Source organism: Xanthomonas euvesicatoria pv. euvesicatoria, assembly GCF_020880415.1.
Taxonomy (GTDB): Bacteria; Pseudomonadota; Gammaproteobacteria; order Xanthomonadales; family Xanthomonadaceae; genus Xanthomonas; species Xanthomonas euvesicatoria.
Genome location: NZ_JAJIUJ010000040.1, coordinates 56,342 through 113,231, shown reverse-complemented (window position 1 = coordinate 113,231; position 56,890 = coordinate 56,342). Strand labels below are relative to the sequence as shown.

General features: G+C 65.2%; 50 protein-coding genes (2 of these 50 cut by a window edge). 27 read left to right on the top strand and 23 right to left on the bottom strand.

Annotated elements, in window-relative coordinates; all coding sequences use genetic code 11:
* Nucleotides 1-1,088 carry the 3' portion of a glycogen debranching protein GlgX gene (gene glgX, locus LN450_RS07570; protein WP_008575501.1) on the top strand. Its footprint begins 1,075 nt before the window's first position, so only the last 1,088 of its 2,163 coding nucleotides appear in the window; its start codon lies off the left edge, out of view; the stop codon is at nt 1,086-1,088.
* A 16-nt stretch (nt 1,089-1,104) separates the two neighbouring features.
* Entirely contained in the window at nt 1,105-1,737 is a 633-nt protein-coding gene (locus tag LN450_RS07565) for an NAD(P)H-binding protein (protein WP_011346126.1), read from the top strand.
* 170 nt (nt 1,738-1,907) lie between these two features.
* On the opposite strand, the gene LN450_RS07560 is transcribed toward LN450_RS07565, so the two are convergent.
* The gene (locus LN450_RS07560; RefSeq protein ID WP_011346127.1) at nt 1,908-2,666 is read right to left on the bottom strand and encodes an SDR family NAD(P)-dependent oxidoreductase; all 759 of its coding nucleotides are present in this window, start codon (nt 2,664-2,666) and stop codon (nt 1,908-1,910) included.
* A gap of 376 nt (nt 2,667-3,042) precedes the next feature.
* On the opposite strand from LN450_RS07560, the gene LN450_RS07555 reads away from it, so the two are divergent.
* Nucleotides 3,043-4,452, top strand: coding sequence for an FAD/NAD(P)-binding protein (locus LN450_RS07555; protein WP_011346129.1), 1,410 nt, complete (start codon nt 3,043-3,045; stop codon nt 4,450-4,452).
* A 230-nt stretch (nt 4,453-4,682) separates the two neighbouring features.
* Nucleotides 4,683-5,114 carry a VirK family protein gene (locus tag LN450_RS07550; protein ID WP_003486419.1) on the top strand — a complete coding sequence of 144 codons (432 nt, stop codon included), beginning with the start codon at nt 4,683-4,685 and terminating at the stop codon, nt 5,112-5,114.
* 125 nt (nt 5,115-5,239) lie between these two features.
* Here the strand turns inward: LN450_RS07550 and LN450_RS07545 are convergent, their stop codons facing one another.
* Complete coding sequence (locus LN450_RS07545; RefSeq protein ID WP_011346130.1) at nt 5,240-6,748, bottom strand: efflux transporter outer membrane subunit; 1,509 nt, start codon at nt 6,746-6,748, stop codon at nt 5,240-5,242.
* Between the two features lie 88 nt (nt 6,749-6,836).
* Between LN450_RS07545 and LN450_RS07540 the strand changes: the two genes are divergently transcribed.
* The 5 genes from LN450_RS07540 to LN450_RS07520 all read left to right on the top strand — a co-directional run bounded on the left by LN450_RS07540 (nt 6,837) and on the right by LN450_RS07520 (nt 13,228).
* On the top strand, nt 6,837-7,454 hold the full coding sequence (locus LN450_RS07540; RefSeq protein WP_008575513.1) for a TetR/AcrR family transcriptional regulator: 618 nt from the start codon (nt 6,837-6,839) through the stop codon (nt 7,452-7,454).
* Nucleotides 7,455-7,531: 77 nt separating this feature from the next.
* Nucleotides 7,532-8,680, top strand: a complete 1,149-nt coding sequence (locus LN450_RS07535; protein WP_011346131.1) for an efflux RND transporter periplasmic adaptor subunit — start codon at nt 7,532-7,534, stop codon at nt 8,678-8,680.
* Complete coding sequence (locus LN450_RS07530) at nt 8,677-11,775, top strand: efflux RND transporter permease subunit (protein ID WP_011346132.1); 3,099 nt, start codon at nt 8,677-8,679, stop codon at nt 11,773-11,775. The genes LN450_RS07535 and LN450_RS07530 overlap by 4 nt, the downstream gene beginning before the upstream one ends.
* 15 nt (nt 11,776-11,790) lie before the next feature.
* Nucleotides 11,791-12,714 carry an oxidoreductase gene (locus tag LN450_RS07525; protein WP_039417818.1) on the top strand — a complete coding sequence of 308 codons (924 nt, stop codon included), beginning with the start codon at nt 11,791-11,793 and terminating at the stop codon, nt 12,712-12,714.
* Nucleotides 12,715-12,892: 178 nt separating this feature from the next.
* Nucleotides 12,893-13,228, top strand: coding sequence for a DUF6172 family protein (locus LN450_RS07520; RefSeq protein WP_008575519.1), 336 nt, complete (start codon nt 12,893-12,895; stop codon nt 13,226-13,228).
* A 436-nt stretch (nt 13,229-13,664) separates the two neighbouring features.
* Here LN450_RS07520 and LN450_RS07515 read toward each other — a convergent pair whose 3' ends face one another.
* The gene (locus LN450_RS07515; protein WP_039417816.1) at nt 13,665-14,957 is read right to left on the bottom strand and encodes a DEAD/DEAH box helicase; all 1,293 of its coding nucleotides are present in this window, start codon (nt 14,955-14,957) and stop codon (nt 13,665-13,667) included.
* A 338-nt stretch (nt 14,958-15,295) separates the two neighbouring features.
* Here LN450_RS07515 and avrRxv point away from each other — a divergent pair, with 338 nt between their 5' ends.
* On the top strand, nt 15,296-16,417 hold the full coding sequence (avrRxv, locus tag LN450_RS07510) for a type III secretion system YopJ family effector AvrRxv (protein WP_011346137.1): 1,122 nt from the start codon (nt 15,296-15,298) through the stop codon (nt 16,415-16,417).
* A 469-nt stretch (nt 16,418-16,886) separates the two neighbouring features.
* Here avrRxv and LN450_RS07505 read toward each other — a convergent pair whose 3' ends face one another.
* The 5 genes from LN450_RS07505 to LN450_RS07485 form a co-directional block, all read right to left on the bottom strand.
* Nucleotides 16,887-18,395 carry a dihydrolipoamide acetyltransferase family protein gene (locus LN450_RS07505; RefSeq protein ID WP_011346139.1) on the bottom strand — a complete coding sequence of 503 codons (1,509 nt, stop codon included), beginning with the start codon at nt 18,393-18,395 and terminating at the stop codon, nt 16,887-16,889.
* Complete coding sequence (locus tag LN450_RS07500) at nt 18,392-18,775, bottom strand: SH3 domain-containing protein (RefSeq protein ID WP_008575527.1); 384 nt, start codon at nt 18,773-18,775, stop codon at nt 18,392-18,394. The genes LN450_RS07505 and LN450_RS07500 overlap by 4 nt, the downstream gene beginning before the upstream one ends.
* Before the next feature lies 1 nt (nt 18,776).
* Nucleotides 18,777-19,847, bottom strand: a complete 1,071-nt coding sequence (locus LN450_RS07495; protein WP_011346140.1) for an alpha-ketoacid dehydrogenase subunit beta — start codon at nt 19,845-19,847, stop codon at nt 18,777-18,779.
* Nucleotides 19,840-20,928 carry a pyruvate dehydrogenase (acetyl-transferring) E1 component subunit alpha gene (pdhA, locus tag LN450_RS07490; RefSeq protein WP_008575531.1) on the bottom strand — a complete coding sequence of 363 codons (1,089 nt, stop codon included), beginning with the start codon at nt 20,926-20,928 and terminating at the stop codon, nt 19,840-19,842. Before pdhA ends, LN450_RS07495 begins: the two co-directional genes overlap by 8 nt.
* A gap of 177 nt (nt 20,929-21,105) precedes the next feature.
* Nucleotides 21,106-24,687 carry a lamin tail domain-containing protein gene (locus tag LN450_RS07485; protein ID WP_011346141.1) on the bottom strand — a complete coding sequence of 1,194 codons (3,582 nt, stop codon included), beginning with the start codon at nt 24,685-24,687 and terminating at the stop codon, nt 21,106-21,108.
* Between the two features lie 426 nt (nt 24,688-25,113).
* Here LN450_RS07485 and LN450_RS07480 point away from each other — a divergent pair, with 426 nt between their 5' ends.
* The 3 genes from LN450_RS07480 (at nt 25,114) to LN450_RS07470 (ending at nt 28,382) form a co-directional block, all read left to right on the top strand.
* Nucleotides 25,114-26,010 (top strand): tryptophan 2,3-dioxygenase, encoded by an 897-nt coding sequence (locus LN450_RS07480; RefSeq protein WP_008575535.1) that lies wholly within the window; start codon nt 25,114-25,116, stop codon nt 26,008-26,010.
* Between the two features lie 249 nt (nt 26,011-26,259).
* Nucleotides 26,260-27,780 carry a peptide MFS transporter gene (locus LN450_RS07475; RefSeq protein ID WP_011346143.1) on the top strand — a complete coding sequence of 507 codons (1,521 nt, stop codon included), beginning with the start codon at nt 26,260-26,262 and terminating at the stop codon, nt 27,778-27,780.
* An 11-nt stretch (nt 27,781-27,791) separates the two neighbouring features.
* Nucleotides 27,792-28,382 (top strand): thioredoxin family protein, encoded by a 591-nt coding sequence (locus tag LN450_RS07470; RefSeq protein WP_008575538.1) that lies wholly within the window; start codon nt 27,792-27,794, stop codon nt 28,380-28,382.
* 358 nt (nt 28,383-28,740) lie between these two features.
* Here LN450_RS07470 and LN450_RS07465 read toward each other — a convergent pair whose 3' ends face one another.
* Nucleotides 28,741-29,229 carry a MarR family winged helix-turn-helix transcriptional regulator gene (locus LN450_RS07465; RefSeq protein WP_011346144.1) on the bottom strand — a complete coding sequence of 163 codons (489 nt, stop codon included), beginning with the start codon at nt 29,227-29,229 and terminating at the stop codon, nt 28,741-28,743.
* Between the two features lie 122 nt (nt 29,230-29,351).
* Here LN450_RS07465 and hppD point away from each other — a divergent pair, with 122 nt between their 5' ends.
* The 3 genes from hppD (at nt 29,352) to hmgA (ending at nt 32,411) form a co-directional block, all read left to right on the top strand.
* Nucleotides 29,352-30,467 carry a 4-hydroxyphenylpyruvate dioxygenase gene (gene hppD / locus LN450_RS07460; RefSeq protein ID WP_039417697.1) on the top strand — a complete coding sequence of 372 codons (1,116 nt, stop codon included), beginning with the start codon at nt 29,352-29,354 and terminating at the stop codon, nt 30,465-30,467.
* A gap of 171 nt (nt 30,468-30,638) precedes the next feature.
* The gene (locus tag LN450_RS07455) at nt 30,639-31,031 is read left to right on the top strand and encodes an endonuclease domain-containing protein (protein ID WP_011346146.1); all 393 of its coding nucleotides are present in this window, start codon (nt 30,639-30,641) and stop codon (nt 31,029-31,031) included.
* 66 nt (nt 31,032-31,097) lie between these two features.
* Nucleotides 31,098-32,411: a homogentisate 1,2-dioxygenase gene (gene hmgA, locus LN450_RS07450; RefSeq protein ID WP_039417698.1), complete on the top strand. Its 1,314-nt coding sequence runs from the start codon at nt 31,098-31,100 to the stop codon at nt 32,409-32,411.
* 309 nt (nt 32,412-32,720) lie between these two features.
* Here hmgA and LN450_RS07445 read toward each other — a convergent pair whose 3' ends face one another.
* A complete protein-coding gene (locus LN450_RS07445) occupies nt 32,721-33,272 on the bottom strand; it encodes a hypothetical protein (RefSeq protein ID WP_011346148.1) in 552 nt (183 codons plus the stop codon).
* 165 nt (nt 33,273-33,437) lie between these two features.
* On the opposite strand from LN450_RS07445, the gene LN450_RS07440 reads away from it, so the two are divergent.
* Entirely contained in the window at nt 33,438-34,061 is a 624-nt protein-coding gene (locus LN450_RS07440) for a hypothetical protein (RefSeq protein WP_039417702.1), read from the top strand.
* A 341-nt stretch (nt 34,062-34,402) separates the two neighbouring features.
* On the opposite strand, the gene LN450_RS07435 is transcribed toward LN450_RS07440, so the two are convergent.
* The 6 genes from LN450_RS07435 to LN450_RS07410 are packed head-to-tail and all read right to left on the bottom strand — an operon-like array spanning nt 34,403 to nt 40,346.
* Nucleotides 34,403-34,822 carry a Na+/H+ antiporter subunit G gene (locus LN450_RS07435; protein ID WP_008575549.1) on the bottom strand — a complete coding sequence of 140 codons (420 nt, stop codon included), beginning with the start codon at nt 34,820-34,822 and terminating at the stop codon, nt 34,403-34,405.
* Nucleotides 34,819-35,103: a K+/H+ antiporter subunit F gene (locus tag LN450_RS07430; RefSeq protein WP_003486364.1), complete on the bottom strand. Its 285-nt coding sequence runs from the start codon at nt 35,101-35,103 to the stop codon at nt 34,819-34,821. Before LN450_RS07430 ends, LN450_RS07435 begins: the two co-directional genes overlap by 4 nt.
* Entirely contained in the window at nt 35,100-35,606 is a 507-nt protein-coding gene (locus LN450_RS07425; RefSeq protein ID WP_011346150.1) for a Na+/H+ antiporter subunit E, read from the bottom strand. Before LN450_RS07425 ends, LN450_RS07430 begins: the two co-directional genes overlap by 4 nt.
* Nucleotides 35,603-37,147 (bottom strand): monovalent cation/H+ antiporter subunit D, encoded by a 1,545-nt coding sequence (locus LN450_RS07420; protein ID WP_011346151.1) that lies wholly within the window; start codon nt 37,145-37,147, stop codon nt 35,603-35,605. Before LN450_RS07420 ends, LN450_RS07425 begins: the two co-directional genes overlap by 4 nt.
* Nucleotides 37,144-37,518 carry a Na+/H+ antiporter subunit C gene (locus tag LN450_RS07415; RefSeq protein WP_011346152.1) on the bottom strand — a complete coding sequence of 125 codons (375 nt, stop codon included), beginning with the start codon at nt 37,516-37,518 and terminating at the stop codon, nt 37,144-37,146. Before LN450_RS07415 ends, LN450_RS07420 begins: the two co-directional genes overlap by 4 nt.
* On the bottom strand, nt 37,518-40,346 hold the full coding sequence (locus LN450_RS07410) for a monovalent cation/H+ antiporter subunit A (protein ID WP_011346153.1): 2,829 nt from the start codon (nt 40,344-40,346) through the stop codon (nt 37,518-37,520). Before LN450_RS07410 ends, LN450_RS07415 begins: the two co-directional genes overlap by 1 nt.
* Before the next feature lie 166 nt (nt 40,347-40,512).
* Here LN450_RS07410 and LN450_RS07405 point away from each other — a divergent pair, with 166 nt between their 5' ends.
* Nucleotides 40,513-41,415, top strand: coding sequence for an NAD-dependent epimerase/dehydratase family protein (locus LN450_RS07405; protein ID WP_008575559.1), 903 nt, complete (start codon nt 40,513-40,515; stop codon nt 41,413-41,415).
* A 25-nt stretch (nt 41,416-41,440) separates the two neighbouring features.
* Here LN450_RS07405 and LN450_RS07400 read toward each other — a convergent pair whose 3' ends face one another.
* The 7 genes from LN450_RS07400 to LN450_RS07370 form a co-directional block, all read right to left on the bottom strand.
* Entirely contained in the window at nt 41,441-41,926 is a 486-nt protein-coding gene (locus tag LN450_RS07400) for an Mpo1 family 2-hydroxy fatty acid dioxygenase (protein ID WP_011346155.1), read from the bottom strand.
* A 96-nt stretch (nt 41,927-42,022) separates the two neighbouring features.
* The gene (locus LN450_RS07395) at nt 42,023-43,621 is read right to left on the bottom strand and encodes a M4 family metallopeptidase (RefSeq protein ID WP_011346156.1); all 1,599 of its coding nucleotides are present in this window, start codon (nt 43,619-43,621) and stop codon (nt 42,023-42,025) included.
* Between the two features lie 425 nt (nt 43,622-44,046).
* Complete coding sequence (locus tag LN450_RS07390) at nt 44,047-45,801, bottom strand: peptidoglycan-binding protein (protein WP_011346157.1); 1,755 nt, start codon at nt 45,799-45,801, stop codon at nt 44,047-44,049.
* A gap of 72 nt (nt 45,802-45,873) precedes the next feature.
* Nucleotides 45,874-46,410: a hypothetical protein gene (locus LN450_RS07385; protein WP_031420838.1), complete on the bottom strand. Its 537-nt coding sequence runs from the start codon at nt 46,408-46,410 to the stop codon at nt 45,874-45,876.
* Between the two features lie 236 nt (nt 46,411-46,646).
* Nucleotides 46,647-47,225 (bottom strand): hypothetical protein, encoded by a 579-nt coding sequence (locus LN450_RS07380; protein WP_011346159.1) that lies wholly within the window; start codon nt 47,223-47,225, stop codon nt 46,647-46,649.
* Between the two features lie 230 nt (nt 47,226-47,455).
* Nucleotides 47,456-48,118 carry a hypothetical protein gene (locus LN450_RS07375; protein ID WP_080505873.1) on the bottom strand — a complete coding sequence of 221 codons (663 nt, stop codon included), beginning with the start codon at nt 48,116-48,118 and terminating at the stop codon, nt 47,456-47,458.
* Nucleotides 48,119-48,333: 215 nt separating this feature from the next.
* Complete coding sequence (locus tag LN450_RS07370; RefSeq protein WP_011346161.1) at nt 48,334-49,260, bottom strand: phosphoribosylaminoimidazolesuccinocarboxamide synthase; 927 nt, start codon at nt 49,258-49,260, stop codon at nt 48,334-48,336.
* Between the two features lie 209 nt (nt 49,261-49,469).
* Here LN450_RS07370 and LN450_RS07365 point away from each other — a divergent pair, with 209 nt between their 5' ends.
* The 9 genes from LN450_RS07365 to LN450_RS07325 all read left to right on the top strand — a co-directional run.
* The gene (locus tag LN450_RS07365) at nt 49,470-49,799 is read left to right on the top strand and encodes a J domain-containing protein (protein WP_014089186.1); all 330 of its coding nucleotides are present in this window, start codon (nt 49,470-49,472) and stop codon (nt 49,797-49,799) included.
* A gap of 123 nt (nt 49,800-49,922) precedes the next feature.
* Complete coding sequence (gene rpe / locus LN450_RS07360) at nt 49,923-50,624, top strand: ribulose-phosphate 3-epimerase (RefSeq protein ID WP_008575577.1); 702 nt, start codon at nt 49,923-49,925, stop codon at nt 50,622-50,624.
* A complete protein-coding gene (locus LN450_RS07355; protein WP_011346164.1) occupies nt 50,621-51,112 on the top strand; it encodes a GNAT family N-acetyltransferase in 492 nt (163 codons plus the stop codon). The genes rpe and LN450_RS07355 overlap by 4 nt, the downstream gene beginning before the upstream one ends.
* Nucleotides 51,113-51,347: 235 nt before the next feature.
* The gene (gene yegS, locus LN450_RS07350; RefSeq protein ID WP_011346165.1) at nt 51,348-52,277 is read left to right on the top strand and encodes a lipid kinase YegS; all 930 of its coding nucleotides are present in this window, start codon (nt 51,348-51,350) and stop codon (nt 52,275-52,277) included.
* 257 nt (nt 52,278-52,534) lie between these two features.
* Nucleotides 52,535-54,010, top strand: a complete 1,476-nt coding sequence (gene trpE / locus LN450_RS07345) for an anthranilate synthase component I (RefSeq protein WP_011346166.1) — start codon at nt 52,535-52,537, stop codon at nt 54,008-54,010.
* On the top strand, nt 54,010-55,086 hold the full coding sequence (locus LN450_RS07340; RefSeq protein ID WP_011346167.1) for a threonine aldolase family protein: 1,077 nt from the start codon (nt 54,010-54,012) through the stop codon (nt 55,084-55,086). The genes trpE and LN450_RS07340 overlap by 1 nt, the downstream gene beginning before the upstream one ends.
* 18 nt (nt 55,087-55,104) lie before the next feature.
* A complete protein-coding gene (locus LN450_RS07335) occupies nt 55,105-55,887 on the top strand; it encodes an SIMPL domain-containing protein (RefSeq protein WP_011346168.1) in 783 nt (260 codons plus the stop codon).
* A gap of 10 nt (nt 55,888-55,897) precedes the next feature.
* Complete coding sequence (locus LN450_RS07330; protein WP_155405758.1) at nt 55,898-56,035, top strand: hypothetical protein; 138 nt, start codon at nt 55,898-55,900, stop codon at nt 56,033-56,035.
* 205 nt (nt 56,036-56,240) lie between these two features.
* Nucleotides 56,241-56,890 carry the start of a type I restriction endonuclease subunit R gene (locus LN450_RS07325; protein ID WP_011346170.1) on the top strand. It continues 2,335 nt past the right edge of the window, so 650 of the gene's 2,985 nt are visible here — the first part of the coding sequence; its start codon is at nt 56,241-56,243; the stop codon falls past the right edge of the window.

Sequence of the window (56,890 nt, the reverse complement as noted above, 5' to 3'; positions counted from 1 at the left end):
AACGCTATGGCTTCGATCCGTCCGGCAGTTTCCTGGATGCGGTGCGCCAGGATCCGGTGCTCAGCCAGACCAAGCTGATCGCCGAGCCGTGGGATATCGGCCCCGGCGGTTATCAGGTGGGCAATTTCCCGCCCGGCTGGGTGGAATGGAACGACAAGTTCCGCGACAACGTGCGCGCGTTCTGGCGCGGCGACAGCGGCCAGCTGGCCGAGTTGGCCACGCGCCTCACCGGCTCTGCGGACCTGTTCAATCACAGCGGCCGCCGCCCCACCGCATCGGTCAATTTCGTCACCGCGCATGACGGCTTCACCCTGCGCGATCTGGTCAGCTACGAAACCAAGCACAACCTCGCCAATGGCGAAGACGGCAGGGACGGCAGCGACCACAACATCTCTTCCAACTATGGCGTGGAAGGCGAGACCAACGACCCGGCGATCAAGCAGCTGCGTCGCCAGCAGATGCGCAACCTGCTCGCCACCTTGCTGTTGTCGCAGGGCACGCCGATGCTGCTGGCCGGCGATGAGTTCGGCCACAGCCAGAACGGCAACAACAACGCGTATTGCCAGGACAACGAGTTGACCTGGATCGACTGGACCGCTGCCACCAAGGCTGCCGCCGCCGACCAGGCCGCATTCGTGCGCCGATTGATTCGTATTCGGCAGCGCTACCCGCTGTTGCATCGTGCGCGTTTCTTCGACGGCAAGTTCGACGAAGCGCTGGGTCTGAAGGATCTGACCTGGCTGGCGCCCAACGGCACCGAGATGGATGAAGCCGCCTGGCACGACCCGGAAGCACGCGCATTGATGCTGCGTCTGGATGGCCGCTCGCCGACCACCGGCCTGCGCGAGATTGCCGCCAACGTGACCTTGCTGATGCTGATCAATGCCGCCTCTACCGCGGTGTCGTTTACGCTGCCGGCCATGCATGACGAACATTGGCGCGTGCTGGTGGACACCGCGCGCCACGGCGGCCGTGTGGTGGCCGGTGGCAGCGAATGGAAGGCCCCGGCGCATTCGCTGACGCTATTGGCAGTGGAGCGCGATCGCATCGTCAGCAGTGCGCGGATTGTCTCCGAAGGAGCGCGCTGATGGCGAGGATGGCCTGATGGATGTCTTGTTGGCAGGGGCGACCGGCCTGGTCGGCAGGCACGTGCTGCAGCAATTGCTGGGCGATACGCGCTGCACCGGCGTGGTGGCGATGACGCGGCGGCCGCTGGCGCAGATCCATCCCAAGTTGCGCAATCAGGTGATCGACTTCGAACGGCTCGAGCACTGGACGGCACCGCGCATGGAAGCGGCCATCTGTGCGTTGGGGAGCACGATGAAACAGGCCGGCTCGCGCGATGCGTTCTATCGTATCGACCACGATTACCCGCTTGCCATCGCGCGCGCCGCCTGCGCACAAGGTACCTCGGTGTTCGTGTTGAACTCGCCGGCCGGCGCCAACGCGCAGTCGCGCATCTTCTACAGCCGCGTCAAGGGCGAACTGGAGCGCGATCTGCGCCAGATCGGTTTCCCCTCGCTCACCTTCGTACGCCCCGGCCTGATCGGCGGCGAACGCGAAGAGCGCCGCACCGGCGAGCACATCGGCAGCGTCGTCCTTGGCGCGCTCGGCCCGCTCCTGCCACGTCGTTTTCGCATCAATCCGGCCGAACGGATTGCCGCGGCGATGGTGTCAGCTGCGCTGGCACCGGCACGGGGTGAGCACAGCATCGAGGCGGCGGAGTTGGCTGGCTAACGCGGTCTCGTCGCTTCGGCGTGGGAACATCGGATACAGGCGAAACGCCGCCGTGTCGTCGAGCGTGACTGCGCGCGAGGACGCGTTACCGATGCAGCTGGGTCGCGCGCAGGCACGCTCCTACGAGTCCGCGAGCAGCCGATCGGTATCTCCGTCAGCAGAGATGGTGCTTACACGCCCAGCGACTGCCCGCCATCCACGGCCAACACTTGCCCGGTGATCCAACTCGCCTGTGGCGATGCCAGAAACAACGCGGCATCGGCAACATGCTGCACCTGTCCGAAGCCGCCGAACGGGATGCTGTCGCGGATGCGTGCGTAGAGCTCCGGCTCCTCGCGGCTGCGTTTGTCCCACAGACCACCTGGAAATTCGATTGAGCCAGGCGAGATGGCATTGACGCGGATGCGCTCGCGCGCCAGCTCTGCAGCCAGGGTGGTGGTGTAGTAATCGAGCGCGGCCTTGGCGGTGGAGTAGGCGATCGCGCGCGGGGTGGGGCGTTGCGCATTGATCGAACTGATGTTGAGGATCACCGCAGCCGCGCTGCGGCGCAGATACGGCAACGCGGCGCGGTTGCAGCGCACTGCGGCCATCAGGTCGACATCCAGGCCCGCCTGCCAGCTTGCATCGTCGTTGCCATGGCCAAAGCCGGAGGCGTTGTTGATGACTACGTCCAGACCGCCCAGCGCTTGTGCTGCAGCGTGCACGTAGGCATCGATCTGCGTGGCGTCTGCCAGGTCGCAAGGCAGTGTATGCACCGGGGTGCCATGCGCTGCCAGTGCGTCTGCAGCGTGTGCAAGACCGGCGGCATTGCGTGCGCAGATCGAAACCTGCGCGCCATGACGCACGAAGCCTTCTGCGATCGCCAGGCCAATGCCACGGCTGCCGCCAGCGATCAGCACGCGTTGCGGACGAACTGCGGTGTTTGACATGGCGGCTGCTCGGTTTGGATGGCCGTATTATCCGATAGCCGCGGGCCACGGGGTCGCCACGCGTATCGCAAGTGCGGCACGGACGACGATCGCCCTGCATGTTTGCGCTGCACCGGACCATTGGCCTCAGCCGTTTGCATCGCCAGATTGCGCAGCGCCGCAGAAAACAGCCATGCGCAACGCACGCGGCATCACCACGTACGGTGGCGACCGCTGTCATATCGCTGCCATAGACGATCGGCGCTGCATGCCCCGCCTGCCTCATCACTGCCGGCGATCAGCTCATGCGTTTTTGCTTGCTCGGCGCTAACCAAACGTTTACACATCGGCGGCGCGCTGCGGGCACAACGTGCGGGTCATTCAGCGGGATTTGCACATGGAAACCCATATCACCGTGATCGGCGCCGGCTTCTGCGGCACCGCGCTGGTCCGTGCACTGGCGCAGACGGCCGATGCGCAGGTACGCATCACCCTGGTCGGCGTGGCCGACACCTTTGGCAGCGGGATCGCCTACGGCGCAGCGCGACCAGAGCATCTGCTCAACGTGCGTGCCAAGGACCTGGGTATCGACGCCCAGGCCCCGGGCGCCTTTGCCGACACCCTGCATCTGGGCGAGAGCGGGCGGCTGGAATTCCTGCCGCGGCTGGCGTACGGCGACTATCTGCGCAGCGAACTGGATGCAGCAGTGAGCAGTGCGCAGGCGTCGGTCATGCGGCTGTCGCAGGAAGCGGTGGCGGTGGAGCGCGTGCGCAAGGGGTTTCGTGTGTTTCTGGCCAATGGCGATGCCTTCCAGAGCGATCGCGTGGTGCTGGCGGTCGGCGCACTGCAACCGCAGGCGCTGGCGGGTATCGGCCCGCGCTTGAGCGTGCATCCGCGTTACATCGGGTGGCCGTGGCAGGGCGACGCATTGGCGCGGCTGTCGCCGGACGACGATGTGCTGATCGTCGGTACCGGGTTGACCATGGTGGACGTGGCGCTGACCTTGCACACACGCGGGCATCGCGGCCGCTTGCTGGCGATTTCGCGGCGCGGTCTGGCACCGCAGGCGCATCTGCGCCAGCCCGGCGCGCCATTGGAATTGCCACCGCATCTGCAGCGTGCGCTCAAGGATGCCGACCTGCGCGGCCTGCTGCGTGGAGTGCGTCAGCTCAGTGCGGTGGTCGACGATTGGCGTCGCGTGGTGGATGCGCTGCGCCCGCATCTGCAGCCGCTGTGGCAGCGCCTGGAACTTCCCCAGCGTGCACGCTTTTTGCGGCACCTGCGCCCGTACTGGGAAGTGGCGCGCCATCGCGTGGCGCCCGGTGCGGCCGAACAGCTGGCGCAACTGCAGGCATCGGGCCAGTTGCAGATTGTCTCTGCGCGCTTGCTGCGGGCGCGCTGGGTGCCAGATGGCGTGGAGGCGGTGATCCGCCCGCGTGGTGCTGCCGACGCGCAGACCGGTCATTACGATGCGGTAATTCGCGCTACCGGGCTGGATACCGACATCGATCGCACCAGCGATCCCTTGATCGCCGGCATGCGCGAAGCCGGTCTGTTGCGGGCCGATCCCTTGGGCCTGGGCGTGGACACCGATGCGCAGTTGCGCGTCCGCGACAGCGCCGGGCAGATCGTGCCGGGACTGTATTGCGTCGGGCCGCTCTTGCGGGGGCGTTACTGGGAAATCACCGCCGTGCCCGAGCTGCGCGTGGCCACGCGTGCATTGGCCGACCGCTTGTTGCTGGGCGCAACGCCGGCATTACAGCCCACGCCCGAGCACGTACCGCGCGAGGTCAATGCGCGGTTGTAGATGTGGCAATTGACGAGATCTTTGACGATCTCGACCTGCGCATCGCGCCGCCCGCGCATGCGCAGTGATGGCCGGCCTCTGGATCTGTGCGCGGCGTCCGCCGGCGAGCGCACTCATGCCGCGCGATGCGTAGTGCCGCGCGCTCATGCAGGCCGAACTGGGTCATGTTGGCGGTCCTGGGCGCATGCAAGCCCAGGCCGTCGCATCCATTTCCCCGCCTGGAGTCCGCCATGCCACGTCTTGTTCCTGCCGCGCTGTTCGCCACGCTGTGCGCGTGTGCGCTGCCTGCCCTGGCCACCGAATCGCTGAACAACCGCGCCGAAGTTCTCGCTGCCCTGGACGCCGGCTACGACGTCAGTGTGAGCACCGACCTTGCACGTTGCACGCCCGAAGAAGGCACGCCGGCCACGCAGACCCGCGGCGGCCGCCACATCGACGCCTATCGCATCACCGCCGACGGTACCGTGGCCTTTTCCGATGCGCATTTTACCGTGGCCAACGACGGCAAGCCGATCCAGCAATTCATGCGCTACCAGCTGCGCCCGGATGACACGCTGCGCTTCACCACCTACATGTACGACTTGCCGGGCCTGCAGCAACGCGGGCCGGTGCTGGCGTATCAATGCAAGATCAATGCAGGCGTGCGCTTCCATGCCGATTGAGCACGGCTGACAAGCCGTTTGCTGACCCTGTCGGCCAGCTCTTGCGGTTACGTGTAGCCGGCGACATCGGTAGCGGTGGCGTGCCACCTGCGCAGACGCCCATCAACGTCAGCGTGGCGTGTCATTCACTTAGTTGCTGTCGTGTCGTCTTGGTGACGGTTGCTGTCCACGGCGACAGCGATCGCAGCAGGACCCGCACCGCCGGCCTGCCAACCGCCGCCCAGCGCCTTGAAGGTCGCAACCGCGCTGCGCGCCGCGTCGGTACGCGCCTGCACTTGCGCGTCGGAGGCGCGTAGCAGGCTGTCGTCGGCGTTGAGCACTTCGATCAGGCTCACCGTGCCTTTTTCGTAGGCCAGCGCAGAGGCGCCGCGCGCCTTGCCGAGTGCATCCACGCCCTGCGTCAGCACCGCTGCCTGCTGCTCGCGTTTGATCAGTGCGGTGAATGCATTTTCGACATCTTCGGTGGCGCGCAATACCGCAAGGCGATAAGCCGCGAGTTGTTCGGCTTGCTGGCCTTTGGCCTGTGCGATCTGTGCGTTGATGCGGCCGAAGTCGAACAGCCGCCAGCGCAGGCCGAGTACGCCGGACGACTGCGCGGCGTCGCCGGTAAACAGGTTCGCACCGGAGATGGCGGTGGCGCTGCCAAGCAGGCCGCTGAGCGAAAACTTGGGGTAGTACTCGGCCATCGCCACGCCGATACGCGCATTGGAGGCGGCCAGCCGACGCTCGGCCACGATCAGGTCGGGCCGGCGCCGTAGCAGGTCGCCGGGGGTGCCGCTGTCGGCGATCTGGGGGGCTGGCGGAATGGGTTTGGTCGCCGACAGCTCGGCACGGTGCGTGCCGGGCGGCACGCCAAGCATCACGTCCAGCGCGTTCATTGCCGCAACCAGGCCGGCTTCCAGGCCGGGTACGCCGGCCTGCGCCTGCGCGAGTGCGCCCTGGGCCTGCTGCAACTGCAGTTCGGCGGCAAGGCCTTTGCCGTGCAGCAGCGTCACCATCGAGAGCAGGCCCCGCTGGGTGGCCACCTGGCGCTGCGCCACGTCCAGCCGCGCCTGGAGGCCGCGGATGCTGATGTAGATATCGGCGGTCTGCGCGGCCACTGCCAGACGTGTGGCAGCAGCACCTGCTTCGGTGGCCTGGTAATCGGCCAAGGCCGCCTGGCGGCCGCGGCGCAGGCCCCCGAACAGATCCAGTTCCCAGCTGGCGCCCAGGTTGGCTTCGTACACGCTGGCATGGCGGTCGAAGTTGGGCGTGCTGCTGATCACCTGGCCCAATGGGGTTTCCAGCGATTGGTAGGCACGCGTGGCGCTGCCGCTCACGTTGCCCGCTGGTAGCAGCGCCGCGGTGGCGGCACTCAGCCCGGCGCGCGCCTGGGCCACGCGTGCGCCGGCCTGGGCCAGGTCCAGGTTTTGCGCCAGCGCAGCCGTGACGTAGCGGCTCAGGTCGGGATCGTTGAAGCCGTCCCACCAGGTCGACAGGTCGGCTGGCACTGCGGCCTGGCGCTGCGCGATATCCGCCTGGCCGATGTAGCGGTCCGGCAGCGGCACCTCCGGCCGGGCGTAGTCGGGACCAACCGCGCAACCTGCGACAAGGCTGGCGGCAACGAACACTGCGAGGGTGCGGAGTGACGACATGGGCGGGGCCGGAATGACAAGTGGTAAGTGACTGTAATACGAAATAGTCACTTTTGTAAGTCGGCAACGACGGCGCTAAGCTTTCGCGATGAGCAAAGCATCCAACTATCCCGTGTCGGGCCGCGGCCCGGCCGACCATGATGTCCGCGACCAGATCGTGGTGGCCGCCACCGAGCATTTCAGCCGCTATGGCTACGAAAAGACGGCCGTGTCCGACCTGGCAAGGGAGATCGGTTTTTCCAAGGCCTACATCTACAAGTTCTTCGAATCCAAGCAGGCCATCGGCGAGATGATCTGCTCGCATTGCCTGGGGGAGATCGAGGCCGAGGTGCTGGCCGCGGTGTCTGCCGCGGCGTCGCCACCAGAAAAATTGCGTAGCCTTTTCAAGGCGATTATCGAGGCGAGCCTGCGGCTGTACTCGCGCGAGCGCAAGTTGTACGAGATCGCCACGTCGGCCGCGACCGAGCGCTGGCCGCCCGTCATTGCGTACGAGGGCCACATCCAGGCACTGCTGCAGGACATCCTGGTGCAAGGGCGCCAGAACGGTGACTTCGAGCGCAAGACGCCGCTGGACGAACTGACCCAGGCCACCTATCTGGTGATGCGCCCCTACATCAATCCGGTGCTGCTGCAGCACAGCCTGGATCATGCCGGCGACGTGCCGCTGCTGTTGTCCAGCCTGGTATTGCGAAGCCTGTCGCCGTAAAAAATATTTGTGACTATTGACTGATTTAGTCACAAGTCTCAGGATGCGAGCCTTCATCCGATCGCTCCGGGATTGCCATGCGTCGCTGCCGCCTTGTCGCCTTTACCTTCCTCTGTGTCTTGCCGCTGGCGCTGAGCGCCTGCGGCGGCAAGGCGCAGCCCGATCCACGGACCGCCGCGCCGCGGGTGCGGGTTGCCACGGCTGGCGATGCCAGCGCTGCGGTGCGCACCTTCTCCGGCACGGTAGCGGCGCGCGTGCAGAGCGACCTGGGGTTCCGGGTGGCCGGCAAGGTGTCCGAGCGGCTGGTCGATGCCGGGCAGAGCGTCAAGCGCGGGCAACCGCTGATGCGTATCGACCCGGCGGATCTGCAACTGGCTGCGCGTGCGCAGCAGGACACGGTGGCCGCCGCGCGCGCCCGGGCGCAGCAGACCGCCGAAGATGAAGCCCGGTACCGCGACCTGCGCGGTACCGGCGCCATCTCGGCTTCGGCCTACGACCAGATCAAGGCAGCCGCCGATGCGGCCAGGGCGCAGCTGAGCGCCGCCCAGGCCCAGGCTGACGTGGCGCGCAACGCCAACCGCTACACCGACCTGGCGGCCGACGCCGACGGCGTGGTGATGGAAACGCTGGTCGAGCCGGGCCAGGTGGTTGCGGCCGGGCAGCCGGTGGTGCGGCTGGCGCACGCCGGCCCGCGCGAAGCGGTGATCCAGCTGCCGGAAACTCTGCGCCCGCAGGTCGGCTCGGTGGCCCAAGCCACGCTGTTCGGCAACGCCGCCGTCACCGTGCCGGCCACCTTGCGCCAGCTGTCCGAGAGCGCCGACCGGCTCACCCGCACCTTCGAGGCACGCTACGTGCTGGACGGCGCGCTCGCACAGGCACCGCTCGGCACCACGGTCAGCGTGCGCGTCCCCGGCGGCACCGCCTCCGGGAACCAGGCCGGCCTGCAGGTACCGCTGGCCGCGCTGTTCGACGCCGGCAAGGGGCCGGGCGTGTGGGTGATTGCCGGCAACCCGACCAGGGTGAGCTGGCGGCCGGTGACGGTGCTGGGCCTGGACGATGACCACGCCAACGTGGCCGGCAAGCTGGCACGCGGCGAGCGCATCGTGGCGTTGGGGGCGCATCTGTTGCGCGAAGGCGAGCAGGTACGCATTGCCGGCGAAGGCGTGGCCGGTAGCAGCGCGGCCACCGCTGGCAGCACCGCCAAGGCGGCAGGAGCGCAGCCGTGAGCGAGGGCCGGTTCAATCTCTCGGCGCTTGCCGTGCGCGAGCGCTCCATCACGCTGTTTCTGATCTTCCTGATCTCGCTGGCCGGCCTGGTGGCGTTTCTCAAGCTCGGTCGTGCCGAGGACCCGGCATTCACCATCAAGGTGATGACGATCGTGACCGCCTGGCCCGGTGCCACGCCGCAGGAAATGCAGGACCAGGTGGCCGAGAAACTCGAAAAGCGCATGCAGGAATTGCGCTGGTACGACCGTACCGAAACCTACACGCGCCCGGGTCTTGCGTTTACGACGCTGACCTTGATGGACAGTACCCCGCCTGGGGAGGTGCAGGAGCAGTTCTATCAGGCGCGCAAGAAGGCCGGCGATGAAGTGGCCAACTTGCCGGCCGGCGTGATCGGGCCGCTGATCAACGACGAATATGCCGACGTCACCTTTGCGCTGTTCGCGCTCAAGGCAAAGGGCGAGCCGCAGCGCTTGCTGGCACGCGATGCCGAGACCCTGCGCCAGCGCATCCTGCACGTGCCGGGCGTCAAGAAGGTCAACATCATCGGCGAGCAACCCGAGCGCATCTTTGTCGAGTTCTCGCATGAGCGTCTGGCCACGCTGGGGGTCAGTCCGCAGGACGTGTTTGCCGCACTCAACGCGCAAAACGCGTTGAATGCGGCCGGCTCGGTGGAAACGCGCGGGCCACAGGTGTTCATTCGCCTGGATGGTGCGCTCGATAGCCTGCAGAAGATCCGCGACACCCCGTTGGTCGTGCAGGGCCGCACGCTGAAATTGTCCGATATCGCCACCGTCAAACGCGGCTACGAAGATCCGTCCACCTTCATGATCCGCAGCGGCGGCGAACCGGCGTTGTTGCTGGGCATCATCATGCGCGATGGCTGGAATGGCCTGGATCTGGGCAAATCGCTCGACGCCGAAGTGGGGGCGATCAATGCCGAACTGCCGCTGGGCATGCGTCTGAGCAAGGTCACCGACCAGGCCGTCAACATCGATGCGTCGGTCGGCGAGTTCATGACCAAGTTTTTCGTCGCGTTGCTGGTGGTGATGCTGGTGTGCTTCGTCAGCATGGGCTGGCGCGTGGGCATCGTGGTGGCGGCAGCCGTGCCGCTGACGCTGGCAGCAGTGTTCGTGGTGATGCTGGCGACTGGCAAGAATTTCGACCGAATCACGCTGGGCTCGCTGATCCTGGCGCTGGGCTTGCTGGTCGACGACGCCATCATCGCCATCGAGATGATGGTGGTGAAAATGGAAGAAGGCTATAGCCGCGTTGCCGCCTCGGCGTATGCCTGGAGCCACACCGCCGCACCGATGTTGTCCGGCACCCTGGTCACCGCGGTGGGCTTCATGCCGAACGGATTTGCTGCTTCCACGGCCGGCGAATACACCAGCAACATGTTCTGGATCGTGGGCATTGCGTTGATCGTGTCGTGGGTGGTGGCGGTGGTGTTCACGCCGTATCTGGGCGTGAAGATGCTTCCCGACCTGAAGAAGGTCGAAGGCGGCCACGCAGCGATCTACAACACGCCGCGCTACAACCGCTTCCGCCAGGCGCTGGGTCGCGTCATTGCCCGCAAGTGGCTGGTCGCAGGGTCCGTGGTGGGGCTGTTCGTGCTGGCGGTCGTGGGCATGGGCATGGTCAAGAAGCAGTTCTTCCCGATCTCCGACCGGCCCGAAGTGCTGGTGGAAGTGCAGCTGCCGTACGGCACCTCGATCAACCAGACCAGCACGGCGGCCGCCAAGGTGGAAGACTGGCTGTCCAAGCAGAAGGAAGCAAAGATCGTGACCGCCTACATCGGTCAGGGCGCGCCGCGCTTTTTCCTGGCGATGGGTCCGGAACTGCCGGACCCCTCGTTCGCCAAGATCGTGGTGCGCACCGACGACCAGCACGAGCGCGATGCGTTGAAGCTGCGCTTGCGTGAGGCGATCGCGCAAGGCCTGGCACCGGAAGCGCGCGTGCGCGTGACGCAATTGACCTTCGGCCCGTATTCGAAGTTTCCGGTCGCCTACCGGGTGAGCGGCCCGGACCCGACGGTGCTGCGCGGCATCGCTGCGCAGGTCATGCAGGTGATGCAGGACAGCCTGATGCTGCGCACCGTCAATACCGACTGGGGCGTGCGCACACCGACCCTGCATTTCAGCCTGGACCAGGATCGCCTGCAGGCGGTGGGGCTGACCTCGGCCGCGGTCGCCCAGCAGTTGCAGTTCCTGCTCAGCGGCGTGCCGACCACGCTGGTGCGCGAGGATATCCGCAGCGTGCAGGTGGTGGCGCGGTCGGCCGGCGATACCCGTCTGGATCCGGCACGCATCGCCGACTTCACCCTGGCCGGCGGCAACGGCCAACGCGTCCCGCTGTCGCAGGTAGGTAAGGTGGATGTGCGGATGGAAGAGCCGGTCATGCGGCGCCGCGATCGCGTGCCGACCATCACGGTGGGCGGCGATGTCGACGACACGCTGCAGCCGCCGGATGTCTCGGCTGCGATCACCAGGCAGCTGCAGCCGATCATCGACAAACTGCCCAGCGGATATCAGATCAAGGAGGCCGGCTCCATCGAGGAGTCCGGCAAGGCCACCGCCGCGATGCTGCCGCTGTTCCCCATCATGCTGGCGGCCACGTTGCTCATCATCATCCTGCAGGTGCGCTCGATCTCGGCGATGGTGATGGTGTTTCTCACCAGCCCGCTCGGCCTGATCGGCGTGGTGCCGACCTTGATCCTGTTCCAGCAGCCGTTCGGCATCAATGCGCTGGTGGGATTGATTGCGCTGTCGGGCATCCTGATGCGCAACACGCTGATCCTGATCGGACAGATCCATCACAACGAAGCCGAGGGTCTGGATCCGTTCCATGCGTTGGTGGAAGCCACCGTGCAGCGTGCGCGTCCGGTGATTCTGACGGCACTGGCGGCGATCCTGGCATTCATTCCACTCACCCATTCCGTGTTCTGGGGCACCTTGGCCTACACGCTGATCGGCGGCACGTTGGCCGGCACCGTTTTGACCCTGGTGTTCCTGCCGGCGATGTATTCGATCTGGTTCAAGATCCGGCCCGATCCCGGCAAAGGGAATAACGCACCGGACATTGCCCGGCCTGCATGAAGCACTTCTGCGACGGTGGCCACGGTGCCGTCGCAGCGCAATGTCGTGCGCCATCGTCACCACCTTCCGAACGCATGCCCTGCAGGCCGCACGCGTATCGCCGATGTCTTTCTCTTGATTGAAGGAACCGCAATGCAACAGCAGACCGTTGTGCTGATCACGGGCGTGTCGTCCGGCATTGGCCGTGCCGCCGCAGAACACTTCGCCCGAGCCGGCTGCATCGTTTACGGCAGCGTGCGTCACCTGGCCGGTGCCACACCGTTGACGGCCGTGGAGCTGGTGGAAATGGATATCCGCGATGCCGCTTCGGTGCAGCGTGCGGTCGATGGCATCATCGCCCGCGCGGGCCGCATCGATGTGCTGGTCAATAACGCAGGCACCAATCTTGTCGGTGCCATTGAAGAAACCAGCGTCGACGAAGCGGCCGCATTATTCGACATCAACCTACTCGGCATCCTGCGCACCGTGCAGGCCGTGCTGCCGCACATGCGTGCACGCGGCCAGGGCCGCATCGTCAATGTCAGCTCGGTGCTGGGGTTCCTGCCGGCGCCGTACATGGGCGTGTATGCCGCCTCCAAACATGCGGTGGAAGGGCTGTCGGAAACGCTGGATCACGAGCTGCGTCAATTCGGCATTCGCGTGACGCTGGTGGAGCCTGCGTATACGAAAACCAGCCTGGGCAGCAATTCGCCGGTGGTGCAGGCCACCATTGCCGGTTACGACCGCGAGCGTGGCGTGGTGGCGCGGGCAGTCACGCACAGCATCGACACCGCGCCGGAACCGCATGGCGTGGCCGCCACCGTGGTGGAGGCGGCGCTGGGCAGGTGGCGCATGCGCCGCACACCCGCCGGGCAGGCATCGCTGCTGAGCAAGCTGCGCCGGTTCCTGCCCGCCAGCGCGGTGGACGGCAGCCTGCGCAAGCAGCTCGGGCTGCGGTGAGATGCGTCAGGGCGTCGATGCGGCCGTGAACGCAGGGGTGGGCCGTACGGCGCGATTGCGTCAGTCCAGGCGCGCATGCCGCCATTTGGCGGTTCTGCAGCGCCACTTGATGCTGGATTCACCGAGGATGCCGCCTTGGCCTCACAATAGGCGGCCAGTCCCCACCACCGATGTCGCCATGCGCAAGACCTACCAGCTCAACCTCGAAGGCAAGAACCGCGATCGTCTGCTGGAATCCAGCAAGCACGATATCCGCAAGTACATCCGCCGCGAGCGCCGCAAGGAGCTGCCGGCCGGCGCGGACTACTGGGACTTCGAGATGCGCTTCGGTGTGGATGAAGCCAGCGCCGTGGCACTGCCGCCGGCCGAGCTGATCCGCTCGATCAACGCACTCGTCGCCGACGGTGGCGAGCAGTTCTTCGTCGAAATCCTGCGCAAGCCGGGCAAGCGCACGCCACGCGCGCAGAGCGATCATGCGTTCGGTGATGGCGAACTGGATTTCGAGCAGGATTGAGGTTTGATCGTCGTCCCGTCGGCGGCGCACCGCTGCGGAACGAGCAGTTGCTGGCGGATTGTCGACCGTATCGCATGGACGAGCCAGGCCTCGCGCGTTGCGGATGGCAACTGGCAGGGGTGCAGGAGGCCTGCGGTGCCTTGACGCTGGCGAGCGCCCTTGTTGGCGAAGCGACGGGGACGCTGCCACCGGCCAACCCTGCTGGTGCTTGGTAGCGGGCACTTGCCGCTCGGACGCAGCGGTTCGAGCGGGCCGTGGCTGGCCGACTGCTGTTGCGCCAGAGCGTTTTGCTGGGCGGTTGCGGCTTAGGCATGCTGAGCGCTTTCGGCTGCCGAGGCGGGCGGTTGCCAGGCCAGCCCGCGCTGCAGTGCGGCGGTGTGGGCGCAGTCATCACGCGCCGGTGCTAAGACTGCTCGCGACGATGCGTTCGCTACTCTCAGCCTGGCTTGCCAGCCTGCGCCTGCGCCGCGGCACGTAATTTGTCCTTCTTGCTCGGCCGCTTGCCCTTGATGCCGCCGTTGTCATCCGCTGCACGCACCGCTGCGCCGGGCGCATGGTCGGGGGCAGGCGCCTGGACCGGGGTTGGCTCGAACCCTTCGATCACGCTGGTCGGCACGCGCAGGCCCTGGCGTTTTTCGATCAGCCGCCACTGCTGGGCGCTGTCTGCCGTGACGAAGCTGATCGCCACGCCGCTGGCACCGGCGCGTGCGGTGCGGCCGATGCGGTGGGTGTAGTCGACAGTGGAGCGGGGCAGGTCGTAATTGAGCACGGCCGGCAAGGCGTCGATGTCGATGCCGCGCCCGGCCAGGTCGGTGGCCACCAGCACCTGCACGTCCGCCTGTTTGAAGGCGCGCAGCGTGCGTTCGCGGCGGCCCTGGCTCAATTCGCCGTGCAGCGGCAAGGCGGCGATGCCGGTCTTGCTTAGTTTCTCGGCAACCTTGTCGGCGCCGTGGCGGCTGGCGACGAAGACCAGCAGTTGCGGCCATCCGTGTTCCAGCAGCAGGTGACGCAGCAGCTGCGTACGTTGGCCGGCATCCACTGCGATGGCGCGTTGCGTGATCGACGGTGCCTGTTCGGGCATGGCGTCGTGGGTGATGCGCAACGGATCGCGCAGGCGACGCTTGGCCAGCGACGCGATGGCGGCTGGGAAGGTGGCCGAGACCAGCACGCTTTGCCGCTGCGCCGGCAGCAAGGCCAGGATGCGATCGAGCTCGGCGCCAAAGCCCAGGTCGAGCAGGCGATCGGCTTCGTCCAGCACCAGCGTGCTTACCTGCGAGAGGCGCAGCGCATTGTGCGTCACCAGGTCCAGCAGCCGCCCCGGGGTGGCGATGACGATGTCGGCGCCACCGCGCAAGGCCATCAGCTGCGGATTGATGGCTTCACCGCCGGTGGCGGCGACGATCTTCAGCCGTCGCGGCAAGGCGGCGGCCAGCGACAGCAGGGTCTGCGCGACCTGCGCGACCAGCTCACGCGTCGGTACCAGGATCAGCCCGCCCAGCACGCGCGGCGCCTGTTCCGGCGCCTGCAGGCGCTGCAGCAGCAGCGGCAAGGCATACGCCAGGGTCTTGCCCGAGCCGGTCTGCGCGGTGGCGATCAGGTCGCGTGCGGCCAGCATCGGCGGAATCATCGCGACCTGGATCGGCGTGAGCGCATGCACACCGGCCCTGGCGAGCGCGGACTCGAATACGGGCTGTAGCTGTAGCGACAGCAAATCTGCTTTCAGTGACATCGCGCGATTATCCGCGCATTGTCGACGGCGTGCATGCCGAAACGAAGTGCAGGTGCGCTGGCCGCGCATGGCGCTCCATGGCGCCGCCAAGCGGCAGTGGCAACAACCGGTGTGTCGACCCGAGGTGTGCTGCGTCCAATGCGACTAATCCACGGCCGTGGCCCGGCTTTTTTGGGGTCGGTTAGTCACCGAACATCAGTTGCGCAGATCACTCTTCAGCGTGAATTAGTGTAGCTTATCTGTAGTGCTTCGTTCAGGGTTTTTCAGCTTTTCGCATTATTGCCTAGATCTTCGCGCAACGAAACCGAGTTCTTCGATTAGCGCGATCTAATAAATATATGTGCGACTCCATAAGAGTGCAATTCAGATCCATACAAAAAATGGTGGTAAAAATGAAGAAATTTTTCAGATCATTAGGAGTGGGCGGCTCAAGCAGCAGTCGTTTTCAACATCATATTCCGGAGGCTGACTCAGCACCCAGTAGTAAGGCGTCTACGCCTCCGGCCTCTCCGCCGCCGGATTCCCCGCCCAGTAACTCTGCTTTTTCCGCTCTCCCGACAAGGCCTCGCAAGAAGGCCGAGGCCTTGTCGGATGCGGTGGAGTCGCGCGGACATTTAGCCCCGCCAAGCCTGGTCTCCTATGCCAACGCAACCCTTGATCAACTGAGGCGAAATGAACCCATCAGCGAGTCACTTCGGCTGATGGACATTGAAAATCTCCCCCATCTGGTCCGCTCCTACGACAATAGATTGAATAATCTAAACCTGCGCAGCTTCGACACTCCGGGGCAGTTTTTACATGACCTGAGTCGCTGGCATAAAACAGGATTGCCATTAAGAGCGGTAGTGCGGCTGGATGAAGACCCTAGGAGATGGCATCGCGTCGCGTTCGACGTGCGCAACCACGAGAGTGGACACACGACGATTATCGCATTGGAGCCTGCGTCTGCTTACAATCCGGACCATATGCCTGGTTTCGTGAAAATGAGAGAAAATCTCACGTCTCAGTTCGGTAGGAAAATTTCGTTTGCTGTGATTGAGGCGGAAGCACTTAAGTCAATCGGTGGGTGTGTCATATTTTCTCTTGATTATGCCCTGGCGGCATACCAGGAAAGAAGCACCTTTGACCAATGGCATAAAGATCTTCGAAAGAAAGGAAATATCAAGGGGATGACTCCCGAAAGTCAGCACCTTAACGAGCTTGGCGTCTATTTGCTTAAAGGAACCAGGTTGCTGCCGGCAAACTTCTACAAGCATGCGCATTCCAGGCGCACCATCGACGAGCTCGAGGCAGATCAGCCTGGCGCGTCGGGTACCGACGTGAGGTCAGGCAGAGCCGCTGTCTACAAGGAGTCGCTGAGCCGTAGACTGGAGGAGTTCCAGGTCCAGCGCGATAAGACCTACAGCATGTCAATCGAAGCATCCAGAGCTCGAAAGATCCGTCACGCCTTAGAATCCTGAGACAATTACCAAATATTATTTACTTTCCTTACCTTCACAGGCCCGCTTCCCAGCGGGCTTTTTTTCGGTATGTAATAAGGCGACCCTGATGGAAAGCGCAACGGCAGGCTTGTCGAATGAGGTTTGCTGTGTCTGAAGGGCTTGTCGCTACGCCAGGCAGGATCATCCAGTGGCAGCGGCTGCCGGCGCATCGTGACAGATGCGAGAGCGCAAGCGACGTCAGCACTGGCGCCGTGTTCTTGTCCATGCTGCGAATCTGAACTTGGTGCAACCAACCTGGCGCTTGATCGAGGTTCCTTAGCACACCGCAACATTGCGCGGCTGCGGGCGCCGCTGACGTTGGAAATCATCCGCTGCATTGCGCTCGTCCACCTGGCACACGCGCGCATCTGCGTGTACCCGCGTTCGCGGTTGCTGCCGGGGCGTTTTCCAGCCTGCGCGGCGAGCCGGCAAGCCGCCGCGCAAGTGCTCAGTTGGCCAACGCCAGATCGTCCAGCAAGGCGCGCAGGAAGCGCGCCGCTTCACCACCGGTGGCGGCGCGGTGATCGAAGGTCAGCGACAGCGGCATCACCTTGTGCGTTTCCACGCCGCCCATCACCGGGGTGAGCTGGTAGCGCGCGCGGCCGGCGGCCACGATCGCCACGCAGGGCGGCACCACCACCGGCGTGGCGTAGCGGCCGGCAAACATGCCGAAGTTGGACAGCGAGATGGTGTAGCCGCTCAGTTCGGACGCGGCGATGCTGCGGCTTTCCACCTGCTGGCGCAGCCGGTTGACGCCTTCGCGAATGCCATGCGCATCCAGCATGTCGGCGTTGCGCAACGCCGGCACGAACAGGCCTTCTTCGGTATCCACGGCAATGCCGATGTCGACCTGGTGGTGCAGGGTGCGGCTGAGTGCGTCGCCGTCGAACCAGGCATTGAGTGCGGGCACCGCCTGGCAGGCGCGCACGATACCGCGCACCAGACGCACGGTGACATCGTTACCGGGCTGCCAGGCGTGCAGATCGGCATCGTCGTTGAGCGTGGTCGGCACCACCTTGGTGTGTGCATCGGCCATCACACGTGCCATGTTGCGGCGCACGCCCTTGAGTTGCTCGGGTTGGCCCTTGGCGCTGATGCCGGGCGACTGGGTGCGCATCGGCTTGCCGCTGGCCGACAGCGTGGAGCGGGCGTTGCCCTCGTCCGCCCTGCGGGCACCTTCTCCCGCAGGCGGAAGAAGGGGTGCTGTTGCGGGTCGATCCCTGCCGTCGGCAGCGCTCCCAGCAGCTCTCCCACCGTCACCGATCGGACCACCTCGCCCGCTGGCAGGAGAGGTCGGCGCGCCGTGCGCGCCGGGTGAGGGCTGCGCGGTACCGGCGGCCGCTGCCTGCTTTACGTCTGCCAGCGTGACCGTGCCGTCCGGGCCGGTAGCGCGCACCTGTACCAAGTCCACACGCAGCTTGCGCGCCAGCGCGCGCACCACCGGCATGGCGCGCACGCCGCCGACGGTAATGGCCTGCTCGCTCTGCACGGCGTTGGAGCTCTGCATCGCGCCGACCACGGTGCCGGCATCGTCGCGATCGCTGCTGCCATCGCCAGCATCGGCATCGGCAATTTCGCCGCCGTTATCGGAGGCCACCACGCGCGTGGTGTGCCCAGCCGCGCTGTCGCCGGTGCTGGGCGTGGGTGCGTGCGTCGGCGCCGGTCCATGCGAATGGCCGGTGTCCTGGCCGTCGGCGCGTTGCGGCTGCGAGGCATCCAGCGCGAACTGCGCCAGCACCGAGCCGGTCACGATCACATCGCCGGCGGCGCCGGCGAGCTTGACCACGGTCCCGGAAAACGGCGAGGGCACCTCGACCACCGCCTTGGCGGTTTCCATCGACACCAGCGGGTCGTCCAGGCGCACGGTGTCGCCCTCCTTGACGAACCATTCCACGATGGTGGCGTCGGGCAGGCCTTCGCCCAGGTCGGGCAGGTGGAAATTCTTGTTGTCGCTCATGGCAGGTTCTCTTGCGCGGCCGGCAGCTGCGGCGTGGTGTCGTCGAGGAGTTCAAGGTCGGCGGCCGGCAGCCAGCCCTGCGTGCCGTCGGCACGTTCGGACCACCACCAGCCACCGTGTTCGTGATGCAGCAACACGTCCTCGCCTGTCTGGGCATCGAGTTCGCGTGCGTCGTAATCGCGCAGGGCTTCGGCCCGGCCGTCCCCCAGCGGGCGCAACCAGGCCAGCGGCGCCCAACCGGCGCGTCCGCTATCGGTCGTGACCCAGGCAAACGCCGGCCATTCTTCGTCGCGCACGCCCACGCCGACCTGCTGGCCTGCCTGGAAGCGGACCGGGTTGGCGTAGGCGGCGCGATGGTCGCAAAGCAGACGGGCGCGCATATCAGCCGGCAGCCACCGCGCGACGTGCCGCGGCGACGATGCGCTCCACGCTCGGCAGGAACTTCATTTCCAGCCGGAACAGCGGGATATGCGTGTCGTAACCGGTGACGCGTTCCACTGGCGCCACCAGGTCGTACATCGACTGTTCGGCCAGGCGCGCGGCGATTTCCGCACCGAAACCGGCGGTGCGCGGGGCTTCCTGCACGATCACGCAGCGGCCGGTCTTGGCCACCGATTCGGCGATGGTGTCGAAGTCCAGCGGGCGCAACGTGGCCACGTCGATGACTTCGGCGCTGATGCCTTCGCCAGCGAGTTTGTCGGCCGCTTCCAGCGCCTCTTTCACCTGCGCGCCCCAGGTCACTAGGGTGACATCGGTGCCGTCGCGCAACACGAAGCACACATCCAGCGGCAGCGCTTGCCCATCGTTGGCCACCACTTCCTTGTACTGGCGATAGATGCGCTTGGGCTCCATGTAGATGACCGGATCCGGGTCGCGGATGGCGGCCAGCAGCAGGCCGTAGGCGCGCTGCGGCGAGGACGGCAGCACCACGCGCAGGCCCGGCACGTTGGTGAAGATGGCTTCGTTGGCTTCGCTGTGATGTTCCGGCGCGCGGATGCCACCGCCCCACGGCACGCGCAGCACCATCGGGCAATGCAGGCGGCCACGGGTGCGGTTGCGCAGGCGGGCGGCGTGGCAGATCAGATGGTCGACCATCGGATACACGAAGCCGTCGAACTGCGCTTCGGCCACCGGCTTCATGCCTTGCGCGGCCAGCCCGACGCTCAGCCCGGCGATGGTGGTTTCGTCCAGCGGCGTGTCCAGCACGCGGTCGCTGCCGAAGCGTTGCTGCAGGCCGGCGGTGGCACGAAACACGCCACCGTTGACGCCGACATCCTCGCCCAGCACCAGTACCGCGGGGTCGTGTTCCAGCTCCCAGGCTAGCGCCTGGGTGATGGCTTCGATCAGGGTGATGGGCGAACTCATGGCGATCTCTCCGCGCGTTGCCGCAGCGTTGTAAGGGGCACTGGCGTGCTGCGAGGTGTCTGCGGGCACATGGGTGAGCTCATCCATGGCGCGACTCCAGCGCCATCACCTCGGCGCGCTGTGCCAGCAACTCGGCCGGCGGGTCGCCGTAGAGGTAATCGAACATCGCTTCGACCGGCTGCACCGGCGTGTTGAGATAGGCGTTGACCTCTTCGTCCACGCGCGCGCTGCATTCGGCCTTCCAGGCGTCTTCCTGGGCGGCGTCCCACAGGCCTTGCGCGGTGAGGTAGCGGCGCAGGCGCAGCAGCGGTTCGCGCGCCCAGCCCTGCTTGACCTCTTCTTCGCCGCGATAGCGCCGCGCGTCGTCGGCGGTGGTGTGGTCGGACAGGCGATAGGTCAAAAACTCGATCACCGTGCCGCCATCGCCGGCCAGTGCGCGCACGCGTGCCTGACGCATGGCTTCGAGCACGGCAACCAGATCGTTGCCGTCCACCTGCAGGCACTGCAGGCCGCCGGCCAGGCCCTTCTGCGCAAGCGTCTGCGCGCCGGTCTGCGCCGAGCGCGGCACCGAGATCGCCCAGCCGTTATTGATCACGCACAGGATCAGCGGCAGCTTGTAGGCGCCGGCCGAATTGAGCGCGGCATAGAAGTCGGTCTTGGAGCTGCCACCGTCGCCGCAGCAGGCCACCGCAACCTGCGGTTTGCCCTGCAGCTTGAACGACAGCGCCGAGCCGGCGGCGTGCAGGCACTGGGTGGAAATGGGCACGCAGATCGGGAAGTCGATCGCCGCATCGGCATCGCGCGGATAGTCGCTGCCGCGCTCGTCGCCGCCCCAGTACAGCAGCACATCGCGCGGGCGCACGCCGCGTTCGAACATGGTGCCGTATTCGCGGTAGCTGGGCGCGAACACATCGCCGCTGCGCATCGAAGCGCCGATGCCCACATGCGTGGCTTCGTGGCCGATGCAGGCCGCGTAGGTGCCCAGCTTGCCGGTGCGCTGCAGGGCCACTGACTTGGTGTCGAAGGTGCGCACGAACAACATGCGCTTGAACAGGGCGAGCAGCTGTTGCGGGTTGGCGGCGTCGGCCGGAAGGTCGTCGCGGACCCATTGGCCGTCCGCGTCCATGTATTGCAGATAGTCGATCTGGAACTGCGCGGCTACGCTCATTGCGACGACACCTTCATCAAGAAGTTTCAAATGATATGAGTTGCCATGTTAAGGACGGCGAAGCAAAACGCTGTCCTGCACCGCAGCAGACAATCATGCTGGCTTGCACAAAAAAAAGGGCGCGGACCAGGCCGCGCCCTTTGTCGCAGTAGAGAACTGCGACGTGTTGCACTGCGATCAGCGGCGCCCATCACCTCCGCCGATCGGCGTGACGATCAGCGCAGTGTTGTCGGCTGGGTTGGCATCGGGCGAACGCGAGGTGGCCGTGGCCTGCACCCGCACCGCGCCGTCGGCCGGGATGGGCCTGGCAGCGACGGTCAACTGGAAAGTTGCCTGCGCGCCGGGCAGTACCACCGCGGCGGTGCTGCAGACGAAGCGGGCCCGACGCAGCGATTGGGTCTGCTTGTCGCAACGCCAGCCTTGCGGCGGTACCAATTGCGACAACGCCGACACCGTGTTGCCTTCGATCACCAGGCCGGAGCCTTGCGCCGGTGCGGCGCCGACATTGCTCACCAGCACGCGGTAGGTGGCGCTGAAGGCGGTGGTCGGCAGGCTGCTTGGGCCGTCGAAACGTACCGCCAGGTCGCTGCGGGGTTGCGCCTGTACCGTCACGCTGGCCGCATCGGTGTCGTTGCCCGACTGCGGATCGGGGGTTTGCGAAGCCGCCGATGCAGCCAGGGTCAACGTCCGTCCGGCCAATGCCGCATCCGCCTCCACCTGCACCGAGAAGTTCTGCGCGTTACCGGCTGCCAACGCTGCAATGGTGCAGGTGACCACCGTCTGGGTGCCGGTCTGCGGCGGTTGGCACACCCAGCCAGGTGCGGCGGTGACGCATGGGCTCACTGCGGCATCGAACGCCAAGGCAACCGCAGCGAACGCCGCACTGTCGGGGCCGCGGTTTTCGACGTCCACACTGAAATCGATGCGCTCGCCTTCGGTGACCTGATCACGCGCAGCAGTGACCGCCACGCCCAGGTCCGCATTGACCTGTTTGGTCATGCGCAACAGCACCACGGTGGGATCGTGATCGGACAGCCGCGTCGGCGTATTGGCATCGTTACGCGCGGTGCCGGGGAAGTCGGCATTGATGCGCGCGTGGCCCACCGACAGCGAGGCGATCTGCGGCGCGCGCATCAGCGCATCGTTGGCCAGGATGTGATCCAGCGACTGCACGTTGCCGTCGAAGGCGTACGAGTAGCTCTGGTCGGGCGTGTTGAACCAGGTCAGGTCGGTGTAATCCGGGTTGACCAGATCGGTGCCATCGCCGCCCACCACGGTCTGCGCATCCGGCGCCGGTTTGCCGGTGACGGTGCCCACCGCATCCACATAGCCGTCGTTGAATTCGAAGGCGTTGAAGTCGCCCATGACCAGCACTTTTTCGTCGGGATTCAATTGCTGACGCGTTTGCAGCAGGCGCGCCAGATACTCGGCCTGCGCCTGGCGCTTGGCGCGGATGCGCATGCCGGCGGCATCGTCGGTTTCGGCGCCGTTGAGCGAACGCTGATGCACCACGATGGCGGTCAGCGGCAGCACGCGGCCGTCGGCCTGGTGCACGTTGGCGGTGAGTACCAGCGGCGGGCGGTCGTTGAGCAGGCTCACGCCGCCACCCGGCTCGGTCCAGGTGGTGGTCTTGCCTTCCTGAGCGATCGAGAGCACTTCCACGCGCGCCACGCCGCCGGCGATCTGTGCGGTCTTGACCAGGAAACCGACGTCGATGCCGCCCACGTCGTTGCCTTCCTGCAGGTACGCCACGTACTTGGGATCCTGCTGGCCGGCGGCCACCGCATCGGCGTTGACGCGTGCGGCCAGCGTCTGCAGCACGCTGAGGTTTTCCACTTCCACCGTGCCCAGGATGTCGGGCGTGTGCAGGTAGTTGCGGATCGCCAGCGAGGCCTTGTTGAGGCGGGCCTGGAAGGCGGCCGGCGTGAGCACCGGTTCGCCGATCGCCGGGTCGTTCTGGTCGTCGAAGAAGCGCTCCATGTTGTAGGTCGCCACGGCCACGTCGTCGGCCTGCGGTACCGGTGCCGGGCGCGGTTGGTCGGCACCGTTGCAGCTCACCTGCGGGGTGCGTTCCGGATACAGCGTGTAGCGGCGGAAGCTGTAATCCAGCGGGCCGACCACATCGAGCACCTGGCAGCCGGAGGCCAGATCCAGCCGCTCGGCGCCGACGCCGGCACTGCCGACCGCGATCACTTCGGGATTGGTATTCCAGCGCGGCACGCCGGCAGGCGAGCCGGCCGGCAGCGGGTCGGGCAACTGCACGCCCGGCTCGCGGTAGGCGCGCGGCACGCCGGTGACCACGGCATGGAAGACGCCATTGCTGGTCGCCGTGGCGTTGGTCTCGTTGACGCTGCCGCCGGTGGGGGTATTGACGGTGAGGCTGGCGGCGGCCACACGCATGCCTTCCAGCGCTTCGAGCTGATCGAAGGCACCGTTGGGGTTGGGGAAGTTCGCGCTCAACGCCACCGGCATCGGCAACGGGTTGCCGGTGGAATCGGCCAGCACGGTCAGGCTGCCGCCGATCTCGGTGAGCGGTGGCTGGGTGGGGTCGGCGGTGGGCACGTATTCGATCACCGTGCCCTGCACGCGCACCCGGTTGCCGATGGCGGCCGCCTCCGGCGGTGGGCTGCCGGTGTAGACGTACACGCCTTCGGAGGTGGACGGGTCGGCGTCGGCTTCGCTATCGGGTGCCTGCAGGAAGAACCCGGCGCTGCGGCGTGCCGTCACGATGCCCGAGGTGGCCACCACCTGGCCCTCCAGCGGCGAGCGCGTACCCTTGCCCTGGATGGCGTGGATCGGCAACAGACTGAAGTCGTCGTTGAGGATGGTGCCGGTGGCGCTCAGCGTGGCCGGCAGCGCGCCGGTGAGGCCGCTGATCTGCAGCCGGAAGCTTTCATCCGGCTCCGGCGTGGTGTCGCCCAGGACATCGACGGAAATGGTGGCGCTGCGTTCGCCAGCGGCGATGCGCAGGCTGGTGGCGGGCAGGGCGACATAGTCGCTGCCGGCGGTGGCGGTGCCATCGACGGTGGCGGCGGTGAAGCTCACCCCGCCCGCACCGGCCGGCTGGCTCAGGCTCAGGGTGAATACCAAGCTGCGGGTGCCGGCATTGCCTTCGGCCTGGCTGACATCGGCCAGCGTGGCGACCGGCTGGCCGCCGCCGCTGCACAGGCGCGCGGGGCTGGCGGCATTGCGCGGGGCAGGCGCGCCGGTGGCGAAGTCGGCGGCGTTGTTGTCGGTATCGGTGCAACCGTCGTTGCCGCGCAGCACCGCCAGCGTGTTGCTGGGGGCCGGCGTGGGCGCATTGCCTTCGGCGCAGCTGGCCGTGCTGCCATAGCCGACCAGATCGGCATTGCCGGTGGGGCAGGTGCCGCTCAACGCGGAGGCGCTATTGCTCAGCGCCACCTTGCCGGCGGTGCCGCTCATGGCCAGCGTGCCGATGGCATCGGGCGTGGGCAGCGCCACGCTGCCGCCGCTGCCGTCGGCCTGCTTGATCAGGTAATAGCCGCCGGCCGGGACAGTGCCCGCCAGCGGGGTGACCTGCCAGCTGCTGCCGGCCGCGGAGGCGTACTGCACCGACCAGCCATCCAGGCTGACCGGGGCACCGCCGATGTTGTGCAGCTCGATGAAATCGCTGCGGAGGGTGGCGCCGCTATTGCCGCCACCGCCGTAGACCTGGCTGATGACGACCTGGGCATTGGCGTGGCCGGCCACGGCCAGCGCACACAGAAATACGGCTGCACGACGCTGCAACACATGCATGAGATGAGAGTCCCCTGATCCTTGAGACGTGAAACGCTCCCCTGGTCCGGCCACGTCCCTGGCCGGCAGCGCCGTTCGATTCTGCATGAATTTGCAGACCTAGGTTGACGATATGGTGACAGCGGCGCAGTGGCTGAGACCGCACCGGGCGCCTGCCAAGTGGTTCAAAGCTGAAGGAAGCGGGCTCGACACTGAGGCCCGGGCGTGCCAATCGTGCATACGGATTTTCTACGAGGCACCTGCGCACATATCTCGCTGGCCCCGATCCACTCAGGCAATCCCGCCAGGGCTGCAAGCAGCCAGCCAGGGCCGGCGATAGCCGTGGGCCAATACGCTTCGCCATCCGCCATCCGCCAATCCCGAATCCCGAATCCCGAATCCCGGCCGCTGCGTTACCCTGCGTGGCCCGATCTTCAGCGCGATGCCATGCCCGTCGACAAGAACCTGCGTGACCTGGAACCTGGCATCCACACCGACCTGGAGGGGCGGCTGACCTACGGCGGGTATCTGCGGCTGGATCAACTGCTGTCTGCGCAGCAGCCCCTGTCCGAGCCGGCGCATCACGATGAAATGCTGTTCATCATCCAGCACCAGACCTCCGAGCTGTGGCTGAAGCTGCTGGCGCACGAGTTGCGCGCGGCCATCGTGCATCTGCAGCGCGACGAAGTCTGGCAATGCCGCAAGGTGCTGGCGCGCAGCAAGCAGGTCCTGCGGCAACTGACCGAGCAGTGGTCGGTGCTGGAAACGCTCACCCCGAGCGAGTACATGGGGTTTCGCGACGTGCTGGGGCCGTCGTCGGGCTTCCAGTCGCTGCAATACCGCTACATCGAGTTCCTGCTCGGCAACAAGAACCCGCAGATGCTGCAGGTGTTCGCCTACGACCCGCACGGCCAGGCGCGGCTGCGCGAGGCGCTGGAAGCACCCAGCCTGTACGAGGAGTTCCTGCGCTATCTGGCGCGCTTCGGTCACGCGATTCCGCAGCACTACCAGGCCCGCGACTGGACCGCCGCACACGTGGCCGACGACAGCCTGCGGCCGGTCTTCGAGCGCATCTACGAAAACACCGACCGCTACTGGCGCGAGTACGCGCTGTGCGAGGACCTGGTGGATGTGGAAACCCAGTTCCAGCTGTGGCGCTTCCGCCACATGCGCACGGTGATGCGGGTGATCGGCTTCAAGCGCGGCACCGGCGGCTCCAGCGGCGTCGGCTTCCTGCAGCAGGCGCTGGCGCTGACGTTCTTCCCGGAACTGTTCGACGTGCGCACCTCGGTGGGCGTGGACGGCCGCCCCCCGCAAGGCGCCCCGGACGCCGCGCAGGGCTGAGCAAGGCCAGGCATGCGCAAGGGCAAGGCAAGCGCACGCAAGCGCTTGTGCTTTCGGAACAGGGCCGGCGCGATCTCACGCCGGCCCCTGGTGCCCCAGCACGCGGCCAAATTCCGCCAACTCCACCCACGGCCATCAGGCAGCTGACTCCGGCGAATTTGACGCGTACATGACGTCTAAGTGATCCTCGCGCGTCGCCCGGGCTCGCCTCGGTGCACCCAGCCATCACTGAATACGCAAGGGACCTCTATGAGCGTTGACGCGACCGCGCCGACATCCGCCTCCACACCGCCGCAGCCGCCGGCGCCTCCCGAGTTCCCCACGTTGCTCGGCCACCCCCGGCCGTTGTGGCTGCTGTTCATGACCGAATTCTGGGAACGCTTTGCGTTCTACGGCATTCGCTGGGCGCTGGTGCTGTACATCGTGGCGCAGTTCTTCAATGGCGATGCCACCGGCCAGGCGCCGGCGGGGCGGACCTATGGCGCCTACCTGGCGCTGGTGTACGCGGCGGCGATCTTCGGCGGCTACGTGGCCGACCGCGTGCTCGGTTACCAGCGCTCCATCCTGGTCGGGGCGGCCGTCATGGCGACCGGCCTGTTCCTGATCGCCATTCCCGACCACACCATGTTCGAGATCGGCCTGGCCACCGTGGTGGTCGGCAACGGGCTGTTCAAACCGAACATTTCCACCATGGTCGGCAAGCTGTATTCGGTGGCCGATCCGCGCCGCGACAGCGGCTTCACCATCTTCTACATGGGCATCAACCTGGGCGCGATGATCTCGCCGGTGTTGACCCAGTTGCTGGCCGAAAAGGTCTTCGGCACTGAAGTCATGCCGTCCTACAAGATGGTGTTCATGGCTTCCGGCGTGGGCATGCTGATCAGCCTGGTGTGGTTCTGGTTCGGCCGCGTCCAGCTCAAGGGCATCGGCGCACCGGCGCCCAACGCGCAGGGCATGGGCCGCGTGCTGATGGTGCTGGTGGGCTGCCTGCTGGCGATTCCAGGCGTGTACTTCCTGCTCGCCGTCGGTGCGGACGTGTTGCAGATCGTGCTGACGGTGCTGTTCATCGGCCTGTCGGTGATGCTGCTGGTGGAAGGCATCCGTGAAGGCAAGGTACAGCGCGACAAGGTGATCGCGATGCTGATCATCTTCGCCTTCAACGTGCTGTTCTGGATGTTCTTCGAACAGGCCGGCAGCTCGTTCACCTTCCTGGCCGACAACATCGTCAACCGCAATTTCGGCAGCTGGACCTTCCCCACCGCGTGGTTCCAGTCGGTGAACTCCATCGCCATCATTGCGCTGGCACCGGTCATCGCGTGGATCTGGGTCAAGTCCGGCCGCTTCAATCCGTCGATTCCGCGCAAGTTCGGCCTGGGCCTGCTGTTCAACGGCCTGGCCTTCCTGCTGCTGATGTTTGCGCTGTCCAGCCTGGTCAACGACGCCGGCAAGATTCCGTTCTGGACCTTGTTCATGGTCTACGTCATCCAGTCGGTCGGCGAGCTGTGCCTGTCGCCGATCGGCCTGTCGATGGTGACCAAGCTGGCCCCGGTACGCCTGGTCGGTTTCGGCATGGGTGGCTGGTTTTTGTCCACCGGCATCGGCAACAACCTGTCGGGCATTTTCGCCGGCCATGTCAGCGGAAACGAAGGCATGAGCGTGTCCTCGGCGCTGGGTGGGTATACGTTCGGGTTCTGGGCGCTGGTGGGCGCCGGCGCGTTGCTGTTCCTGATCGCGCCGCTGATCAATAAATTGATGCATGGTGTGAAGTGAGGAGAACAGCGATGCCGATCAAACCCCTTGTCTGTGGCCTGCTGCTGACCGGTCTGTTGAGCGCCTGCGGGCAGACCAGCAGCCCGCAGGAGGCGCCCAAGCCGTTGGATACCTCGATGCAGAAGCCGCCCAGCGCCGATCCCAGCCAGCCGGTGTCTTCGGGCAACACGCCGACCGCGGCCGACATCGCCGCGGCCGCTGCGCTCAATGCGCAATACGACCCCTCGCGCGATCCGGCGGCCGATCTGGAGACGGCCAAGGTCGAGGCCAAGCGCGGCGGCAAGCGCATCGTGCTCAATGTCGGCAATGCCGCTTGCGAGCCCTGCAAGGCGCTGGACGAGTTGATGGGCGGCGATGCGGAACTGCGCAGCTTCCGCGACGCGCACTTCGTGGTGGTCAAGGTCAACCGCGATGCAGCCAACGAGAACGCTGCCTTCCTGTCGGCGTTCGCCCAGCTCAACGACGCCCCGTCGCTGCTGGTGCTGGACAGCGACGGCAAGCTGCTGACCACGCAGTCCGGCCCGGAGCTGCGCAAGGGCGAGGGTTTCGACCGCAAGAAGCTGTTCGATTTCCTCAAGCAGTGGGCGCCACCGCAGGCCTGATGCTGGGCGAACGCGTCACACAAAAACCCCCGCATTGCTGCGGGGGTTTTTATTTGCATCGTGCCGATGGCTATCGCCCGGCGCGAACTCAGCCTGTGACTTCCACGCGCGCAGCCCTGGCGCGATGTGATGAGGCCTTGCTGGCGACGGCAGCCACACCGGCATGCGATGCGCTGCGTCAATGCGCGATTTGCGAGCCAGCGAACAGTCGTTTCCGAGCGCGCCGACAATCTATCGAAATCGCGCGACAGCGCCGCGGCACGGCATCCAGGCCAGTGCTGCGCCAGCGCCGATTGCAACCGGATCCGATCCTGGGCGGCGCCAAGGCACCACGCATTGGCTCCCGGCGTAGCGCTGCTCAGTCCTTGCTGGCCATGCGCGGCAGCCCGTCCTTGGCCAGCCGGTCGATCAGCGTTTCCAGGACCTGCTGTTCTTCGGTGCTGAACACCGACATCAGCCGTTGTTCCATCTCGTTGACCAGCGGCGCGACGGTCTCGTAGACCTGCCGCCCGGCCGGCGACAACGCCAGCATCGAGCGGCGGCGATCGTCGCCATGGGTCTCGCGGCGGATGAAGCCGCGCTCCAGCAGGCGCGCCACGGCGCGGCTGACTGCCACCTTGTCCATCGCCGTGCGGTCGGAGACCTCGCTGGCCGAGGAACCCGGATACAGCGCCAGGATCGTGATCACCCGCCACTCGGGAATCGCCATGCCGTAACGATCGCCGTATACCTTGGCGATGTTGCTGCTGATACGGTTGGACAGCACGCTCAGGCGATACGGCAGGAACTGCTCGAGGTTGAGCAGCACGGGATATTGCGGCGGATGGGGGCTGTCGAGATCGCTCATGTTGCACTGTGTCTTGATTTTGGTTTCATTTGCAACTACAAACCGAGGGTGGCCTGCGCATTCTCGCGGGTCTTCTGCTACTCCGCATAGCCCTGCGGCCCCCTAAGCGTGGAGAAACGAAGATGAGCGCACAACCGAACACCACTGCAACCCGCCCCGATCCTGGCATGCAGGTCACCACCTTCGACAATCCGATGGGCATCGACGGCTTCGAGTTCGTCGAATTCGCCGCACCGGCCGGCCAGGGGGAGCAGCTGCACGATTATTTCCGCAAGATGGGCTTCAGCGCGGTGCTGCGTCACCGCAGCCGCCCCATTACCGTCTATCGCCAGGGCGGGGTCAACTTCCTGCTCAACGAAGATCCTGATTCGTTCGCTGCCGATTTCGCCGCCGCGCACGGCCCCTGCGCCTGCGGCTTTGCCATCCGCTTCCGCACCCCGTCCGAGACCGTGCTGCAGACGGTGCTGGGCAACGGCGGTGAAGCCGTGCAGAACAAGCCCGACACCCGCGCGGTTCCGGCGCCGGTGGTCAAGGGGATCGGCGATTGCATGCTGTACCTGGTGGACCGTTACGGCGAGGCCGGCAGTATCTACGACGCCGATTTCGAGCCGATCGACGGTGCCGACCAGCACCCGGCCGGCTTCGGACTGACCTTCATCGACCACCTGACCCACAACCTGTATTTCGGCAACATGCAGCGCTGGTCGGACTATTACGAGCGTCTGTTCAACTTCCGCGAGATCCGCTATTTCGACATCAAGGGCGCCAAGACCGGCCTGGTGTCCAAGGCGATGACCGCGCCGGACGGCATCGTGCGCATCCCGCTCAACGAATCCTCCGACCCCAAGAGCCAGATCAACGAGTATCTGGACGCGTATCAGGGCGAAGGCATCCAGCACATCGCCTGTTTTACCGACGACATCTATACCAGCGTGGAAAAGATGCGCACCGCCGGCGTGAGTTTCCTGGATACGCCGGACACGTATTTCGATGTGGTGGACCTGCGCATCCCCGCGCATGGCGAAGATGTCGAACGCCTGCGCCGCAACAAGATCCTGATCGACGCCGACCCCGATACCAAGCAGCGCAAGCTGCTGCAGATCTTCACCACCAACTGCATCGGCCCGATCTTCTTCGAGATCATCCAGCGCAAGGGCAACGAAGGCTTTGGCGAAGGCAATTTCCAGGCGTTGTTCGAAAGCATCGAGCGCGATCAGATCAAGCGCGGGGTGCTTTGAGGGCGGGGATTGGGTATTGGTGATTCGGGATTCGGGATTCGCTTGGAGCAAGACCCTCGAGCGCCACCTCAGCAAGACCAGGCTGTCTGATAAGAAAAGCTCATGAAAACGGACGTGCTTGAAGCCCCTCTCCCCACGGGAGAGGGGTTGGGGTGAGGGTACGGTGGAGCGATGAAAATCAAACCGCCATTGCCTACCGTCACCCGTGCCCACGCCCGTGCATCGCGTCGCCACATGACCGAGGCAGAGCGTGCACTTTGGCGCCGTCCGCGTGGGAATCAGCTCCAAGGCTTCAAGTTCCGAAGGCAACATCCGATTGCACCGTACATCGCAGACTTTTGTTGCATTGAAGCTAAGGTGATTGTTGAGTTGGACGGATCGCAGCATCAGGCATCCTTCGATCAGGCAAGGACGCGGTGGCTTCAATCGAAAGGCTGGATCGTGCTGCGCTTTTGGAATAACGATGTGCTGCTTTCGCTGGATGCTGTGGTTGAGGCGATCTTCACGATAGTCGCGACGCCGTACCCTCACCCCAACCCCCCTCCCGGTGGGAGAGGGGCTTGAACATTGCGTTTCTCTAACATCGCACCTCCCTGCAACGGTGGTGCCGCAACCGAAGAGCCCATGCCCATGCATGACCAGACTTCCTACATGACCGGCTTCGGCAATGAGTTCGCAACCGAGGCGGTGGCCGGCAGTCTGCCGGTCGGGCAGAACTCACCGCAGCGCGTGGCGCATGGCCTGTACGCCGAGCAGTTGTCCGGCACCGCCTTCACCGCGCCACGCGGCGAGAACCGGCGCAGCTGGCTGTACCGCATTCGTCCTGCAGCGGTGCATGGGCGTTTCTCGCTGATCGAGCAGTCTCGGCTCCACAACGATTTCGGCGGCGGCCCGGTGCCGCCGGACCAGATGCGCTGGAGTCCGTTGCCGTTGCCGGCCACGCGCACCGATTTCGTCGATGGCCTGTACACCATGGCCGGCAATGGCAGCCCGGAGGCGATGACCGGCGTGGCCGTGCATCTGTATGCGGCCAACGCCTCCATGCGCGATCGTTTCTTCTACAACGCCGACGGCGAGCTGCTGCTGGTGCCGCAGCTCGGCCGGTTGCGGGTCTGCACCGAACTGGGCGTGCTCGAACTGGAGCCGCAACAGATCGGCGTGATACCGCGCGGTTTGCGTTTCCGGGTGGAACTGCTCGATAGTGAAGCGCGTGGCTACGTCTGCGAAAACTTCGGCGGCCTGTTGCGCCTGCCGGAGCTGGGACCGATCGGCGCCAATGGCCTGGCCAATCCGCGCGATTTCCAGACCCCTCGCGCCGCCTTCGAACAACGCGAAGGCAGGTTCGAACTGGTGGCCAAATTCCAGGGCCATCTCTGGCGTGCCGACATCGGTCACTCGCCGCTGGATGTCGTCGCCTGGCACGGCAATTACGCGCCTTATCGTTACGACCTGCGTCGCTTCAACACCATCGGCTCGATCAGTTTCGATCATCCCGATCCCAGCATCTTCACCGTGCTGACCTCGCCCAGCGACACGCACGGGACGGCGAACATGGATTTTGCGATTTTCCCGCCGCGTTGGCTGGTGGCACAGCACACCTTCCGCCCGCCGTGGTTCCATCGCAACGTCGCCAGCGAATTCATGGGCCTGGTGCATGGCGTCTACGATGCCAAGGCCGAAGGCTTCGCGCCCGGTGGCGCCTCGTTGCATAACTGCATGAGCGGGCACGGCCCGGATGCGGCCACCTTCGACAAGGCGTCACAGGCAGATCTCACGCGCCCGGACGTGATCGCCGACACCATGGCCTTCATGTTCGAAACGCGCGCGGTGTTGCGCCCTACGCAGCAGGCATTGAACGCCGCCCATCGGCAAGCCGATTACCAGCAGTGCTGGTCCGGATTGCGCGCTGCGTTTCAACCGCCGACAACGGAAGACGCAACCTAGCGCGCGGCCAAGACCTCGCAAGCAATTGGCAGATGGTGCGGACGATGCTCAGGCACACGGTGCCTGGAGTGGAGGGCGGCCAGATGCCTGCCCCGAGTGCCAGCCGCCTGCACCTCGCGGCTGAGCGGCAGGTTGTCCGACGCTCCCAAGCCGGACTGCAGCTGCTCTGTCTGCGCGCCAGCGATGTGATGCGAGCGGTGGGTGCGCGGGCTGCTGGCGTTGCGGTGATGCGGCGCTCGGCTCCAGCCCCTGCGCATGTTGAGCGACTCGGCAAGAGCCGGTCGGCGCGCGCTGGCCACCACTGCCATATCACGCGGCTTGCAAGGTCTCCGGCAGCAGCTCGCCGATCCGTGTGCGGACGCGTTCGGCGTAGCTCGCCGAGGTGATCTGCGGCAGCGCGTGCAACGCCTCGGCGATGGTCGTGCGGATCTGATCGTCGTCGCGCGCGGCGTGCAGTTGCCGATGCAGCGCAGCGGCAAGGGCATTGCGTTGCAACTGCAGGATATCGAGCAAGTACAGGCGTGCATTGGTCGCTGCACGGCGACGCAGGCGCCGCAGCTCTTCTTCGCTGGGTCCTGCGTCCGGTAGGGCCACGGGTGCTTCGTGCACATCGGGCAGCGCGGCAGTGGCTGCCGTGCGCGTTTGACCCGCAGCACCGCATGCAGCGGGTCCAAGATCCAGATACCCCATCGCGCACAGGCTCTGCACCAAGCCGGTGCCGTCGCCGCCCAGCAGCGTGGCGAGCGTGGCCAGATCGCGCTGGCCGTCGGCCAGGATCAACGCGCGCCGTTGCAGCAGCGTCAGCGGGCTGCGGTGCGATTGCAACGTGGTTAGGGCGAGCTCGGTCTTGCGTGGGATCATGGCGGCGGTCCTGCGAAGCCAATAGCGTGACGCCCGCCAATGAAGCGCCGATGACATGGCGGCGACGGTGTGTGGCCACGCTCTGCACATGCTCGCGATGGTGGCTGTGTACGCTGTACTGCAACTCTAGGAAACGCGCAGATGACATACAGACTATTGGGCCTGATGAGCGCATTGCTCGTACTGACCAGCTGCAACCGCGCCGACCAATCGCCCGCGCCGGCCGCGCCCGCCAACGCCGAGCACGTACCGGTTGCGGCCGCTGACGATCAACCGGCGGCCACTGTCCCGCCGGCCACGGCGCCAGCTGGCACATTTCCACCGCGCACCCAGCAGGACCCCGCTGCGCTTGCGCGCATGGATGGCTATGGCGACTTGCGCTTTGGGATGGATGCCAGCCAGGCGCGGGCTGCCTGGGGTGGCGATTTGCAGGGCGAAGCGGCACCCGATAATGGCTGTTACCTGCTGCGCCCACGGTGGGCCAGCGATCCGCGTCGCTTGGGCTTCATGTTCGAAGGCGGGCAATTGGTGCGCTTGCAGACCAACGAAGCGAAAGAGACGGCGCCGGGCGGCGGCAAGGTCGGCATGACATTGGCGCAGCTGCGTGCGTTGTACCCCGACGGCCTGACCGAGCAGCCGCATAAGTACATTCCAGGCGCGCTGACGCTGCGTCTACCCGACGCTGCCACGCAGACCGCGCTGGTATTCGAGACCGATGCAGACGGCAAAGTCACCAGCTGGCGCGTGGGCAAGCCGCCGCAGGTGGATTACGTCGAAGGCTGCGGCTGACATGCGAGGTGTGCGATGGTGGTGTCGTCTTGCGCAGGCGTTTGTATCCTGCGCTAGCGGAGGGTGTGTCATTCCTGCTGCGGCCCATGCGTCGCGCCGGTTAGCGATGGTGGGCGGTCGCAGAATCGCTTTGCGCAACGGTGGCGCAGCGCCGCGCGTGGTTGTTGAGTCGCGCCACACTGCAGTTGCATGCCCATCTGTGGTTGGCGAACGCACGAAGTGAGCGCTCGTGAGTCGATGCCCCATGTGCCGGCGACCGGCTCAGCCAGTTGCGCCGTTGAGAAGGCTCTGAGCAGCAACCGGACCTGATCGGCAAACACGCCACGCCGGGCAGCAACGCCTTAGCCACCCTCGGACGCAGGCCCCGGATGCTGCTTCTCGGTTTCTTCGTTCTCGCCAAGATCGCCTTTGACCTGCGGCAATCCTTCCTGCTGCGCGTCGCCGTGGTTCGGTACTTCCGGGCGGTTTTCCATCATCAGCGACAGCGCTGCCTTGGCCATCAAGTGCGCGCTGATCGGTGCGGTGATGAACAGGAACACGGTGATCAGCAATTCGCGCGGCTGCGGGTCCACGCCGAGAAACAGGTGGTAGCCCACCGAAGCCAGCAACACGCAGCCCACGCCCAGCGTGCTGGCCTTGGTCGGTGCATGCAGGCGCTTGAAAAAGTCCGACAGCTTCACCAGACCGAAAGCGCCGATCAGGATGAAAAACGTGCCCGCCAGCAGCAAGGCGCTGAGCAAATATTCGGTGAGGGCGATCATTCGACGATACTCCGCCGCAACACGTACTTGCTCAGTACCACGGTGCTACCGAAGCCAAGCATCGCAATGACCAGGGCCGCCTCGAAGTAGATCGGCGAATCCAGGTACATGCCCAGCAGCATCAATTCGGCAATGGCGGTGACCGAGAGTGTGTCCAGCGCCAGGATGCGGTCTGGCACGGTCGGCCCGCGCAGCAGCCGCCACAAAGCCATCAGGATGGCCAGGCCCACCGCGTGCATGCAGATCACGATGGTCGATTCGATGAACATGTGGCCGGTCATGGAAAGATCTCCATCAGGGGCTTTTCGTAGCGGGTCTTGATCTCGGCAATCAAGGCCTGCGGATCGTCCAGATGCAGCACGTGCACCAGCAGATATTTGCGGTCGTCCGACAGCGCGGCCGAGACGGTTCCCGGTGTCAACGTGATCATGCTGGTCAACGCAGCAATGCCGTGGATGTTGGCGATGTCCAGCGGCACCCAGATGAAACCGGGATGGATACGCGATTCTGGCCCGAGCACCTGCGCAGCGACCTTGATGTTGGAGCGCACGATGTCGCCTGCGGCCACCAGCAGCATGCGTGGCACCGAGCGCAGCGAGCCGATCTGTGCGAACTCGCGGTCCAGCCGCGCTGCAAAGATCGGTACCACCACGCCCAGCAGCATGCCCAGGACCCATTGCTGCAGGCCGAAGCTATCGCTGAGCAGCAGCCAGAACACGAAGACCGTCACGCTCAAGGGCGGCGAGGGAAACAGGCGGCGACGCAGTGGCAGACGTGTGTTCATGGCTGCCTCCGTTGCGGCGTGGTGGCGCGGACCTGGTCAACATACGCGCCGGGGTCGCGCAACTGCGCAGCGGCCGCATCGGTGTAATGCATCAGGGGACCTGCGGCGCCGGTCATCGCAACCAGCCCGCTCAGCAACAGCACCGTGGCGGCGGTCTCCACCGGACGCATGCGGCCACGTCGCGGCGGCTGCAGTTCCGGCGCATTTTCCGCCGCCGCCGGCACCCGCCAGAACAACCGTACGCCGGCGCGGGTGAGGCCGATCACCATCAGCAGGCTACTGCCGAGCACCGCGATCCACACCGGTCCCACCAGCCCTTCAGGCACGTGTTGCAGCAATGCGGCCTTGGCCAGAAATCCGGAGAGTGGCGGCAACCCGGCCACCGCCACCGCGGCAATCATGAACATCGTGCCCGGAATGGCCCGCCCCGGCAGCGGCGCCACCACTTCCTTGCGGTCGCTGGCACTGCCGCGGCGACGGCGGATCAGGTCAGAGACCATGAACAACGCAGCGGCGACAAAGCTGCTGTGCGGCAGGTAATACAGTCCCGCGCCCAGTGCGCCGGCATCGTCCAGCGAAAACGCGATGAACAAGGTCGCTGCCGAAAACACCACCAGGTACGACACCATCACCCGCAGCCGCGATGCGGCCATCACCCCGAACGCGGCCATCAGCAGCGTCGCGATGCCCAGCCACAACAGCGCGTGGCGACCGAAGCCGTGCAGCGCGCCGGCACCGGCACCGAACCACAACGACGATACCCGCAGCGCTGCGTATAACCCCACCTTGGTCATGATGGCGAACAATGCAGCCACCGCCGCCGGCGCACGCGAATAGGTTTCCGGTAGCCACAGATACAGCGGCAGCAATGCGGCCTTGCTGCAGAACACCAGCAGCAACAAGCCCAGCGCGGCCTTTGCCAACGGCAGGTCCTGCGCCGGCAGATCGGCAATGCGCTGCGACAGCTCGGCCATGTTGAGCGTGCCGAAAACACCGAACAGCAGGCCCAGCGCAATCAGGAACAACGTCGACGCACACACGTTGAACACCACGTAATGCAGGCCCACCCGCATCTGCAACCCGCGCCCGCCGCTGAGCAGCAGGCCGTAGGAGGCGATGAGCATCACCTCGAAGAACACGAACAGGTTGAAGATGTCGCCGGTCAGGAATGCGCCGTTCAAGCCCATCAACTGGAACTGAAACAATGCATGGAAATGCGGTGCGCGCCGGTCCCAGCCTGCGCATGCATGCAGCAGGCACGCCGAGCCCAGGATCAAGGTCGTCAGCAGCATCCACGCCGACAAGCGGTCGCCCATCAGCACGATGCCGATGCGCGCCGGCCAGTCGCCGAGCAGATAGACCAGGATCCGGCCGTCGGCCGCGCGTGCGAACAGGGCGATGACCGCCGCGGCCAACAAGGCGATGCTGACCCACGCCACGCTGCGCTGCACGCGCGGCCCATAGCGGCGGTGCTCGACGAACAACGATGCCGACGCGCCCAGCATCGGGATCAGGATGGGCAGGATCAGCAGATGGTTCATCGCCGGGCCTGCCGCGTATCCGTGCCGGTCGCGGCATCTTCGTGCGCATCCACATGGTCGCTGCCATTGTCGCTACGGCTGCGGATCGCCAGCACCAGGCTCACCGCGGTCATCGCAAACGCGATCACGATGGCGGTCAGCACCAAGGCCTGCGGGAGCGGATCGGTGTGATGCATCAGCTCGGCCGGCACGCCGTCGCGCAACACCGGCGCCTGGCCACTGCGCAAGCGCCCACCGGCAAAGATCAGCAGATTGGTCGCATACGACAGGAATGTCATGCCCAGGATCACATCGAAGCTGCGCGCGCGCAGCAGCAGATAGATCGCCAGTGCGGTGAGGACGCCGATCGCGCTTGCCACTGCCAATTCCATCAATGCTGCTCCGCGGTGCGTGTCGAACGTTGGGTGGGGTCGATCTCGCCGCGCTGCGAACTGCGCGTACGCGAGGGCTTGATCGTGCCCATCATCGACAGCATCAACATTGCCGCACCGAACACCACCAGGTACACGCCGGTATCGAAGCCCAGCGCACTGGCCAGTTCCAGCTCGCCCAATAGCGGCAGCGGAATTTCCAGATGTCCGCTGCTCAGGAACGGCAGCCCGAACACCAGCGAGCCGGCGCCGCTGATCAGCGCGCACAACAAGCCGATGCCGATCAGGCGGATGTAGTCGAAACCAAAGCGCGACTCCACCGAGGCCGTCCCCTGAATCACGTACTGCATCAGCAATGGCACCGCCAACACCAGCCCGGCAATGAAGCCGCCGCCCGGCGCGTTGTGCCCGCGCAGGAACAGGAACAGCGACACCGTCAATGTCAGCGGGAACATGATCTGCGCCAGATCGGCCGGCACCGGCAACTTGATCGGCGGCCCCGGCATGGTGCGCTCCGGTGCCATGCGCGCGCGGCGCAGCAAGGCGTGCACCACCAGCCCGGCGATGGCGAAGACGGTGATCTCGCCAAAGGTATCGAAGCCCCGGAAATCCACCAAAATTACGTTGACCACATTGCGCCCATACGCTTCGGGCAAGGCGCGCTGCAGCAGTTCGCCGGCGACCGAATGGCTGGGTTGCGTCATCAAGGTATACGCCAACGCCGCAAGACCGGCACCGCCGGCAATGGCAATTGCGGCATCACGCATCTTGCGCAGCCGCGCACGTTCGGGCAACGAGCGCTCGGGCAGGTAGTTCATCGCCAGCAGCATCAGCACCAGCGTGACCATTTCCACCAGCAACTGCGTCAGCGCCAGATCCGGCGCCGACAAGAACACGAACGTCAGGCTGACCGCCAGCCCGGTGCCGCCGAGCACCAGCACCGCCAGCAGGCGCTGCTTGTACAGGAACAGGCTGCCCAGGGCGCATGCGATCATCAACAGCCACACCATCCACCCCAGCGCCGGCATTGGCATGGGTGCAGGCCATTGCGGCAATGCACCGCCTTGCAGGAACGGCACCAGCGCCACCACGACCGCGCTTAGCACCAGCAGCATCAACATGCGCTGCAGGTTGCCGTTGGTGACGGCGTCGGTCATGCGTGCGGTGGCACTGAACAAGGCACGCAGGTTCCATTGGAACAGTGCCTTGCCCGGCGAACGGTTCTGGATTGCATACAGATCCAGCGTGCGGCGCAGCGCCACGTACAACAACGCACCGCCGACGATGCCGGCAACGCTCATCGCCAGCGGCAAATTGACGCCATGCCACAGCGCCAGGCTGTAGTCGGGCAGCTGGTCGCCCAAGATCGCGGTGGCACCGGCGCGCAATACGGGCGCCACTGTCCATGCCGGCACGATGCCCACCGCCACGCAGGTAAGTACCAGCACGTCGACCGGAATCCGCATCCAGCGCGGCGGCTCGTGCGGCGTGGTGTCCAGCGCGCGCGGGCCTTCGCCGAAGAAGGTGTCGTGCACGAAGCGCAGGCTGTACGCCACGCCCAGCAGGCCGGCCAGCAGCGCAGCGGTGCTGGCCAGGATGCGCATCAGTTGCGGCGCTTCGGTATCCAGCGCAACCGCGAAGAACATTTCCTTCGACAAGAAGCCGTTGAGCAGCGGAATGCCGGCCATGGCCAGCGAAGCGGTGATGGCCAGCGCGCTGGTCACCGGCATCAACCGGCGCAGATTGCCCAGCTTGCGCATGTCGCGCGTGCCGGTCTCATGGTCGATGATGCCGGCGGCCATGAACAACGACGCTTTGAAGACCGCATGGTTGATGAGGTGAAACACGCCGGCCACCACCGCCATCGGCGTGGACAGGCCGAACAGCATCGTGATCAGGCCCAGATGCGAAATGGTCGAGTACGCCAGCACGCCCTTGAGATCGTGCTGAAAGATGGCGTGCCATGCGCCCAACAGCACCGTGATCGCGCCGATGCTGGTCACCGTGTAGAAAAACAGATCGGTACCGGCCAGCGCCGGATGCAAACGCGCCAGCAAAAATACGCCGGCCTTCACCATCGTGGCCGAATGCAGATACGCCGACACCGGCGTGGGCGCCGCCATTGCGTGCGGCAACCAGAAGTGGAACGGGAACTGCGCGCTCTTGGTGAAGATGCCCAGCAACACCAGGCCCAGCGCGTACGGATACAGCGGGCTGGCGCGGATCACATCGCCGGCGGCCAGGACGGCATCGAGCTGAAAACTGCCCACGATGCGGCCGATCATCAACACGCCGCCCAATAACGACAGGCCGCCGCCGGCAGTCAGCACAAAGGCCATGCGTGCGCCTTCGCGCGCGTCCTTGCGGTGCGACCAGAAACCGATCAACAGGAACGAGCTGATGCTGGTGAGTTCCCAGAACACCATCAGCAAGAGCAGGTTGCCCGACAGCACCATGCCGAGCATCGCGCCCATGAACAGCAAGAGATAGGCAAAAAAACGCGACGCGCTATCGCGTGGGCTCAAATAGTAATGCGCGTACAGCACCACCAGCGCACCGATGCCCAGCACCAGCAGTGCGAACATCCAGGCCAGGCCATCGAGCCGCAGCGAGAACATCAGGCCAATCTGCGGCAGCCACGCGTGATCGCTGGCAATCACCTCGCCGCGCAGCACCGCGGGCGTCAACAGCGCCAGCACCAGCAGCCCGGCCAACGGCGCGGCCGCAGCCAACCACGCAGTGATCGAACGGGAGGCGCGCCAGAGCAGCGCAGCGGCAGCGGCCATGACAAATGGCAGCGCCAGCAGAATTTCCAACGAGAAAGGCATGCAGGGAACACAAGATTCGCGAGCAGGCCCGAGAGCTTAACAAACCGTTGACTGACGTCCGCGTCAACGCCGCCAGCGCACATGGCCTGCCATCGGCCCCACTGGGCTGCACATCGCAATGCCGCACTCGCTATGCTGCAGGCATGCATGCATCGATAATTGCCCCGTGACTGCCGCCAATCCCGCTCCGTCCACCGCTGCATCTGCGCCGCGCGCCCTGGTCTTCGGCGGCAGCGGGCAAATCGGCGAGCGCTTGCTGATCCGCCTGCTGAGCAGCCGATGGCAGGTGACGGCGTGGTCGCGCCAGCCGCGCGCAGCGCGCTCCGGTCTGATCTGGCGGCAGGGCGATCTGGCTGTGCCGGCAGCTGCCGGCGAGGCGTTCGAGGTGATCTTCAGCTGTGGTCCGCTGGACCACTTCGCACGCTGGTATGCCGAAAACCCGGTGGTAGCGCCGCGTATCGTGGCGTTCGGTTCCACCAGCGTTGAGGTCAAGGAACACTCCATCGACGCGGCCGAGCGCGACGTGGCCCAGCGTCTGGCCACTGCCGAACAGGCGCTGTTTTCCGCCGCGCGTGCGCGTGGCGCTAGTGCCACCGTGCTGCGGCCGACCCTGGTCTACGGCGCGGGACGCGACAAAACCTTGACCCAGATCGCCGGGCTGGCGCAGCGCACCGGCGCGTTCGTACTGCCCGCCAACGCCACTGGCCTTCGCCAGCCCGTGCATGTGGAAGATCTGGCCAGCGCCGCTCTGGCGGTGGTTGGCCAGCCGGCCACCCAGCAGCGCAGTTATGCCGTGGGCGGCGGCGAAGTGCTGGCGTACACGCAGATGGTAGAGCGCGTACTGGAAGCGCTGCCACGGCCTGCACGTCTGTACCAGGTGCCGCCGAGCCTGTTCGGTCTTGCACTCACCGCAGCGCAACGCCTGGGCCGCCTGCGGGGCTTGAATGCCGCCGCGCTACAGCGCATGCGCGAGGACCTGGTATTCGATCTGGAGCCGGCACGCCGCGATTTCGGCTATGCGCCGCGTGCGTTTCGCCCACTGCCCGAAGAGCTCGGGATCGGCGCGTGAGGCCTGGCTGGTCTGTCGGCGACGCTCAGTAACGCCAACCCAGCTGGCGATACGCCTTGGCCAGCACCCAGATCGGCCCGATCAGCAGATAGGTCAGATCGGTCAGGAAGCTCGGTTTGCGGCCTTCGATCTTGTGGCCGACGAACTGCGCAATCCATGCCAGCACGAACACCGTCAGCGCGGTGGTGAACAGGCCGCCAAGCCCGATGCGGCCTTCGATCAACCGGCACAGACAGCCGAAGAAGAAAAAGATCCCCAGCATGCCCAGCCCCAGCGGGCGCGACAGCCGGTTGTAGTACGACCACGCCGCAAACATCGACAGCGCGGCCCACACGCCGCTGCTGAACCAGCTACCGCCGACCGGGATGCACCACAACAGCGCCACCACCGACCACAGGATGGCAGGCACCGCCAGCACGTGGATCTGCTGATTGGTCGCGTTTTGATGATCGTCGGAATAGCTGGCGAAATAGCGCTCGATCGGTCGCGCGGTCGTGGTGCTTTGGCTCATGTTCCCTCCCAGGAATGATCCAAGCATACGCGCGCGGATGGCGCCATGGCAGATGTGCCCTCGCCACGCCTTGGTGGCGTGGCGAGGGACGCACCGTCAGTTCACCGAGACCGCGCTCCACGCCGCCGCTACCGCGCGGTATTGCGTGGACGTGCTGCCGTACAGATCGGTGGCCGCGCTCAGCGTGGCCCGACGGGCCGCCGCGTAGTTGGTGGACGAGGTCATGTAGACCGTCAGTGCGCGATACCAGATGCGGCTGGCCGCGGCGCGGCCGATCGCGGTGAGCGCCGTGGAGCCGCTGCAGACCAGACTGGTCGGGGTCAGGTTGTAGCTGGTGCCCGAGCCGAACCCGCTCGGCACCACCGCCCCTTCGGCCAGCAGATAGTAGAAGTGATTGGCCACGCCCGACCTGTAGTGCACATTGAGCGAGCCCAGGCTGCTGCTGTAGCAATCGGGCGATTTGCCATCCAGGCTTGGCTTGAACATGTAACGCAACGCCAGTGTGCCGGTGCTGTTGTTGGGGATGATCTTCTCGCCAATCAGATAATTGCCCGGCTCGGCGCTGTTGGCAGCGGAGTACTCCACCATGGTGCCCATGATGTCGGACGTGGCTTCATTCAAACCGCCCGATTCGCCCGAGTAGGTCAGCGCGGCGGTGCGGCTGGTCACACCGTGGGTCATCTCGTGACCGGCCACATCCACCGACACCAACGGCGTGAACGTGCTGCCGTCGCCATCGCCGAAGGTCATGCAGAAACAACTGTCCTGCCAGAAGGCGTTGTTGTAGCGACTACCGTAATGCACCCGGCTCCGTGCACCGGCGCCATCGTTTGCAATGCCCGTGCGCGAATGCGTGGTGCGGTAATAGTCCCAGGTCAACGCCACGCCGTAATGCGCATCGACCGCTGCGGTGACCGTATCGCCGGTGGTGCCGCTGCCCCAGGCATTGTCGGCATCGGTGACCAGCGTGCCATTGCCGGAGGTGCTGTTGCGCATGTTGTAGGTCGCACCGCTGCCGCGACTGAGATCGGTCATTTCGTAGCTGGTGCTGCTGCAGCGCGTCGTGTTCACCGTCACGCTGCCCGCATACAACGAACGTCCTGTGCCAGCGGCGCTGGTGCCGCCGCTACATGCGGTATGCACGGTATCCCAGGATTCGAGGATGCGCTGGTTCACCGCATCGACGATGTAATGCATCTCGGTCGGTGTCTGGTCGGGTTTGACGCCGCTGTAAATTACCTCGTACACCAGGCGCGGCGCGCCCTGGCGTGCATACAGCGCCAGACTCGCACGCGGCGCGGCATCCTGCGCCACATCGAAGTGCGAACCGGCCACACGCAACGCGGTTGCCGCATCGATTCCCGGCACCAGGCTCGGACGCACCGTGGTGTCCATGGTCTGGCTCAATTCACGCATCACCCCGCGACGCGAGTGCACCACCACGTCGCCGCCGATCACCGGCAGGCCCTGATAGGTGCGATCGAAACGCACATGTTCGGTACCGTCGGCATCGACGATGCTGTCGCGTGCGATGAAGGCGTCGGCCGGCGCGCGATTGGCCAATGCAGACGCGTTGTTCCCCAATAACGATTGCGCGCGCGAAACAGCGGCATTTGCCGACACATCGGCAGCATTCGCGGCAGCAGAAAACGAGAGCGCGCAGCAGATTGCCGCGCCCAGGACATGGAATTGCATGACGACTCTCTCCAGAAAACGTGCAATGCAAAGACCGGCAGCCCCCCGACAGCCGGTCGCCGATGGCACCTTGGGTGCCGGCAGTTACGCTTGCACAGTCACGAACTGGACAGTAGTAAACATTACGGATGTGTTTCTTTCTGTGCGCCCGGCCACTTTCCGCTGTGGCGCACATCGCAGAGGCGCAGCGGATGCATGGTGTCATTGGCCGCTGCGGCCAAGCATGCGCGCAATGCAGTGGTGTCAGGCAAGGTTGCGCCGTATCGTGCGCCAGCGCGGGGGTGTTGCGGTGTCCCATCACCACGCGCGCTGGCCGTTGAATGGCCATCAGCTTGCGCGATGTGTCGTGACTCCCGCGGTGCATGTGGAAACAAGAACGCCGGCCAATCTCCTGGCCGGCGTCTTCTTGATCTATCGCTGAAAGATCAGCGACCTCCCATCGCAACCTTCTGCAGTTCTTGCTGGGCCTGTTGCTGCTGCGAGTGACCAGCCAGCAACTGCGCGCTGGTTTGCTCAAGTGTCGGGGCAGGTTGGTTCAGGTCCACCGCCGCACGGAAGCCCGGCGTGGTGCCCATGACGAACGCCTTGCCGTCCTGCACTGTCACGTTCTGCAACTTGTCCGCGCTGTCGATCCCATTCTGCTTCGCCTGCAGCGTGACATGTGCCGCCGTCTCGTTGGAGATCATGCTCGGCAGCCTGCTGCGGATTGCGTTATGTAGCGCGTGGTCGGGATGCGATGCATCGTTGAGCGAAGGCCCTTTCGGCCCAGCAACCTGCGCCTCGCGGGTCTGCGCCGGTTGTGCAGCCAATGCTGCACGCGTATCGCGGCCGACAACACCGTCCTGCTGCAGCCCATGCTGCTTCTGGAACGCCATTACCGCCTCACGCGTGTTGTCGCCGAAGCGCCCGTCTTCGGCCAGGCGGTTGCCTTGTGCATCGCGTACACCGAGACGGTTGAGGTCCTGCTGCAGCTTGCCCACATCCTGACTGTTGTCGCCATGCCGCAGGGCACTTGTGCCGCTTGCCGGTGCTGCCTGCGTGTGGCGCGCACCCGCTTCGTGTTGGTGACCCTGATTCCAGAAGGTCTCGGGGCTGGTCAATTTGCCGTTGGCATCGCGCAATTGGTAATGCACATGCTGCGCATATTGGCTTGCGCCATTGGGCCCACGTCCCCCCATCGTGCCGATCGCGTCGCCTGCCGACAATGTTTGCCCTTCTTTGACCTTGACGCCATCCAGATGCAGGATCTCGTGCGAGTTGCCTTGTGCATCGCGAATCTTGACGGTGCCGTAGCTTCCGCCAGCAAAGGTCACCGTTCCGGCGACCGGCGAATGCACGGTTGGATGCTGCAGATTGCGTCCTGCCTGACCGCCCTGATAATTGAAGTCGGTGCCGCCGTGGTCGCGCGCGCTGCGGTGCTCGCCGTAATGCCCGGTGATATGCGGCGCAGTGCCGTTCTGCGGCGGAAGCATGCGCTCCATGGTGGCCTGGAACGAATGCGCGTTCGAACCGGCATGCGGTGCTTGCGTCGGTGCCGAATGCTGCGCGGGCGCGACGGTCTGTCCGAGTTGACCGTGTTCGAGCTTGTGCATCACATCGGGCGTGAGGTCGCGCTGCCAGCGCGCGAAGCGGCTTTCGCGGTCAGCCAGTCCATTCGGCGGATCGCCGCCGTTGATCGCAACGCCTGCTGCATGCGCATCCTGCCTGGCCGCTTGCGGCACATTGTGCTGCCAGTACCAGGTTGCGATCCGCGACGCGTTTTCCGGTTGCGCGGCCAGTTCGGGGTGCGCGACCAGGTCGAGTTTCAACGCTTCGCCGGCCTCGCGATACTGATCCTTGCCGGTGAGCTGGATGTAGCCGCGACCACGGTAAAGATAGCCATCGCCGGGCTCGTTGTTGCCCATGCGCCCGCCATACATCAATTCGGCGAGTTTCTCCGGCTGGCCGCGCAATGCCTCAAGGCGCGCTTCTTCCAGCGCCTCCGGTCCTTCGCGCAGTGCAGAACGCACTTTCGAGCTCACTTGGGAGGGGCCGCGGGTATAGCGGAACCCTTCTTCCAGGCGGTTGAGTCCGCCCGATTCGTGGCCTACCTGGGCCATGAAATTCGCCAATTCGTTGGGCCGGGTGATTCCCGCTGCATAGGCTGCCTGCAGCAGCCCAGTTTCGCGATCGGTTGCCATGGTGTAACTCCTCATTTCTCAGCAACATGAAAAGACGGACCCATCCTTGTCCGTGTCAGCCATTACTTCCCTTTAATTTTGTTTCTGGGCTCCAGCCTCATCCAGCGCCGCGACTTTCTTGAGCGTGACGGGGTCGAAGTCCTGGAACGTCACCGTCCCAAAATCCTTGTCGGTTAATTCCAGGGTGTTGTGTTGTTCGGTCTCGGTATCGGAAAGATCGCGCACGACCTTGTCCAGCAACCAGGTCTGCTTGTCTGCCGAATACTTGAACGTGAAGTCGTCGGCCCAGCGCTCGCGCGAGCCGCCTGAGATGGAGATGGTGAATTGCCCGGGCTGGACGCGCGAAAACGCATACGGGTCGCCTGCCAGACCGCCGCAGCGGGCACAGGGCACGATGCGATTATTTTCAGCGGCCTTTTGCAGGCTGCCATCGGCGTTCTGGGTCAGCAGCAGGACGCGACGTGGCTGCCCTTCGCCGAGCTTTTCGTTGCCGGTTGCCGGCGGAGAAATCACGACAAGTGCGTCCGAATGTCCGGCGCCAGTCAGGTCGCCGCGTTGGGTATCCAGTGCCTTCGATCCTGCTGGAACGAAGGAGTCGATCGTTGCCATGGGTACAGTCCCTTGTGTCGGTGTGGCAGGAGGTGTCGCGGCCGGTGCGGGTGGGCCAGCCGCGGCTGCGGGTGCATTGGCCGGCGTTTCAGGCGCATCGGCTGCCTGCGGACCGTTACACGCGGCAAGCGCTACTGCCAGCACGGGGATGAGCACTCTGAAGGGGGGCACGGCCGTCTCCTGATTTGGGTTTTTGCGTGGCGCGGTGTTGGCCGCGCCGTTACTTGCCCGCGCCGTTACAGCGACTGGTCGTCGACCTTGACCAAGGTCCAGCATGGGCGCTGGGCGAAGTGGTAGACCTGTTGATCGCCGCTGTCAGGTGTACGCACCAGCACCTGGCGACCGCCTGCGTTCTCGGACACCACGACCTCGCGGCCCGCGGAGCGGGCCACGTCCAGGTTCGGGATAACCGGCCATTTGACGTCGGCTAGCGCAACCTCGCGAGTGACTGGCGCCGGTTCCGGCTGCGCATCCGGATCGATCCGGATCATGGTCAGCGGGTCGGCCGTGGCTTTCTCCTGGGCCGCGATGTCTGCACTGAAGCTTTTTAGAAATGCAGAGAAGTCGGCGGTGGGGCAGGTCGTCGGCTGAACGGGCGTGGCCGACGCCGTAGCAGGGGTTGAGGCGGCAGGCGCGGTACCCGCTGCCTCTGCTGTCGCCGCGGGCATTGCCGCGCCTGCTGGCTCTGCTTGCGGTTTGCAGGCAGCCAGCGCCAGGCTCAGTGCGAGGGCATGCAGAGATGTTCGTAAAAGGGCCAACGGATCCTCCTGATCGTATCGGGCGATGTGCGAGCGCGCAGGATGGTATCTGCGCATTGTGTGCAAATGCGTGAAGGCTTGCGGGGGCCAGAGTGCGGCGAGCCGGCCGGACGCAGCAGGCCCGCACCCTGGGAGCGTGACCGGAGTGACGATTGCCGATTGCTCAAACGATGCCAAGGCCGGTGAGTGTCCTCAACACGGGCCGGGTACCTCATCTGGATCCATTGCAGCAATCGTCATGCAGTGATGGATGGGTTGCCTGCAAATCACCCGTTTGGTGCGTGCAACTAGATTCCGTTCGAAAATACTTCGAGTGCGTCCGCACCCACCCATCCTTGCGCGCAATTGCCAGTGGATTGTCCTGGTGCTGCCGCGTGGCAGCTCTCACTACTTTCAGGCTTGATCTGCTTAATCGGCCTGTCGCCATAGGTTTTGCACAATGCGTTGTTTTTGCACTTTGCAATGGTGTCCGCTGGAATTGCGGCCACGTAGTAATAACGCGGGTTTTGTCCGGCTCGGCCGATCGCCTGGACGCAGACGAGCTGGCCTTGGGCAAGATTGGCTGTAGCCGTTGCGCTGCTGCCGGTGACGGGAACGGCATCCAATAGATCTGCTCCGTTCGCCTGGGCGACGCCGGCGAAGAAGCCCTTATCGCCACAATCGGGCAAAAACTCCACATCGTAAAAATCACGCGTGTCGACATTGCCTGCTGTGCATCCTGTTGCATCCGTGCAGGTTGCGCCAGCGGCCTGTATCAGCGCGGCTAGTCTGGCGTTGACCTGCAATGCTGCGGGTGCGTTGTTCTTCGCAGGTGCTACCGGTGCTGATGAGGGAACGGCGTGGGGTGCAGATTCGCCGGGAGTGCAGGCGCTCAGTGCGAGCGCTAGACCTGGAATTAGTGCGCTGCGCAAGGCAGGCAGCACGCGACACAAGTGACTTGACATGGTCATTGCGGCCTTGCTGGGCAAGAGAACACACCATCGCAGTGGGCGCGGTGGGGATACTGGTGGGCGAGTGTGTGCGATAGCCGTCATGAAGCTTCACGCTTGATCACCAACCTGGCCTTCAGTCGGTAGTCGAGGAATCGAAGCGCCGAGAATGTCGGCGCTCGCAGGCATAGGCGTCTGCGTACTTCGCCGCCTCGCCCCTCACCGGGTGCGTGCAATCAATCCACCGAAATGTCCGCCAGCCGCTGCAGCGCTTCGGCATATTTCGCACGCGTGCGATCGATGACGTCGGCCGGCAGGCGCGGGCCGGGCGCGGTCTTGCCCCAGTCCAGGGTTTCCAGATAATCGCGCACAAACTGCTTGTCGTAGCTCGGCGGGCTGGTGCCCGGTTCGTATTGGTCGGCCGGCCAATAACGCGAGGAATCCGGAGTCAGCATCTCGTCCATGATGTACAGGCGGCCATCGGCATCGGTACCGAATTCGAACTTGGTATCGGCCAGTAATATGCCGCGTTCGGCAGCAAAATCGGCTGCGAACCGGTAGATGCGCAAGGTGGCATCGCGCACGCGTTCGGCCAGCTCGGCGCCGACCGTCTTGACCATTGCATCGAAGTCGATGTTTTCGTCGTGGTCGCCAACCGCTGCCTTGGTCGAAGGAGTGAAAATCGGCTCGGGCAGTTTCTCGGCCTGACGCAGGCCGTCGGGCAATTCGATGCCGCTGATCTTGCCGGTGCGCTGGTAATCCTTCCAGCCGCTGCCGATCACATAGCCGCGGGCGATGGCTTCCACCGGCACCGGCTTGAGCTTGCGCGTGACCACGGCGCGTTTGGCGTACAAGGCCGGATCGACACCCTCGGGCAATACCTGCTCCACGCGGATGTCCATCAGGTGGTTGGGCATCAGGTGTTCGGTCTTGTGAAACCAGAAGTTGGATACCTGGCACAGCATCTCGCCCTTGCCGGGAATCGGGTCGGGCAGCACCACGTCGAACGCGGACAGGCGGTCGGTGGCCACCATCAACAGATAGTCGCCCGGGGGCGCATCGGCGGGCAGGCGGTCGCGGGGAAGATCGAAGACATCGCGGACCTTGCCACGGTGACGCAACGGCAGGCCGGGCAGATCGGATTGCAACAGCGTGGTCGACACAGGCACTCCTAAGGACGTCGCTATGACGCTGTCCCCGGGACCCGGCGGGCCCGCGGGTAGGCAGCGGGCCGCGTAGTGTACGGCGCTTCGCCGCCTCCCGCAGAATTTATTGGAGGCCCGCGCGGTGGGGCTTGTGCAGGAGCCGTCAGCTAGGCCGGGCGGGCGTTCGGGTAAGATCGCCAGCCCGCCTCCCGCCCCCGATCGCCCCCATGTCCTGGTACGGAAAACTGCTCGGCGCATTGGCCGGCGCCTTGCTGTTTCGCGGGGCGCCGGTGGTGGGGCTGCTGATCGGGCTGGCGATCGGCCACGCGGTCGACGCCGGCTGGTTCAAACGGCGCGCGGAAAATCCGTACGAGGCGCTTGGCCTGGAGCCGGACGCCACCACTGCCGAGATCGACCTGGCCTATCGCCGGCTGATGTCCCGCTACCACCCGGACAAGGTCGCCAACGCCGACCCGGAAGCCCGCCGCCAGGCCGAAAAGAAGGCCAGCCAGATCAACGCCGCCTACGACCGGATTCAACGGCAGCGCAAGCGCTGAAGCCAAGGCTGCACGCCGAAAACCGCTGTGTTACGCAATGCCGGGCGTCGACGCAGCGCTGTACATCGAAAGCCCCAGCGCTCAGCGGCATCCGGCTTTCCTCGCCGGGCCACGGTTGCGACAATGGCGCTCCTGCATTTTTCCGAGCTGCCCATGCAACCGACGGCGATCGCCCCGTCCATCCTGTCCGCCGATTTCGCCCGTCTGGGCGAGGAAGTGAACAACGTCCTCAAGGCTGGTGCCGACTGGGTGCACTTCGACGTGATGGACAACCACTACGTGCCCAACCTCACCATCGGCCCCATGGTGTGCCAGGCGCTGCGCAAGCACGGCATCACCGCGCCGATCGACGTGCACCTGATGGTCGAGCCGGTGGACCGCATCGTGCCGGATTTCGCCGACGCCGGTGCCACCACCATCAGCTTCCACCCCGAAGCCAGCCGCCACGTGCACCGCACGATCCAGCTGATCAAGTCGCATGGCTGCCAGGCCGGACTGGTGCTCAACCCGGCCACGCCGGTGGACATCCTGGATTGGGTGCTGCCCGAGCTGGACCTGGTATTGGTGATGTCGGTCAACCCGGGCTTTGGCGGGCAGGCCTTCATCCCGTCCGCACTGGACAAGCTGCGCGCCATCCGCCGCAAGATCGACGCGACGGGCAAGCCGATCCGGCTGGAGATCGATGGCGGGGTCAAGGCCGACAACATCGGTGCGATTGCCGCGGCCGGCGCCGACACCTTCGTCGCCGGCTCGGCCATTTTCAATGCGCCCGACTATGCGCAGGTGATTGCGCAGATGCGCGCGGCGGTGGATGCGGTGCGATGAGCCGGCCCGCGCCGCAGATCCGCAGCGCCACGCCTGAGGATGTGCCGCTGCTGCATGAACTCATCACCGCGCTGGCGGTGTACGAGCGCGAGCCGGGCGCGGTCAAGGCCGGCCTGGAGGAGTTGCGCGCCAGTCTGTTCGGCGACGGCGCCACCGCGCATGCGCTGATCTGCGAGCAGGACGGTCAGGCGCTGGGATTTGCGGTGTATTTCTTCAACTACTCTACCTGGCTCGGCCGCAACGGCCTGTACCTGGAAGACCTATTCGTCCGGCCGGAAGCGCGCGGCAAGGGTGCGGGCCTTGCGCTGTTGCGGCACCTGGCGCAGCTGGCCGTGCAGCGCGGCTGCGGGCGGTTCGAATGGTCGGTGCTGGACTGGAACCAGCCGGCCATCGACTTCTACAAGGCAGTCGGTGCGCGCCCGATGGACGGCTGGACCGTGTACCGGCTCGACGGCGAACGGTTGGCCGCATTTGCGGCAGGCGCCTGAGCCGGGCACGCCGCGCAATCCAGCCTCATGCAAAAGGAAGGCCGCTCCTATCGGGGCGGCCTTCAAGAAAATTGGAGGCTGATCCTGCCTCCGCCCGTCGTCCCTGCTATGGCCTTCCACTCTCCGGGTCATCGATGACACCGCAATGACAGTGCGCAGCCAGCGCCTATTCACGATCTGCCCATTGGCCCGCTGCTAGCCTGCGGCCATTACCCTCACAGCATCGGCAGCGCGCATGGCCCCGTCCCACTGGCGTGTGATCCTCAACGGCAAGTCCACCGACAACATGGACCTGCGTGAGGCGGTGGGAACGCTGCGCAAGCGCGGCATCCAGCTCGATGTGCGGGTCACCTGGGAAGACGGCGATGCCGAGCGTTACGTGGGCGAGGCGGTGGCCGATGGCGTGCACACGGTGGTGGCCGCCGGTGGCGACGGCACCCTGAGCGAAGTGGCCGCCGCCCTGGCGCACCACGAGGGCGATGCGGCCTCGCTGCCGTCGCTGGGCCTGGTGCCGCTGGGCACCGCCAACGACTTCGCCACCGCCGCCAATCTGCCGATCGCCCCGCTGGAGGCGTTGACCCTGATCGCCGAGCGCGTCGCGCAGCCGGTCGACCTGTTGCGGATCGACGCCGACCACGGCCCACACTGGTGCGCCAACGTGGCCAGCGGCGGCTTCGGCACCCAGGTCACGGTGGAAACCGACGAAGGCCTGAAGAAGATGCTCGGCGGCCTGGCCTATCTCATCACCGGCATGTCGCGGCTGGGCCGCATCGACCCGATCAGCGCCCGCTTCAGCGGCCCGGAGTTCAGCTGGGAAGGCGAATTCATCGCACTTGGCCTGGGGAACGGGCGCCAGGCCGGTGGCGGCCAGGCGCTGTGCCCGGAGGCACTGATCGACGACGGCCTGCTGGATGTCACCATCGTCCCCGACCTCGACGGGGAAGTGGCCGCCACGCTCGGCACCCTGGTCATCGGCGGCAAACAGGCCGCGCTCGAACGCGTGGCCGTGCGCGCCCGCGTGCCGTGGCTGGAAATCGTTTCCCAGCAACCGCTGACCTTGAACCTGGACGGCGAACCGGAAACCTCGCGGCACTTCCGCATCGAATGCGTCCCGGCACGTCTGCGAATGCACTTGCCGGGTGAGTGCCCTTTGCTTGGCGGGTGAGAATCGGGAATCGGGGATGGGGGTATCGGGAAAGCTTCGCATGCGTTTCGGGTGGGCCAGGCAATCGCCGCAGCCCACCTTCGCCGTTGTTGAACGACGTTCGCCCCCGCCTGCTGCCCTGGGCCAGCAGTTGCGCTACAGTAGCCGCGTGTCCCGCCTGACGACCCCACGCTCCTTCTCTTTCGCTCGCCGCTGGTGGCGATGGTGGCCCGTTGCCGTCGTCCGCCCCGCCACAGAGTCCCGGAAGGAAAGTCGTCTTGATCACTGCAGAGCAGTTCCAGCGCCAGGCCGCTGAAGGCCACACCCGTATTCCCGTTGTCCGCGAAGTGCTGTCCGACCTGGACACGCCCCTGTCGGTCTATCTGAAGCTCGCCGACGGCGCCTACACCTATCTGTTCGAATCGGTCGAAGGCGGGGAGCGCTTCGGGCGCTACTCCATCATCGGCCTGCCGGCGCGGCGCGTGTACAGCTTTCGGGGCCACACGCTGGAGGTCAGCGAACACGGCGAAGTCGTCGAGACCCGTGAGGTCGCCGACCCGTTGGCCGAAGTCGATGCGTTGCGCGCCGAACATTCGGTGCCGCAACTCGATGGCCTGCCCGGCTTCACCGGCGGGCTGGTCGGCTGGTTCGGTTTCGAATGCATCCAATACATTGAACCGCGCCTGGGCAGTGGCGACAAACCCGACGAACTCGGCACGCCCGACATCCTACTGATGCTCTCCGAAGAGCTGGCGGTGTTCGACAACCTCAAGGGCCGTCTGTACCTGATCGTGCATGCCGATCCGCGCCAGCCGCAGGCCTATGTGCGCGCCAATCGGCGCCTGGACGAGCTGGCGCATCGCCTGCGTCAGGGCGGCGCCGGTTATCCGCGGGCGCAGATTTCCGACGCGATCGACGAAGCGGACTTCCATTCCTCGTTCACCCGCGAGGAGTACCACGCCGTGGTGCGCAAGGCGCAGGAATACGTGCGCGCCGGCGACATCTTCCAGGTGGTTCCATCGCAGCGCTTGCGCGTGCCGTTCCGCGCGCGCCCGGTGGACGTGTATCGCGCGTTGCGTGCGTTGAACCCGTCGCCGTACATGTATTTTCTCGATGTCGGCGGTACCCAGGTGGTTGGTTCGTCGCCGGAAATTCTGGCGCGCCTGCGCGATGGCGTGGTCACTGTGCGCCCGATCGCCGGCACCCGCCCACGCGGCGCCACGCCCGAACTGGACAAGGCACTGGAAGCCGAACTGCTGGCCGACCCGAAGGAACGCGCCGAGCACGTGATGCTGATCGATCTGGGGCGCAACGATGTCGGCCGCGTGGCCGAACCGGGCACGGTCAAGGTCGGCGAGCAGTTCGTGATCGAACGCTATAGCCATGTCATGCATATCGTCAGCGAAGTGACCGGCACCCTGAAGGCCGGCCTGAATTACAGCGATGTGCTGCGCGCCACCTTCCCGGCCGGCACCGTCAGCGGCGCGCCGAAGATCCGCGCGCTGGAAATCATTCGCGAGCTGGAGCCGGTCAAACGCAATGTCTATTCCGGCGCGGTGGGCTATATCGGCTGGCATGGCGATGCCGACACCGCCATCGCCATCCGCACTGCCGTCATCCAGGACGGCTACCTGTATGTGCAGGCCGGCGGCGGCGTGGTCTATGACTCCGACCCCGACCTGGAGTGGCAGGAGACCATGAACAAGGGGCGCGCGCTGTTTCGCGCAGTTGCCCAGGCGGCCAAGGGCCTGTGATGGACGGGCAGGGCAGCACGACGCGCATCAGCTTTCGCAACGACTACAGCGAAGGCGCGCATCCGCGGCTGTTGCAGGCGTTGGCGCAGGCCAGCGCCGATCAGCACGCCGGCTACGGCACCGATCGGCACACAGCGCATGCGGTTGCCTTGATCCGCCATGCCGTCGCGCAGCCGCAGGCCGACGTGCATCTGCTGGTCGGCGGCACGCAGACCAATCTGATTGCGATCAGCGCGTTCTTGCGCCCGCATCAGGCCGTCATCGCGGTGGACGCGGCGCATATCGCCACGCACGAGACCGGCGCCATCGAAGCGACCGGCCACAAGGTGCTCACTGTCCCGGCGCTGCACGACAAGCTGACGCCTGCGTTGATCCAGCCGGTGCTGGCTGTGCATGGCAACGAACACATGGTGCAGCCGCGCCTGGTCTACATTTCCAACAGCACCGAAAGCGGCACCCTCTATACACGTGCAGAACTCGAAGAATTATCTGGCTTCTGTCGCGCGAACGATCTGCTGCTGTACCTGGATGGCGCGCGCCTGGGGGCGGCGCTGACCGCCGACGGCAACGATCTGGATCTGCCCACCATTGCCGCGCTGACCGATGCGTTCTATATCGGCGGCACCAAGAATGGTGCGCTGCTCGGCGAAGCGCTGGTCATCGTCAATCCGGCGCTGCAGCCCGATTTGCGTTACCTGATCAAGCAGCGTGGCGCGCTACTGGCCAAGGGCATGGTGCTTGGTGTGCAATTTGCGGCGTTGTTCGAAGATGGTCTGTTCTTCGAACTGGCCGCGCATGCCAATGCCATGGCGCAACGCCTGCGCGCTGGCCTGCTTGCGGCAGGCGCGCATTTCACCAGCGACTCGCCGACCAACCAGCAGTTCATCGCCGTCAGCGCGCAGCAGGCCGCGCAGCTGGCGCAAGGCTACGACTTCGAGCGCTGGGAAATGCGCACCGATGGCAGTCAGGTGATCCGCTTCGTGACCTCGTGGGCGACCACGGCCACGGCGGTCGATCGGCTGTGTGCGGATGTGGCGGCCCTTTTGCAGCAGCACGCAGTGCAGGGCCATGACTAGACCTCAAGGACGACAACGATGAACACAATCGCTGGTTGGATGCTCGCCGCTGTGCTGACGCTGCCCACTGTTGGAATGGCGCAGATCAATGCCCTGCCGTCGCAGCCGCATTTGTTGGTCAAAGGCCAGGCGTTTCGCACGGTCGATCCAGACCGCTTTATCGTTGACCTCAAGATCAGCAAGACGGAATTACAGCCCGACTTGGCGCGGAAGTTTGTCGAAGGCCGTGCCAGGTTGGTTCTGGATGGATTACAGCGCGATCACGTTCTCAAGGACTCCCTTTACGCCTCTGCACTCTCGATTTCTCCGCAATCGCGTTATGAGGCGGGCAAATCCGTCTTCGATGGGACCCGGGTGGAGCGCAGGATTCGTGGCGCCTTTACTTCATTGAAAGATGTGCATGCCTTCCTCGGCGACTTGGACGCCAACGAGAATGTGCAGGTGTTATCGATGCAAACGGCCTACGCCGATGCTGCCGCGTTACGTGCGGAACTCAAGCGTGAAGCCGCGACGCAGTCACGCCAGTCCGCTCAGGGGCTTGCCGCTGCGTACGGCGTCCGGCTCGGCGGCATTTACAGCATTTCGGATGTCGCTCCCAATTTTGCCTATGGCGTCGAAGCAGGCACCTGGTCGGCCGCCACAGCGGCAACGCCAGGCTCGATCGTGTCTCCGCCTTCGCCGCCGGCTCCACCGTCGTCGCCTGCGCCAAGCGCAGTGGGCCAGGGAGTCGGCGAGAGCCTGATGACCGGCACTATCACTTATACCGAAAACATCTATGCGGTCTTCCTGATCGCGCAATGAGTCCTTTGCCATGCTGCTGATGCTCGATATTGCCATTACGGGTCGCCGCCGCTCCAGTATGTCTAATGGTCTGGGCAATCTTGGTGCCCGTGAAAACGCCAGCGAGCGCAGGGTATTCGCTGGCGATGGATGTAAAGATGGTGCGTGATATGCGAGGCGTTCAACGTATGCATCGCCGCGTTGCCCGGCTTTCGACGTTGCGCTGGCGAGTCACTGGCGAGCTTTAACCCATCAGCGATCGCTCGCTCCATGGGAGTCGGCGGCAGCCTGCCGGGTGCCGCATCCGGTAAAATTGTCCATCACTTGCCGAACATTTTGATGGCGCGGCAACCATCCGAGATTGAGGTTTCATAATGCGCGTCAGGGAAGCCACCATCGAGCAAGAACTTGTCGAAAAGCTTGCTGGGCTCAAGTACACCCTGCGATCTGACATTCGCAGCCGTGCTGCGCTCGAAGCCAATTTCCGCAAGCATTTCGAAGAGCTGAACCGGGTCGCCTTGACTAACGCCGAATTTCAGCGCCTGCTGGAAGAGGTCGTTACCGCGGACGTATTCAAAGCCGCGCACACGTTGCGCCACCGCAGCGCCTTTACGCGCGACGACGGCACGCCGCTCAACTACACCTTGGTCAACATCAACGACTGGTGCAAGAACACCTTCGAGGTTGCCAGCCAGCTGCGCATCAATACCGACGACAGCCACCATCGTTACGACGTCATCTTGCTCATCAATGGCGTGCCGGTGGTGCAGATCGAGCTGAAAACGCTTGGCATCAACCCTCGCAGGGCCATCGAGCAGATCGTCGAATACAAGCACGATGTCGGCAACGGTTACACGCGCACACTGCTGTGCTTCATCCAGCTGTTCATCGTGAGCAATCGTGACGCGACCTATTATTTCGCCAACAACAATGCGCGCCATTTCGCCTTCAATGCGGATGAGCGCTTTTTGCCCATCTACCAATACGCTGCGCCGGACAATGGCAAGATCAGCGGCCTGAATGC

What these genes read in the sequence shown, in the direction of transcription:
- LN450_RS07565 (WP_011346126.1), top strand. Translation starts at nt 1,105, where the DNA reads ATGGATGTCTTGTTGGCAGGGGCGACCGGCCTGGTCGGCAGGCACGTG.
- LN450_RS07560 (WP_011346127.1), bottom strand. Translation starts at nt 2,666, where the DNA reads ATGTCAAACACCGCAGTTCGTCCGCAACGCGTGCTGATCGCTGGCGGC.
- LN450_RS07555 (WP_011346129.1), top strand. Translation starts at nt 3,043, where the DNA reads ATGGAAACCCATATCACCGTGATCGGCGCCGGCTTCTGCGGCACCGCG.
- LN450_RS07550 (WP_003486419.1), top strand. Translation starts at nt 4,683, where the DNA reads ATGCCACGTCTTGTTCCTGCCGCGCTGTTCGCCACGCTGTGCGCGTGT.
- LN450_RS07545 (WP_011346130.1), bottom strand. Translation starts at nt 6,748, where the DNA reads ATGTCGTCACTCCGCACCCTCGCAGTGTTCGTTGCCGCCAGCCTTGTC.
- LN450_RS07540 (WP_008575513.1), top strand. Translation starts at nt 6,837, where the DNA reads ATGAGCAAAGCATCCAACTATCCCGTGTCGGGCCGCGGCCCGGCCGAC.
- LN450_RS07535 (WP_011346131.1), top strand. Translation starts at nt 7,532, where the DNA reads ATGCGTCGCTGCCGCCTTGTCGCCTTTACCTTCCTCTGTGTCTTGCCG.
- LN450_RS07520 (WP_008575519.1), top strand. Translation starts at nt 12,893, where the DNA reads ATGCGCAAGACCTACCAGCTCAACCTCGAAGGCAAGAACCGCGATCGT.
- LN450_RS07515 (WP_039417816.1), bottom strand. Translation starts at nt 14,957, where the DNA reads ATGTCACTGAAAGCAGATTTGCTGTCGCTACAGCTACAGCCCGTATTC.
- avrRxv (WP_011346137.1), top strand. Translation starts at nt 15,296, where the DNA reads ATGTGCGACTCCATAAGAGTGCAATTCAGATCCATACAAAAAATGGTG.
- LN450_RS07505 (WP_011346139.1), bottom strand. Translation starts at nt 18,395, where the DNA reads ATGAGCGACAACAAGAATTTCCACCTGCCCGACCTGGGCGAAGGCCTG.
- LN450_RS07500 (WP_008575527.1), bottom strand. Translation starts at nt 18,775, where the DNA reads ATGCGCGCCCGTCTGCTTTGCGACCATCGCGCCGCCTACGCCAACCCG.
- LN450_RS07495 (WP_011346140.1), bottom strand. Translation starts at nt 19,847, where the DNA reads ATGGATGAGCTCACCCATGTGCCCGCAGACACCTCGCAGCACGCCAGT.
- pdhA (WP_008575531.1), bottom strand. Translation starts at nt 20,928, where the DNA reads ATGAGCGTAGCCGCGCAGTTCCAGATCGACTATCTGCAATACATGGAC.
- LN450_RS07485 (WP_011346141.1), bottom strand. Translation starts at nt 24,687, where the DNA reads ATGCATGTGTTGCAGCGTCGTGCAGCCGTATTTCTGTGTGCGCTGGCC.
- LN450_RS07480 (WP_008575535.1), top strand. Translation starts at nt 25,114, where the DNA reads ATGCCCGTCGACAAGAACCTGCGTGACCTGGAACCTGGCATCCACACC.
- LN450_RS07475 (WP_011346143.1), top strand. Translation starts at nt 26,260, where the DNA reads ATGAGCGTTGACGCGACCGCGCCGACATCCGCCTCCACACCGCCGCAG.
- LN450_RS07470 (WP_008575538.1), top strand. Translation starts at nt 27,792, where the DNA reads ATGCCGATCAAACCCCTTGTCTGTGGCCTGCTGCTGACCGGTCTGTTG.
- LN450_RS07465 (WP_011346144.1), bottom strand. Translation starts at nt 29,229, where the DNA reads ATGAGCGATCTCGACAGCCCCCATCCGCCGCAATATCCCGTGCTGCTC.
- hppD (WP_039417697.1), top strand. Translation starts at nt 29,352, where the DNA reads ATGAGCGCACAACCGAACACCACTGCAACCCGCCCCGATCCTGGCATG.
- LN450_RS07455 (WP_011346146.1), top strand. Translation starts at nt 30,639, where the DNA reads ATGAAAATCAAACCGCCATTGCCTACCGTCACCCGTGCCCACGCCCGT.
- hmgA (WP_039417698.1), top strand. Translation starts at nt 31,098, where the DNA reads ATGCATGACCAGACTTCCTACATGACCGGCTTCGGCAATGAGTTCGCA.
- LN450_RS07445 (WP_011346148.1), bottom strand. Translation starts at nt 33,272, where the DNA reads ATGATCCCACGCAAGACCGAGCTCGCCCTAACCACGTTGCAATCGCAC.
- LN450_RS07440 (WP_039417702.1), top strand. Translation starts at nt 33,438, where the DNA reads ATGAGCGCATTGCTCGTACTGACCAGCTGCAACCGCGCCGACCAATCG.
- LN450_RS07435 (WP_008575549.1), bottom strand. Translation starts at nt 34,822, where the DNA reads ATGATCGCCCTCACCGAATATTTGCTCAGCGCCTTGCTGCTGGCGGGC.
- LN450_RS07430 (WP_003486364.1), bottom strand. Translation starts at nt 35,103, where the DNA reads ATGACCGGCCACATGTTCATCGAATCGACCATCGTGATCTGCATGCAC.
- LN450_RS07425 (WP_011346150.1), bottom strand. Translation starts at nt 35,606, where the DNA reads ATGAACACACGTCTGCCACTGCGTCGCCGCCTGTTTCCCTCGCCGCCC.
- LN450_RS07420 (WP_011346151.1), bottom strand. Translation starts at nt 37,147, where the DNA reads ATGAACCATCTGCTGATCCTGCCCATCCTGATCCCGATGCTGGGCGCG.
- LN450_RS07415 (WP_011346152.1), bottom strand. Translation starts at nt 37,518, where the DNA reads ATGGAATTGGCAGTGGCAAGCGCGATCGGCGTCCTCACCGCACTGGCG.
- LN450_RS07410 (WP_011346153.1), bottom strand. Translation starts at nt 40,346, where the DNA reads ATGCCTTTCTCGTTGGAAATTCTGCTGGCGCTGCCATTTGTCATGGCC.
- LN450_RS07400 (WP_011346155.1), bottom strand. Translation starts at nt 41,926, where the DNA reads ATGAGCCAAAGCACCACGACCGCGCGACCGATCGAGCGCTATTTCGCC.
- LN450_RS07395 (WP_011346156.1), bottom strand. Translation starts at nt 43,621, where the DNA reads ATGCAATTCCATGTCCTGGGCGCGGCAATCTGCTGCGCGCTCTCGTTT.
- LN450_RS07390 (WP_011346157.1), bottom strand. Translation starts at nt 45,801, where the DNA reads ATGGCAACCGATCGCGAAACTGGGCTGCTGCAGGCAGCCTATGCAGCG.
- LN450_RS07385 (WP_031420838.1), bottom strand. Translation starts at nt 46,410, where the DNA reads ATGGCAACGATCGACTCCTTCGTTCCAGCAGGATCGAAGGCACTGGAT.
- LN450_RS07380 (WP_011346159.1), bottom strand. Translation starts at nt 47,225, where the DNA reads ATGCGCAGATACCATCCTGCGCGCTCGCACATCGCCCGATACGATCAG.
- LN450_RS07375 (WP_080505873.1), bottom strand. Translation starts at nt 48,118, where the DNA reads ATGACCATGTCAAGTCACTTGTGTCGCGTGCTGCCTGCCTTGCGCAGC.
- LN450_RS07365 (WP_014089186.1), top strand. Translation starts at nt 49,470, where the DNA reads ATGTCCTGGTACGGAAAACTGCTCGGCGCATTGGCCGGCGCCTTGCTG.
- rpe (WP_008575577.1), top strand. Translation starts at nt 49,923, where the DNA reads ATGGCGCTCCTGCATTTTTCCGAGCTGCCCATGCAACCGACGGCGATC.
- LN450_RS07355 (WP_011346164.1), top strand. Translation starts at nt 50,621, where the DNA reads ATGAGCCGGCCCGCGCCGCAGATCCGCAGCGCCACGCCTGAGGATGTG.
- yegS (WP_011346165.1), top strand. Translation starts at nt 51,348, where the DNA reads ATGGCCCCGTCCCACTGGCGTGTGATCCTCAACGGCAAGTCCACCGAC.
- LN450_RS07340 (WP_011346167.1), top strand. Translation starts at nt 54,010, where the DNA reads ATGGACGGGCAGGGCAGCACGACGCGCATCAGCTTTCGCAACGACTAC.
- LN450_RS07335 (WP_011346168.1), top strand. Translation starts at nt 55,105, where the DNA reads ATGAACACAATCGCTGGTTGGATGCTCGCCGCTGTGCTGACGCTGCCC.
- LN450_RS07330 (WP_155405758.1), top strand. Translation starts at nt 55,898, where the DNA reads ATGCTGCTGATGCTCGATATTGCCATTACGGGTCGCCGCCGCTCCAGT.